The sequence below is a fragment of the Caulobacter sp. BK020 genome, from assembly GCF_004342605.1.
Lineage (GTDB): Bacteria > Pseudomonadota > Alphaproteobacteria > Caulobacterales > Caulobacteraceae > Caulobacter.
In genome coordinates this window covers 282,990-338,532 of sequence record NZ_SLZL01000003.1, presented here as the reverse complement: position 1 = coordinate 338,532, position 55,543 = coordinate 282,990, and the positions used below count along the sequence as shown (strand labels likewise).

Below are 55,543 nucleotides of genomic sequence, written 5' to 3'. Positions count from 1 at the left end.
GTGCTGGGCGGCGGCGTCAGCGACGTCTATCCGCCCGAGCACGCCGACCTGCACGCCCGCATCGCCGGCGACGGCGGCTGCATCGTCAGCGAGAGCGCCCCCGACCGCCGGGCCCAGGCCAAGGACTTCCCTCGCCGCAACCGCATCATCTCGGGCCTGTCGCTGGGCGTGATCGTGGTCGAGGCCGAGCTGAAGTCCGGCTCGCTGATCACCGCCCGCCTGGCCGCCGAGCAGGGCCGCGACGTGTTCGCCGTGCCCGGCTCGCCGCTGGACCCGCGCGCCAAGGGGCCCAACGACCTGATCCGCCAGGGCGCAATCCTGTGCGAGGGCGTCGAGGACGTGCTGCGCGCCCTGTCGGGCCAGGCCCACCTGCGCGAGCGCGAGCGGCCCTATCTGGCCGAGGACGAAGGCCTCGACATCGACCACGACGCCCTGCGCGACGAGATCGCCCGCCTGCTCTCGCCCACGCCCGTCTCCCGCGACGAACTGGTCCGCGCCACCCACGCCCCGACCTCGGCGGTGATGGCGGCCCTGGTCGAGCTGGCCCTGGCCGAACGGGCCGAGCTGCTGCCGGGCGGGATGGTGGCGGGGGTTTGATCGCCTCACCTTGCCCCAGGTACTGGATACCCGTACTATGGACCTCACTGAATTCGAATGGGACATCGAGAAGGCGCGCACCAATCTCGCCAAGCATGGCGTAAGCTTCGAAGAAGCCTGTCTCGCGGTTCTGGATCCTCATCGCGTCGAGATCATCGACGATCGTTTCGACTATGACGAAGAGCGCCTGCGCATTATCGGCTTGAGTTCACAACGCATATTACTCGTGGTGACCGTCTCCCATGCCCAAGACCATCACAGGATCATCTCGGCCCGCCCCGCCAGCCGGCGTGAAGAGAGTTACTATTTCCGCGGCGAATCCTAAATTTCCCGTCTGCGAGACCGACAGGGCGCGCCTGAGGGCGATGACCGAAGAGGAGATTGTGGCTAACGCCCTTTCCGATCCGGACAATCCTCCCCTGACGGCGGAGCAGTTGGCGCGAGCCAAGCACGTGAACGCCGTCAAGGATATCCGGCGTCGGCTCGATATGACCCAAGTGCAGTTCGCCGAGGCCTTCCGCCTGCCGCTGGCCACGGTCCGCGACTGGGAGCAGGAACGCAGCTATCCTGACGCTCCCGCCCGGGCTTTGCTGACCGCCATCGCCCGGGCCCCGGAGACCATGCGCCGGTTGATCGGCGGCCAAGCGGCGTAGGGCCAAAAATCCTCTCTCTATAGAGAGAGCCGCCGGCCAAATGCGCCGTCCGCCACGGCCGCCGTTGACAGACCCCGGGGGACGCCCCCACTTTCCGGCCCTCGCCGCCTTAGCGCTCCCCTTGGGGTTCGCCTGGGGGACGAACCCGATTCCCAGGCATCAAGGTCCTAATGAACGTCGTCGTCGTCGAGAGCCCGGCCAAGGCCAAGACCATCAACAAGTATCTCGGGTCCGACTACAAGGTTCTGGCCTCGTACGGTCACATCCGCGACCTGCCGTCCAAGGATGGGTCGGTCGAGCCGGACAACGACTTCGCCATGAGCTGGGAAGTCGACGGCAAGGCCACCAAGCGGGTGTCCGACATCGTCGACGCCCTGAAGGGCGCCGACCGTCTGATCCTGGCCACCGACCCCGATCGCGAGGGAGAGGCCATCAGCTGGCACGTGCTGGAGGTGCTGCAGAAGAAGAAGGCGATCAAGGACAAGGCCGTCCAGCGCGTCACCTTCAACGCCATCACCAAGTCGAGCGTGCTGGAGGCCATGGCCAATCCGCGCGACATCGACATGGAGCTGGTCGAGGCCTATCTGGCCCGCCGCGCCCTGGACTACCTGGTCGGCTTCACCCTCTCGCCGGTGCTGTGGCGCAAGCTGCCGGGTTCGCGCTCGGCCGGCCGCGTGCAGTCGGTCTGCCTGCGGCTGATCGTCGACCGCGAGCTGGAGATCGAGCGCTTCAAGACCCAGGAATACTGGACCGTCGAGGCCGACGTCACGGCCGGCGCCGAGCCGTTCCTGGCCCGCCTGGTCAAGCACGAGGGCAAGAAGCTCACCAAGTTCGACCTCAACAACGAGACCTCGGCCCTCGCCGCCCGGGCCGCGGTGCAGAAGGCGGTGTTCAAGGTCGCCGCGGTCGAGAAGAAGCCCGGCAAGCGCTCGCCCGCCCCGCCCTTCACCACCTCGACCCTGCAGCAGGAAGCCGCCCGCAAGCTGGGCTTCTCGGCCCAGCGCACCATGCAGGCCGCCCAGAAGCTGTACGAAGGCGTCGACATCGGCGGCGAGACCGTCGGCCTGATCACCTACATGCGAACCGACGGCGTGTCGGTCGAGCCGGAAGGCATCGCCGAGGCGCGCAGCGTGATCGGCAACGTCTATGGCGAGACCTACGTCCCCGAGACGCCGCGCTACTACAAGGCCAAGGCCAAGAACGCCCAGGAGGCCCACGAGGCCATCCGTCCCACCAGCCTGCGCCGCAATCCGGGCTCGCTGCGACTGGAGCCCGACCTGGGCCGCCTGTACGAGCTGATCTGGAAGCGGATGATCGCCTCGCAGATGGAAAGCGCCCGCATCGAGCGCACTACGGTCGACCTGGAGAGCGCCGACGGCCAGACCGGCTTGCGCGCCACGGGTCAGGTCGTGCTGTTCCCCGGCTATCTGGCCGTCTACGAGGAAGGCCGCGACGACGAGGGCGACGAGGACAGCGCCCGCCTGCCGATGATCGAGGAGGGCGCGGCGGCCAAGGTTCTGGACGCCCGCGCCGACCAGCACTTCACCGAGCCGCCCCCGCGCTATTCGGAAGCCAGCCTGGTCAAGAAGATGGAAGAGCTGGGCATCGGCCGCCCCTCGACCTACGCCTCGGTCCTGACCGTGCTGCGCGACCGCGCCTATGTCCGCATGGAGAAGCAGCGCTTCATCCCCGAGGACAAGGGCCGGCTGGTCACCGCCTTCCTGGAGCAGTTCTTCCGCCGCTACGTCGAGTACGACTTCACCGCCGCCCTGGAAGAGCAGCTGGACCTGGTGTCGGACGGCAAGCTGGACTGGAAGCAGTTCCTGCGCGACTTCTGGCGCGACTTCCACGCCGCCGTCGGCGAGATCGCCGAGCTGCGCACCACCAACGTCCTGGACGCCCTGAACGAGGCCCTGGGTCCGCACATCTTCCCGGACAAGGGCGACGGCTCCGATCCGCGCGCCTGCCCGACCTGCGGCACCGGGCGGCTGTCGCTGAAGACCGGCAAGTTCGGGGCCTTCATCGGCTGCAGCAACTATCCCGAATGCCGCTACACCCGCCAGCTGGCCACCAGCGAGGGCGACGGCGAGGCCGAGGCCGCCGACAAGGAGCTGGGGATCAATCCGGCGACCGGCCGCGCGGTGTGGCTGAAGAACGGCCGCTTCGGCCCCTATGTCGAGGAACTGGCGGCGGAGGGCAGCGGCGACAAGCCCAAGCGCTCCAGCCTGCCCAAGGGCTGGACGGCGGCGGCGGTCGACCTGGAAAAGGCCCTGCGCCTGCTGTCCCTGCCCCGCGAGGTCGGCGCCCACCCGGACGACGGCAAGGTCATCACCGCCGGCCTGGGACGTTTCGGGCCGTTCGTGCTGCACGACGGCGCCTACGCCAACCTGGAAAACCCCGAGGACGTCTTCGACATCGGCCTGAACCGCGCGGTGGCCCTGCTGGCCGACAAGCGGGCCGGCGGCGGGCGTCCGCAGCGCGGCCAGGCCGCGGCCCTCGCCGAACTGGGCAACCACCCCGAGGACGGCAAGCCGATCCGCGTGCTGTCGGGCCGCTTTGGCCCCTACATCAAGCACGGCGACACCAACGCCAACGTCCCCAAGGGCGCCGACCCGGCGGCCTTGACCCTGGACGAGGCCGTGGCCCTGATCGCCGAACGGGTCGCCAAGGGCGGCGGCGGCAAGAAACCGGCGAGGAAGGCCCCGGCCAAGAAGGCGCCCGCCAAGGCCAAGGCCGAGACGGCGACGGATGGCGCCGCTCCCGCGAAGAAGGCTCCAGCCAAGAAGGCCGCGGCCAAGAAACCAGCGGCCAAGAAGCCCGCCGCGACAAAGGCCAAAGCCGAGGCGTGACGCGCCTCGGCGGTGGGATTAAGCTGACCGCATGACGTCGCTCGAACGCCCCCTGCCGCTGCCTGTCGTGGTCGTGATCCTGTCGGCCATCAGCGTCGGCGGCTTCGCGTTCGGCCTCAAGAACGCCCTGCTGAAGACCGACCGCGAGGCGGCCTCGACCGCGCCCTTGGCCGAGGTCTCGGGCGTGCCCGTGCGGGAGGCCACGCCGGCGGTCGCCGAGGTCGCCCCGCCGCCGCCCGTCGAGGCGCCCAAGCCCAAGCCCGTCGAGGAGGTCGATGACACGCCGGTGGTCGCCGCCCCGGTGGTCGAGACCCCGCCCGCCGCGCCGCCGCCGGTCGAGAAGAAGCCGGAAGCCCCGCCGCCCGACCAGGCTACGCCGCAGCGGATCGAGGACCTGTATTAGGCCGCAAACCCGTTGAATTTGCGAACGGCCTTATCGAACGCCGAGGACGGGACGACGCGCCGTAGCACGCTCAGCTGATTGGACTGCTTGCCCGCCGGGTATCGCAGCTTCGGCGTCGCGGCGCTGGCCGCCTTCACCACCGCATCCGCAACCACCTGCGGCGGGTCGCCCGCCTCCACCCACTGGCGCATCAGCGTCTCGCTACGGGCGCGCGCGGTGTCGTAGACCGCGATCGGCTGATCGGCCCGGGTCAGGTTTTCCTCGAACGCCGTGCGGGTGACGCCGGGCTGCACCAGCACCACCCGAACGCCGAACTCGCGCACCTCGTGATCCAGGGACTCCGAATAGCCTTCGATCGCATGCTTGGTCGACGCGTAGAAGGCGTTGAAGGGCGACGGGATCATGCCCAGGATCGAACTCATATTGACGATCCGGCCGCTCTTCTGGCGGCGCATGATCGGCAGGACGGCGTTGACGACCCTGGCCACGCCGAACACGTTCACGTCGAACAGGCGCTGAGCCTGGGCGATCGACGACTCTTCGGCCCCGCCCAGCAAACCGACGCCGGCGTTGTTGACCACCAGGTCGATGCGCCCGGCCTGGGCGAGGATCGTCTCGACAGCCTGGTCCACCGAGGCCTGGCTGGTCACGTCGCACACCAGCATCGTCACGTCCGGACCGTCGGGCGCGGGTTTCCGGCTGGTCCCGAACACCCGATATCCGGCCTTGGCCAGCGACAGGGCCACCACCAGGCCGATACCGGAGGACGCGCCCGTGACGAGCGCGACGCTGCTGTCTTTCCTAGTCATGTCTCACCTTCACATCGGACTGGATCGCCGACGGCAAGCGAGATACTATCATTTTAGTAGTTAGTCACTATCGAAATGGTACCATGTCGAAAAATGGAGTTGCGCAGCATTGTCCGATCGTCCGTGGCGTCAGCACCTTGGGCGACACCTGGACCATGCTGATCCTGCGCGAGGCGCATGTGGGGGTCACGCGCTTCGACCAGTTCCGGAAGAATCTCGGCATCGCGCCCACCATGCTGACCAAGCGGCTGGCCGCCTTGACCGACGGCGGCCTGCTGGAAAAACGCCTCTATTCCGAACGCCCGCCGCGGGAAGACTATGTCCTGACGCCGGCCGGCCAGGATTTCCTGCCGGTCCTGCTGTTGTTCGGGGCCTGGGCCCAGCGCAACTGCGACGGCCAGTTCGCGCGATTCATCGACGAGACGACGGGCCAGGAGATCGAGCCCGTCGGCGTCGACGCGGTGTCCGGCGCCAGGCTGGGCAGCCGGCCGATCAAGGTCAGCATGGAGGGCGCGAAGCCGGCGACGGAAGGATCGGAAATCCATCCCTAGAGCGCGTTAGGCGAAAGTGTGAGCGGTTTCGCCGACTAACGCGCTCTAAATGTTTGATTTAGAGCCTTTTTAGACGCCTCAAATGATTCCATGTGAGGCGTCTAAAAAGGCTCTAGGGTCTTCCCTAGCGCGCAGACTCGTCACAGGCGTGTCAAGGAGGACCATCACAACCGTGATGCTCCGATCCTTTCGCTTGAAGGTCCGCATGACGTCCTGGATCCGCCTCGCCCCGTCGCTGCTCGTCGCCTGCGCCCTGGCCGCGCCCGCCCTGGCCCGATCCGAGGACGAACGGCTGGAGGCGGCGGCGTCGGTGATCGGGCTGGACATGTCCGTCGAGGCGATGATCGGCTATTGCGAAGCGGCCGCGCCGAACGCCGCCGCCGGCCTGCGGCCGAAATGGACCGCCTGGCGCCAGGACGCCCTGGTTCCCCAGGTCTCGCAGGCCCTTGGTCCTGAAAAGCTGGCGCGCCTGCGGGACGGCATGGCCCGGGTGGCGACCGCCGCCGTCGGCAAGCTCAAGCAGATGGGGCCGCCCCAGACCACCTGCCCGCAGATCGCCGGCTGGCTGAAGGAGGGCCCCTTCGTCACGCGTACGGCCTATCCCGCGCTTTATGAAGGCCTGCCGGCCGGCGGATCGCCTGCCTTCGCCGCCGCGCCCGCACCCCAGGCCCCGGCGGCCTCGGCGGCCCCGGCGGGCGTCTACTACACGCCGGCCCAGTTGAAGGCCCTGGTCGCTTCCTGGTGGGGACCGACGCGGGACTACGACCGCGCGAACCGGATGCTGGAGCAGGCTGGCCGCCTCTACATCCAGGGCCGGGTGATGGCGCGCGGCGACACCTTTTTCCTGGAGACCAACGACGGGACCTTCCGCTCCAAGCTGCCCGTGGCCGTCGACCTTTCGGACCGGGAACTGACTCCCTTCACGGGACGGACGATCACGGTCGAAGGCCGGATGCAGGAACTTCCCAGCGGCATGGTCTTCCTGAAGGAAACCCGGATCGTCGACGGCGCCGGCTTGAAGCCTTCGCCCTTGCCGTCGGAACCCGGCCTCTACCGGCTGGACGTCAAGCCGTCGCAAATCACCGCTGCTCCGGGCGCGGGCCTGTCTCCCGCCCAGGTCCAGGGCCTGCTGCACAACGGCCATGGCGAGACGGGCGCCAACGGCTACGAGTTCCGCGAGGACGTCTTCCTGCTGCTCAAGGACGGCACGGCCTATCTGGGGCATGCGGTGGCGCCAAGCGACCTCGACATCGCCAAGTCGCGCAAGCTGGAGCCCCAGCTCTGGGCCCGCTGGCGGGCGAAGGGCGCCGGCTTCCAGATCCTTCGCCAGGACGATTTCGGCCGTCCCGAGGGCGACTGGTCCGACCAGCCCGGCCACCTGACCGGGGCCTGGAAGCCCAACCAGCGCCTGAACGCCACCTACAGCGCCCAGGCCTTCCACGGCAGCCTGGCCCTGGGCGGGACCTACAGCTCCACCGCCTACAGGTTCTCCGACGACGGCCGCTTCGAGGTGATCGGCTACAAGCAGTCGGGCTCGGGCTCGATGGCGGCGGCGTCGGGCTTCACGGCCAGCGGCTCGGGCTATTCCGACGGCAAGGGGTCGCGCACCTCGGCCGGCGGCGGAACGGCGGGCGTGTTCGCCGGGTCGCAGTCGCGGTCCGAAGACGGCGCCAGCCAGCGCGGGGTCTATCGGCTGGAGGGGCTGAGCCTGGTGCTCAAGTACGACGACGGCCGCACCGAGTCGGTGCTCTGCGCGCCCTGGGGCGCCGACCTGACGCGAATCTACATGTTCGGACGCACCTTCAGCCGCAGTTAGCGGCGCGCCGGACGCTTTCCCTTGGCCAACCGCCCCCGGACCGCGTTAGACCGGAGACCATGGCCAAACCCCGCTCGCCCAAGTCGTCCAAGTTCCCCGCCGCCTCGCCGAAAGCAAAGGGGGCGGCCAAGCCGCCCGCCGGCCTGCCGGATCGCGAGACCCTGCTGGCCTTCCTGCGCGACGCCGGCGAGAGCGGCAAGGCCGACATCGCCCGCCACTTCGGCCTGAAGGGGGCCGACCGCCGGGCGCTGCGCGAGATGCTGCGGGCCATGGAGGCCGACGGCAGCCTGGGCAAGCGCGGTCGGCGCGGCTTCGCCCAGGCCGGGGCCCTGCCCCCGGTCGGCGTGGTCGACGTGGTGGAGCGCGACGCCGACGGCGACCTCTACGTCCGCCTGACCAAGGATTCCGAGGACACGCCCCAGGTGCGTCTTGCCCCCGGCAAGGGCGAGGCGGCCGGCGGGGCGCCGGGCCTGGGCGACCGCCTGCTGGTGCGGTTCGAACAGCTGGAGAGCGGCGAGACCGAGGCCCGGCTGATCAAGCGCCTGGGCCAGAGCGCCCACAAGCTGCTGGGGGTGATCCGCAAGCACCGGCGCGAGACCCGCGTCGAGCCGGTCGACCGCAAGTCCAAGGAAAGCCTGCTGATCGACAACCAGGCCGCCGAGGGCCTGAAGGAGGGCGACCTGGTCCTGGCCCAGGTCAGCGGGGCCGGCGCCCGCTACGGGCCCAAGTTCGGCAAGATCCTGGAGGTGCTGGGCAGCGAGGACGACCCGCGCGCCGCCTCGCTGATCGCCATCCACAGCCACGGCATCCCCACCGGCTTCTCCGAAGAGGCCGAGGCGGAGGCCGGCGCGGCCCAGCCGCCGACCCTGCAGGGCCGGGACGACCTGCGCGACCTGCCGTTCGTGACCATCGACCCGGTGGACGCGCGAGACCATGACGACGCGGTCTACGCCCATCCCGATCCCGACGCCGGCAACGTGGGCGGCTGGGTGGTCTGGGTGGCCATCGCCGACGTCGCCGCCTATGTGCGCCCCGGCTCAGCCCTGGACCGCGACGCCCGCGAAAAGGGCAACAGCGTCTACTTCCCCGACCGGGTCGAGCCGATGCTGCCCGAGACCCTGTCCAACGGCCTGTGCTCGCTGCGCGAAGGCGAGAACCGCGCGACCCTGGCGGTGCGGATGGTGTTCGACGCCGCCGGCCGCAAGAAGAGCCACAAGTTCGTGCGCGGCCTGATGCGCAGCGCCGCCAAGCTGTCCTACGAGCAGGCCCAGGCCGCCATCGACGGGGTCGCCCCGCCCGACGGCCAGGACGCCGACAAGGCCGGGCCGCTGCTGGACCCGATCCTGAAGCCCCTGTGGGCCGCCTTCCGCCTGATGGGCAAGGGCCGCGAGGCGCGCTCGCCCCTGGCCATCGAAAGCGACGAGCGCCGCATCGTCATCCGCGAGGGCGAGATCCAGTCGATCACCCGCCGCGCCAGCCTTGAGGCCCACAAGCTGATCGAGGAGATGATGATCCAGGCCAACGTCTCGGCGGCCGAGACCCTGGAGGCCAAGCGGCTGCCGCTGATCTACCGGGTGCACGACACGCCCAGCCAGGAAAAGGTCCTGAGCCTGGTCGAGTTCCTGCAGACGCTTGAGGTGAAATGGTCCAAGGGCGAGGCTCCGACCACGGCGCGGTTCAACAAGCTGCTGGACGACACCCGCGAGAGCCCGCACGCGGCGATCATCAACGAGGTGGTCCTGCGCACCCAGATGCAGGCCCACTATTCCAGCGACAACCTGGGCCACTTCGGCCTGAACCTGGCCCGCTACGCCCACTTCACCAGCCCGATCCGCCGCTACGCCGACCTGATCGTGCACCGGGCCCTGATCCGCGCCCTGAACCTGGGGACCGACGGCCTGACCGACCAGGACATCGCCCAGATCAAGGACACCGCCGAGGTCATCACCCACGCCGAGCGCCGGGCCATGGCCGCCGAACGCGACGCCACCGACCGCTACATCGCCGCCTTCCTGGCCGACCGGGTGGGCGCGACGTTCACCGGCCGGATCACGGGGGTGACGCGTTTCGGCCTGTTCGTGAAGCTGGACGAGACCGGGGCCGACGGCCTGGTCCCGGTCTCGACCCTGGGCGAGGAATATTTCGTCCATGACGACCGCATGCACGCCCTGGTCGGCGAACGCACCGGCAAGCGCTTCCCGCTGGGCCTGGCGGTCGAGGTGCGGCTGCGCGAGGCCACGCCGGTGACCGGCGGCCTGCTGTTCGAGATGCTGACCGACGCCCTTCCCGCTGATCCCAAGGCGCCGAGGCCTCGACTGGGCGTGCGGGCCCGGACGCCGGTCAAGCCGCGCGGCGGCCTGCCCAAGGGCGTGCGGCGCGGGAAGCGGCGGTGACGACGGATTGGGGACAGGCGCATGCGCCTGTTCCCAGCCGCGCCCAGGATCTAGGGCAGCACCGTCCTCGCCGCCGCCTCCAGCCGATCCGCCATCATCTTCTGGTCCGCCACAGAGGGGTGCCAGTCGCAGGCGTCCAGCGCCATGCCGGTGATCCGCACCGAGGTCGCCAGGCCGGGGGTTTCGGCGTCGACCGTCCTGGCCACGTCCTCGACATCGGCCGCGAAGCTGTCGCCGGCGATCAGCAGGAACCGCGCCTGGGGCTGGCGCCGGGCCAGGTCGCGGATGAAGCCGGCATAGGTCTTGCGGTAGTCGGCGTGCAGGGCGGCCTCGTCGGCCCAGGCCTCGCCCGAGGCGACGGGGGTGGAGAAGTCGTTGGTGCCCAGGCCGATGACGATCAGCTCGGGGCGCCAGGGATCGGCCGGATCGACGGTGGGCGCGGCCTGGCCGGGGATCAGTCTCGAATAGAGCGCCGGCAGGGGCTGGCCCGGCGAGGAGCCGCCGTAGTTGCGCACCACGCCGCGTCCGGAGAAGGCGACGATCCGATAATCGGCGTCCAGCCGGCGCGACAGGATCGGGCCGAAGGTCTGGCTGGTGTCGGTCAGGTCGTGGATCTCGGCCTGGGTGCAGCTTCGCTTGGCCGAGCGCACGCCGTAGCCGACCGTGTGGGAATCGCCGATGAACTCGATCCGGTGCGGGCGGCGGGGCGGCGGCAGGGCCTGGTCGCCCGCGCCGACGAAGAAGCCCAGGAAGCGGGCCGAACCGCTCTGGCTTTCGGTCAGCTTGTCCACCCGCACCACGTGCTCGCCCGGTCCCAGGTCGTCGAAGGACAGGCGGACGGCGCCCGGCTTGGCCAGCTCGGTGCGGACCTGGCCGTCGATGCTGATCGCCAGGTGCTCGGCCTGCGGATCAACCGCCACCTCGATCGAACGGCCCGTGAAGCGGCCTTCGAAATAGACTCCCGGCCAGCCGAACTCGGCCGCGCCGTCCGGCTGGGCGACGACCCGGCCGCCGATGTTGGGCGTCAGGGCGGTCTGGGCCACGGCCGAGCTCGACAGCGCCAGGGCCGCGACGGCGGCGAGAAACAACGATCGCAAGCGGGTCTCCTTCGACGCGTTCTTCCCCTGGGCCTCCCCGGGGGCGCTACTTCTTGGCCAGATAATCGAGCGCCAGCAAGACCTCGGCCTTCACCCCCGTCTCGAACACCGCCTCGTCGACGTCGAAATAGGGCGAGTGGTTGGCCGGGGCCGTGGCGGCGGGCACGCTGGCCGGACGGCCGCCCAGCTGGATGAACACCGCCGGAACCGTCTCGCCGTAGCGCGAGAAGTCCTCGGCCCCGGTGACCAGGGCCGCCTGGTCGTCGACCTTGCCCGGCGAGGCCTGCTCCAGCACCGGCTTGACCCAGGCCGACAGGGCCGGGTCGTTGCGGGTGACCGGATAGGGCTGGGTGAACACCGCCTGGGCTTTCGCGCCATAGCGGTCGCCGATGGCCGCCACCGTCTTCTGGACCTTGTCGATGACGTCGGCCCGCCGCTCGGCGTTGAAGGTGCGCAGGGTGCCGGTCATGACCAGGTCTTCGGGGATGATGTTGTTGCGCACCCCCATGTTGATGGTCGCCACCGTCAGGACCGTGGGCGAGGCGCCGACATCGACCTGGCGGGCCGACAGCTGGTTGAAGGCCTGGACGACGTCGGCCGCGACGCTGGCCATGTCGACCCCGGCCCAGGGCCGCGCCCCGTGGGTCTGCTTGCCCTTGACGGTGATCGTCAACCGGTCGGAACCCGCGTAGAAGCCGCCGGCCCGGTAGTTCAGGGCGTGGGCGTCGCCGGGACCGATGTGCAGGCCGAAGATGGCGTCGACCTTGGGGTGGTCCAGGACGCCGTCGCGGATCATCAACAGGGCCCCGCCCTCCTCGCCGGCCTGCGAGCCTTCCTCGGCCGGCTGGAAGATCACCACCACCGTGCCGGGGATCTGGGCCTTCAGGCCGGCCAGCACCGTCGCCGCGCCCAGCAGCATGGCCACGTGGGTGTCGTGGCCGCAGGCGTGCATGACCGGCAGGGTCTTGCCCTCCCACTGGGCGGTGACCTTGGAGGCGAACGGCAGGCCGGTCTTCTCCTCCACCGGCAGGGCGTCCATGTCGGCGCGCAGGGCCACCACCTTGCCGGGCTTGCCGCCCTTCAGCACCCCGACCACGCCGGTGCGGCCGACGCCCTCGCGGACCTCGAAGCCCAGGGCGCGCAGTTCCTTGGCCACCAGGGCGGCGGTGCGGACCTCCTGGTTGCCCAGTTCGGGATGCTCGTGGATGTCGCGCCGCCAGGCCACCACCTTGGGCTGGACGGCCTTGGCGGCGGCGGCGACCTGGGCGGTGGTGGGCGCGGCCTGGGCGACAGAACCGACGAGCGCGGCGGCCAGCGCCAGCCCTGAAACCCTTGCGAACATGATCGTCCCCTCTTGAACCCTTGCCGGAGCTTGGGCGGCGGGGGGCTTGGCGGTCAAGCGCCAGGGACGGGTTTGGGGACACGCCGCGAGGGCATGTCCCCGTCCCGGGCCGGCTCGCGCCTGCCCAACGGACGGCTGGCGCCGGCGCGAGTCGGGTCTAAGCTGATCGGATGGACGAGCCGATCGACGCCAAATTCGACACCCGCAACGACGGCGACGTCCGCGATCCGAACGCCGGCGTGCTGAAGCCGCGCCACGCCGCCACCCTGATCGTGGTCCGCGACGACGGCGAGAAGCCGCGTATCCTGATGGGCCGCCGCAACCGCGGCCTGGCCTTCATGGCCGACAAGTGGGTGTTTCCCGGCGGCCGGGTCGACCGCGGCGACTACGCTGCCCCCTCGGCCAGCGAGCTGTCGCCCGACACCGCCGCGCGCCTGGCCCTGGAGCCCCGCCATCCCAGCCCCGCCCGGCTGGCTCGCGCCCTGGCCCTGGCGGCGGTGCGCGAGACCTTTGAGGAGACCGGCCTGCTGCTGGCCAAGGCTGGGCCCGCCCGCCCCGGCGCCGGGGCCTGGCGGCCGTTCCTGGCCCAGGGCGCCCTGCCCGACCTGGCGCCCCTGGCTTTCGTGGCCCGGGCCATCACCCCGCCCTACCGCACCCGCCGCTTCGACGCCCGCTTCTTCATGGCCCCCGCCAGCGCTCTGCTGAGCCTGGAGCGCCAGCCGGACTGCGGCGAACTGGACGAGATCGGCTGGTTCGACTTCGACCAGGCCCGCGACCTGGACCTGCCCAACATCACCCGCTTCGTCGTCCACGAGGTCGCCCGGCGCCTGGCCGACCCTGGACGCCCGGCCCCGTTCATGCGCTTTCTGCACGGGGCGCGGCGGTTGAGCTATCTCTGAAGCTTTCGGGCCCGCCCTCGTCCTTCGACAGGCTCAGGATGAGGGCTATTGTCGCGTCGAGCCAACATTCGAAATCCTCATCCTGAGCGTGTCGAAGGATGAGGATTTCGCCGCACGAGGCCGCCATGCTCGCACTCGCCCTCGCCGCCGCCCTGGCCGGCCCGCCCGCCACGATCGACCAGATGGCCTGGCTGAAGGGCTGCTGGGTCCAGGCCAAGCCCAACGGCGTGGTCGAGGAGCTGTGGATGGCCCCCGGCGGCGGGGTGATGCTGGGCCTGGGCCGAACGGTGCGCGACGGCCAGCTGCGCGAGTACGAGTTCGTCCGCATCGTCGAAGCCGACGGCTCGCTAACCTATGTCGCAGAGCCCTCGGGCCAGGAGAAGGCCGCCTTTCCGCTCAAGAGCCTGACGGCCGACGAGGCGGTGTTCGAGAACCCGGCGCACGACTTTCCCCAGCGGGTGATCTATCGCCGGTTGGGACCCGACGTCGTGACCGGCCGGATCGAGGGCCAGGTCGGCGGCCAGGCCAAGGCCGTCGAATTCCCCTACAGACGATGTCCGACCGGCAATTGACTTTGCCCCGCCGATGAGTATGTTCCGCGCCTCTTATTTCGACCGCGTAGGGACCTGCGCGACCATCGCAGGGATTCGACCATGGCCAAACCGGCTTCCATCAAGATCCGCCTGAACTCGACGGCGGACACCGGCTTCTTCTACGTGACCAAGAAGAACGCCCGCACCAAGACCGAAAAGATGGTGCTGAAGAAGTACGATCCGGTCATCCGCAAGCACGTCGAATTCCGCGAAGGCAAGATCAAGTAGGTCTGCCGACCCTTCGTGATGCGACAAGACGCCCGGCCGCCAAGCCGGGCGTTTTTTCGTTTCGGCCTATCGTTCTTGGCCCGGAAGCGTCTTGTTTTCGCCGCCGAGCGAAGGCCTAGCTGGCCCATGCGCCGAATCCCCCTCGCCTGCCTCTGGCTGACCGTCGCCCTGGCTTTCAGCGCTTGTTCGCCGGGCGTCCACGCCGCCACCCCGGTTTATGGCTACCAGGTGGTCCGCACCTATCCCCACGACCCCAGCGCCTTCACCGAGGGCCTCTTCCTGCGCGACGGCTTCCTGTACGAGAGCACGGGCCTGGAGGGCGCCTCGTCGATCCGCAAGGTCGTGCTGGAGACCGGCGGCGTCGAGAACGAGCGCTCGATCTCCAGCCAGTTCTTCGGCGAGGGGATCATCGACTGGAAGGACCGGCTGATCCAGCTGACCTGGAAGAACCAGCTCGGCTTCGTCTACGGGATCGACGACTTCGAGACCAAGGGCGAGTTCCACTATCCCGGCGAGGGCTGGGCCCTGACCCGCGACGACAGGCGGATCATCATGAGCGACGGCACCTCGCGCCTGCGGTTCCTGGATCCGGAGACGCTGAAGGAGACCGGCGGCGTCACCGTGACCGACGAGGGCCGGCCGGTGGACCAGCTGAACGAGCTGGAATGGGTCAAGGGCGAGATCTACGCCAACATCTGGCAGACCGACCGCATCGCCCGCATCGACCCGGCGACCGGCAAGGTGACCGGCTGGATCGACCTGACGGGCCTGCTGCCGGACGCCGACCGGGCCCGCGCCGACGTGCTGAACGGCATCGCCTATGACGCCAGGACCGACCGCCTGATCGTGACCGGCAAGCTGTGGCCGCGGCTGTACGAGATCAAGGTGGTGGCGAAGCCGTAGGCTTGGCCGGGGAAACGCCGCGCCTGAAAAGCGAGACACGCCGCAAGGGCATGTCCCCGGCCCGATCAGGCCGCCTTGCCGACCACGGCGTTGCGGCCCGACTTCTTGGCCTCGTACACGGCCTCGTCGGCGCGCTTGAGCAGGGCCTCGGGGGTGTCGTTGGGGCCGCTGGTGGCCGAGACGCCGATCGAGATGGTCACGGTCAGCAGCTCGCTGCCGTGGGCCACGCGGAACGGCGAGCCGGAGACGTGCATGCGGATCCGCTCGGCGATGCGCAGGGCGTCGGCCAGCTGGGTGTCGGGCATGATCACCGTGAACTCCTCGCCGCCGTAGCGGCAAGGCAGGTCGATGGCGCGAACGTTGGAGGCCAGGCGCAGGGCGAACTCGCGCAGCACCTCGTCGCCGACGTCGTGGCCGAAGCCGTCGTTGATCTTCTTGAAGTGGTCGATGTCGATCAGCAGCGCTGCGACCGGATCGCCGCCGAGGCCCGCGCGCTTGGCCAGAGAGTCCAGCTGGCCGGTCATGTAGCGGCGGTTGTGCAGGCCCGTGAGCTGGTCGGTGACCGCCAGTTCCAGGCTGTGGTCGAGGTTCTGGCGCAGATAGTCGGTGTAGCGCTTGCGCTGGATCTGGGTCTTGACCCGGGCGGCCAGTTCCTGCGGATCGATCGGCCGGGGCAGGATGTCGTTGATGCCGATCTCCAGCGCCTTGACGATGCGCGGACGCTCGTCCGGATCGACCATGGCCAGGATCGGCAGGTGGCGGGTGCGCTCGTCCGAGCGCAGGCCCGCCGCGAAGCGCAGGCCGTCGAAGCCCTTGGCCGCGGCGTTGATGATCACCAGATCCACCGGCCCGCCGGCGCTGATCTGGGCCTTGGCGGGGTCGGACTCGATGACCGGGCGGTGCTCGACCGCCAGCTCGGCGGCCACGCGCTGGGCCTGGCGCTCGTTGTCGTCGACCACCAGCACCCGGCCGCCCAGGCCGTCCAGCCGCGAGGCGGCGCCGGCGATCACGCCGATGCGCCGGCCCGAAGCCTCGCGCTGGCGCAGCTCGTCGATCACCAGCTTGAAGCGGGTCAGGCTGCGCACCCGAGCGAACAGCATGACGTCGTCGATGGGCTTGGTCAGGAAGTCGGCGGCGCCGGCCTCCAGCCCCTGGATGCGGTCGGCGCGGCCGTCCAGCGCCGTGACCAGCACCACCGGGATGTGGCGGGTGGCCGGGTCTTCCTTGAGCTTGCGACAGACGGTGAAGCCGTCCATGCCGGGCATCATCACGTCCAGCAGGATCACGTCGGGCAGCTCGTCCGCCGCCACGGCAAGCGCCGTGGGGCCGTCATAGGCGACGGACACTTGATAATATTCGGCCGACAGCTTGGCCTCGAGCAGGCGGACATTGGCCTCGATGTCGTCGACGACCAGGATGCGCGCGCTCACGGCCCTTACCTTTCCAGCAACCGGCGGATGGTGTCCAGGAAGTGCGACACCGAGATCGGCTTGGAGATATAGGCCTCGCAGCCGCCTTCGCGAATCCGCTCCTCGTCGCCCTTCATGGCGAACGCGGTCACGGCGACGACGGGAATGTGGGACAGGTCGTCGTCCTCCTTCAGCCACTTGGTGACTTCCAGGCCGGAAATCTCGGGCAGCTGGATGTCCATCAGGATCAGGTCCGGACGGTGCTCCCGGGCGATCGACAGCGCCTGCAGGCCCTCGCGGGTCTGCAGGGTGTCATAGCCCTGGGCTTCGAGCAGGTCATGAAAGAGTTTCATGTTCAGCTCGTTATCCTCGACGATGAGGACCTTCTTCGTCATCCTGACCCCGACCATTCCGGTCCGTGGCGATGCGTGAGGGATTCGCATCGCTTCTGGATTCCAGATCGCACGAATATCCTTAAGCCCGCGCTAATCGCGTTTACCTTGACCAATCGTAGATCATGGAACCCTGTCTTTCCGACCTTCAGGCCTGCACCGTGCGCCCGGACGCGCCACTGGTCATCGTCGATGTCGACGAGGTCCTCGCGCGGTTCATGCATGGCTTCGGAACGTTCATCGGGCGCCATGGATTCGAACTGCGGGTCGACCGCTTCGCCCTGTTCCAGAACATCTACCGCCCGGGCGAGACCCAGCACCTGGACCTGATCGCCGGCCGGGCCCTGTTCGACGACTTCTTCCGCGACGGGGCCGACGACCTGCCGCCCGCCGAGGGCGCGGCGGACGCCCTGGCCGACCTGTCCGCCCGGGCCGACGTCGTGATCCTGACCAACGCCCCCGAGCACGGCCGCCAGTCGCGCATCCGCTGGCTGAAGACCCACGGCTTCGACTATCCGCTGGTGATCAACAGCGGCCCCAAGGGGCCGTCGGCGGCGCATCTGTCCGAGCGCACGGCCTCGCCGTCGGTGTTCGTCGACGACCTGCTGCCGCAGCTGAACTCGGTGGCGGACAGCGCGCCGCGGGTCAGCCGCTTCCAGATGGTGGCCGACGAGCGCCTGCGGCCCCTGGCCCCCTCGGATCCCGATCGGCACGCCCGCATCGACCTGTGGCCGGACCTGAAGGCCGCCATCGAGCGCAAGCTGTTCCCATGAAATCCCTCTGCCGCGACTGCCTGGCGACGGGCGAGGCCAAGGCCTCGCGCTGTCCGGCCTGCGGGTCGCCGCGCGTCGTCTTCCACGAGGAATTGGGCCGGCTGAGCATGGCCCACATGGACTGCGACGCCTTCTACGCCTCGGTCGAGAAGCGCGACGATCCGTCGCTGCGCGACAAGCCGGTGATCGTCGGCGGCGGCAAGCGGGGCGTGGTGACCACGGCCTGCTACATCGCCCGGATGAGCGGTCCGCGCTCGGCCATGCCGATGTACAAGGCGCTGAAGCTGTGCCCCGACGCCGTGGTCATCAAGCCCAACTTCGCCAAGTACCGGCACGAGAGCCGGCGGATCATGGCCAAGCTGGAGGCCCTGACGCCGCTGGTGCAGCCGCTGTCGCTGGACGAGGCCTGGATCGACCTGTCGGGCACCGAACGCCTGCACGGCGCGCCGCCGGCGGTAATGCTGGCGAGGGTCCAGCGCGAGATCGAGGCCGAGGTCGGCATTACCGTCTCGATCGGTCTGGCCCCCAACAAGTTCCTGGCCAAGATCGCCTCGGAACTGGACAAGCCGCGCGGCTTCTCGGTGATCGGGGCGGTCGGGATCGCCGAGTTCCTGGCCCCCCGGCCGGTGTCGATCCTGCCCGGCGTCGGCCCGGCCACGGTGACGGCCCTGGCCTCGGAAGGCCTGCGCACGGTCGGCGACATCGCCCGCGCCGACCTCAAGTGGCTGGTCAAGGTGCTGGGCTCGGGCGGGCTGCGCCTGCACCACCTGGCCCACGGGCGCGACACGCGGATGGTCGATCCCGACCAGGAGCGCAAGACGATCAGCGCCGAGACCACTTTCAACGACGACCTCTACAGGCGCGAGGACCTGGAGGACGAGCTGTGGCCGCTGTGCGAGAAGGTCGCCCGCCAGGCCCGGGCCGGCGGGCTGGCGGGCCGGGTGGCGACGCTGAAGCTGCGCACGCCGGACTTCAAGATCCACACCCGCCGTCGCACGCTGGCCGTCCCGACCCAGACGGCCCGCACCCTGTTCCAGGTGGCCCGCGAGCTGCTGGCGGCCGAGCCGAAGGGCCTGCACTACCGCCTGATCGGCGCCGGCCTGACCGATTTCGTGCCCGCCGAGGGCGCGGCCGACGACTTCTTCGCCAGCGACGAGCGCAAGGCGCTGAAGAGCGAGACGGTGATCGACGGCCTGCGGGGCAAGTTCGGGGCGGGGGCGGTGGTGACCGGGCGGGCGCTGAAGGGGAAGTAGCGGCTGCCACTTGCCCCCTACGGATCGCTTCGCGATCGTCTTCCCCCAGAGGGGGAAAAACCGCGCCATGAAGGCTCCGCCCCCTATGGGGGCGGACATGCGGCGAAGCCGCCAGGTGGGGGCAAGTGCTCCCCCCAACTCACATCAGCGAACCCTTGCCGCTGGTCACCTCGGTATAGCGGTGCACCCGCACGGCCTGGACCAGGCCGAAGCCGATCATCACCGTCAGCATGACGGTGCCGCCATATGACAGCATCGGCATCGGCACGCCCACCACCGGAGCCATGCCCATGACCATGGCGCCGTTGATCAGCACGTAGAGAGCGAAGGTCGCCGTCACCCCGGCGGCCGACAGCCGGCCGAAGTGGCTGTGGCTGATCGAGGCGATGCGCAGGGCCATGAAGATCGCCACGCCGTATAGGAACAGCACGCTGAAGCAGCCGACGAAGCCGAACTCCTCGGCCAGGGTGGCGAAGATGAAGTCGGTCTGTTTCTCGGGCAGGAAGTTCAGCTGGCTCTGCGAGCCCAGGCCGAAGCCCTTGCCCATCAGCCCGCCCGAGCCCAGGGCGATCTTGGATTGCATGATGTGGTAGCCGTTGCCGGACGGATCCTTCTCCGGGTCCATGAAGGTCAGGATCCGGTTGCGCTGGTAGTCGTGCAGCACGAAGAAGATGAACGGTGGCAGGGCCGCCAGGCCGCCGACGATCCCGATGATGATCAGCCGCAGCGACAGGCCGGCCAGCACCATCACCGCCAAGCCCGGCAGGGCGATCAGCACGGCGGTGCCCAGGTCGGGCTGGTGGGCGACCAGCAGGGTCGGGGCGCCGATCAGGGCCAGGGGGATCAGCAGCTTCCAGGACAGCCGGGCGCTGTCGGCCGACAGGCCGTGATAGTAGCGGGCCAGGGCCAGGACGACGCCGATCTTCATGATCTCGGACGGCTGGAACCGCAGCGGCCCGATGGCCAGCCAGCGCTGGGCGCCCAGCGACACGTCGCCGACCGCCTCCACCGCCACCAGCAGCAGCAGGGCTATGCCGTAGATCGGATAGGCCATGGTGAACCAGACCCGCAGGTCCACCATCGCCAGGATGATCATCAGCACGAAATAGATGCCGAAGCGCAGCAGGTGCTTGTCGGCCCACGGCTCCCACGAGGCGCCGGCGATCGAGAACAGCATCAGCGCCCCGGTCCCGGCGATCAGGCACAGGACCAGGCACAGGGTCCAGTCGATCTCCATGAACTTGATGATCGGCCGGTCGCGTTCACCGGGCCGGCTGAGGCCGCCGCTGAGGGTCATCGGGGGGCTCCGGAAGCGGGAGGCGCGGGAACGGTCGGGGCGGCGGCCGGCGACGGCGGCGGGGCGCCGACGGTGGGGTCGTCGGGCGCGGCGCCCTCGACCGAACCGTCGGGGGCGGCCTCGACCGGCTCGGCCGGCAACGGCATGGGCCGCTCGATGCGGGCCCGGATCTCGGGATCCTTCAGCAGGGCCACGCGCATCACCTCGCGGGCCCGCGGGGCCCCGGCGGTGGCGCCGCCCAGGCCGCCGTGCTCGACGATGACGGCCACCGCGTAGCGCGGGTCGTCATAGGGCGCGAAGGCCACAAACAGGTTGTGGTCCTTGAGCTTCCACTGGACGCTGGCGCTGTTGCGGCTCTTGACCTTGTCGTAGCTGCGAACCTGCGCCGTGCCGGTCTTGCCGGCCATCTGCACGTCCCCCAGCCCCAGCTGGCTCTGGCGATAGGCGGTGCCGCGCACGTCGTTGGCCACGGCCGCCATGCCGCCGCGCACATAGGCCAGGTGCTCCATCGAGAACGGCAGGTCGGGCACCGCCGCGCCGCTGGGCTGCTCGACGCCGCCCACCGACTTGATCAGGCGCGGGTTGAGCGCCTTCTTGCCGTTGGCCAGGCGCGAGGTCATCACCGCCAGCTGCAGGGCGTTGACGCTGAGCGCCCCCTGCCCGATGCCGTAGCTGGGGGTCTCACCCGGAAACCAGATCTGGTTGGCCGGATTCTTCTTGAAGGCCCGCTTCTTCCACTCGCGGTCGGGAACCAGGCCCTTCTTCTGGCCCGGAATGCCGATGTCGAACGTGCTGCCGAAGCCCATGGCGCGGGCGGCGCTGGCGATGGCGTCGGGGCCGATCTTCAGCGAGGTCTGGTAGAAGTAGATGTCGCACGAGTTCTTGATCGCCTCGTGCAGGTTCTGCGAGCCGTGGCCGCCCTTCTGCCAGCACCGCCAGGTCCGCCCGCCATAGTACCAGCTGCCGCCGCAGTTGACGCGAACCTCGGGATCGATCCCCGCCGTCAGGGCGGCCAGGCCGACGGTCGGCTTGAAGGTGGAGCCCGGCGGGAAGGTGCCGTTCAGCACCTTGTCCAGCAGCGGCTTGCGCTCGTACTCGGCCAGGGCCTTGTATTCCGGTCCCGACAGGCCCTTGACGAAGCGGTTGGCGTCGAAGCTGGGGGCCGAGACCATGGCCAGCAGGTCGCCGGTGCGGATGTCCATCACCACGATGGCGCCGCTCTCGTCGCCCATCACCTCCAGGGCGCGGTTCTGGATGTCGGCGTCCAGGGTCAGGCGCACTTCCTTGCCGGGCGTGGCCGGGATGTCGCCATCGGGATCCAGGCGCACGACGCGGCCCTGGGCGTCGACCTCGGCCTTGGTGGCGCCGGGGCGGCCGCGCAGGTCGCGGTCGAGGGACTTCTCGATGCCGGCCTTGCCGATCCGGAAGCCCGGATGGTGCAGCAGGTCCTGGTCCTGGGTCGGGTCGTCCTTGGCCTTCTCCAGGTCGCGGTCCGAGACCTTGGCGACGTAGCCGATCACGTGGGCGAAGGCGCCGCCGAACGGATAGACCCGCACCTCGCCCATGTCGGCCGTCACCCCCGGCAGCTCCGGGGCGCGGATATTGACGCGGGAGAACTCCTCCCAGGTCATGTCCTCCATCACCGCCACCGGAGCCTTCTTGGGCGCGCGGGCGATCTCCTTGACCAGGCGGGCGCGACGCGCGGCGTCGATCGGCACCAGCAGGGCCAGGTCGTCGAGCGTGGCCTCGACGTCGAAGTCCTTGGAGTCCTTGCTGACCATCAGCCGGAAGTTCGGCCGGTTGGAGGCCAGGGCCACGCCGTTGCGGTCCAGGATCAGGCCGCGCGGCGGCGGCGTCAGGCGGTAGTTGAACTGGTTGCCGGCCGAAAGCTTCTGGTAGCGCTGGGCCTCGACCAGCTGCAGCTGGGCCAGCCGGCCGCCCAGGGCCAGCAGGCCGCCGCCGGCCAGACCGCCCATCAGGAACGCGCGGCGGTGGAACACCCCCTGCCGCTCGTTCACCTCGAAGAACATGATCGACGGTTCGCTCATGGCGTCACCGGAACCGAACGTCCGCGTCCTCGAACCGGTCGATCAGCCGGTGGGCGAACGGGAACAACAGGGTTGTCACCAGGAACTGCCAGAATACCGCCAGCAGGCTGGGCATGGCCAGGCTGTCGAGCATGCTGAACAGGAAGCCGCCCGCCATGGCGATGGCGGTGACGCCGGCGAACCAGGCCCACATCACCGGCTGGCTCTGGCCGGTCACCATGCTGCGGCCGGCCAGGGCGGTGGCGTAGGCGACCAGCAGCGAAAGACCCCACAGGCCCGTCGGCCCGCCCCAGAACATGTCCAGGAACAAGCCCAGCGCCAGCAGGGCGAACGGCGCCAGAATCGAGGGCCGGATCAGCGCCCAGGCGAAGGCCGGGACCATGGCGAACACCGGCTCGGGCAGCTGCAGGCCCCAGACGCGGATCGGCGCGGCGAAGACCACGGTCGCCAGCACGCACAGCAGGGCGGGCACACCCAGCCACAGGCCGGGGTGCAGGGGCCGCGCGCCGCCCACGCTAGATCTCCCCGCCGGCCGGCTGGCCGTTTGGCGCGGCTGTCGCCGGCCTGGCCGCGGCGGGCCGGGTCGTCGCGGGCTTCGAACCCGCCGGCTTCGGCGCCGCGGACGGCGAGGTGGCCGCGGCCGGCGGCTTGGCCGCTGGCGGGGTCGTAGCGGGGGGCTTGGCCGTCGTCTGCGCCGTCGCCGGGGTCGTTGTCGCCTGGGCCGCCGGCGTCGCGCCGGCCGCCGTCGGCGCCGCGCCGGCCTGGGCGGGGGGCTTGGGCGTCGTGGCGACCGGGCCCAGGATCGAGACGTCCGGATCCTCGGTGGTGACCGGCGGCAGGCTGCGGGTCAGCAGGGCCTTCTGGTCGGCCAGCTGGGCGAAGTCCTTGAACAGCAGGATGCGGACATAGTCGATGGCCGCGTCGTCGGCGAACAGCACCACCCGCCAGCGCCCGTCCAGACCCTTGACCGCCGCGCCGACCGGCAGGCCGCGCGGCACCACGCCGCCGTCGCCCGAGGTGACGACCCGGTCGCCTTCCTTGATCGGATCGACGCCGCGCAGATATTCCAGCTTCGGATTGGGGCCGCCGTCGCCGGTCAGGATGGCGCGGGCGTTGGTGCGGTCGACCATCACCGGCGTGCGCGAGGCGATGTCGGTCAGCAGCAGCACCCGGCTGGCGCCACGGGCGACGCCGACCACGCGGCCGACCAGGCCGCGCTCGTTCATCACCGGATTGCCGATCATCACCCCCTTCTCCGAGCCGGAGTCCGCCAGGCGAGTGTTGGCGAACGGGCCGCGGGTGTCGGCGACCACGCGGGCGGCGACCATCGGGATCGGCGGATCGGTGCGCAGGCCCAGCAGCGACCGGTAGCTCTGGTTCTTGTCGACCTCGGCCAGGTACATGTCGCGATAGCCGCGCATCTCCCTCAGCTCGGCCTTCAGCTTGCGGTTCTCCGACGCGGTGAAGAAGTAGCTGCTGACGAAGTCGACGCCCAGGCCGGTCCAGCGTCCGGGCGCGGCGATCACGCCGCTGACCGGCTTGGAGACCGTGTCGACCGTCTGGCGGGTGACGCCGTAGGCCTGTTGCTGCAGGGTCTCGCGCCGGTCGGCCAGCAGGAAGGCCACGGCAATCACGACCGCGACGATCAACGCCACGGCCGCGGTCCAGGTCAGCGGCACTTTCAGGTCACCGAGCGGACCTTCGCGAAAGGGCACGTACGCGTTCTCCCGACGCCCCCCGCGGCGTCAAAGCGGATTTGATGCCTAGGCGAGAGTCGATTCAAGAACGCCCTTCATCCACTTGGGATGCTCGAGCACCTTGCCGCAGCCCAGGGCCACGCACGACAGCGGATCGTCGGCCACGGTGACCGGCAGGCCGGTGTGGTCGCGGATCTCGGCGTCCAGGCCGCGCAGCAGGGCGCCGCCGCCGGTCAGCATGATGCCCTTGTCGGCGATGTCGCTGGCCAGTTCCGGCGGGGTGGCTTCCAGGGCCACCTTCACCGCCTCGACGATCTGCCCGACCGGCTCGGCCAGGGCGTCGGCGGCCTGCTTTTCGCTGATGCGGACTTCGCGCGGCACGCCTTGCATCAGGTCGCGGCCCTTGACGTCGATCGACAGGCCTTCGCCGTCGGCCGGGGCGCGGGCGGTGCCGATTTCCTTCTTGATGCGCTCGGCGGTGGTCTCGCCGATCAGCAGGTTATGGTGGCGGCGCATATAGCTGATGATCGCCTCGTCCATCTTGTCGCCGCCGACCCGGACGCTGCGCGAATAGACGATGCCCGACAGCGACAGCACGGCCACCTCGGTGGTGCCGCCGCCGATGTCGACGACCATCGAACCGGTCGGCTCGTGGATCGGCAGGCCGGCGCCGATCGCGGCGGCCATCGGCTCGTCGATCAGGCCGACGCGGCGGGCGCCGGCGTTCAGGCAGCTGTCGTTGATGGCGCGGCGTTCCACGGCGGTTGCGCCCGACGGCACGCAGACGATCACCTTCGGATTCACGAAGCCCTTGCGGTTGTGAACCTTGCGGATGAAGTACTTGATCATCTCCTCGGCGACTTCGAAGTCGGCGATGACCCCGTCGCGCATCGGGCGGATGGCTTCCATGTGGCCCGGCGTGCGGCCCAGCATCTGCTTGGCCTCGATCCCCACCGCATGGACGATCTTGCGACCGCCCACATTGCGCAGCGCGACCACCGACGGCTCGTTCAGCACGATGCCCTTGCCCTTCTGGTAGATCAGGGTGTTGGCGGTGCCCAGGTCGATGGCGATGTCGTTGGAGATGACGCCGAAGAGGGAAGAAAACATTGAAAGCCCTGACTGAGGGATAGGGGGGCGAAGCGGCTGGGGGTCGTTCGAAACGGAAGGCGGCGGATAGGCGAAACGGAGCCGTTTGTGTCGGCGAACCGACGAAGGCGAAGGGGAAAGATGGCTCCTACTTCAATTCCAAACGAGGACAACATGATTCCCGCAAATTGCGGGTTTTGTCCCATTGACCAGCACTTGCCGCACGACGGGAGCGCTGGCTCCCGCCGCGCCGTCGCCTGACTGCCACAAAGCTGCCGACGAAGCCCGTTTGCCCTGCGAAAGCGTTGATTTCAAGGTCTATTGCAGACCCTGTCCCACCTGTTTTCACAGAACGGCGGCGCCGGGGGTTTCATCGCAGAAACATGGCCTTTTCTAGCCGAGCGCGGCCATGGCCACGCCGGCCGCCGCGAGCAGGCCGAAGATCATCTGGACCGCGGTCAGCCTTTCGGCGAACAGGCGGCGGCCGGCGAGCGCGGCGATCGGCGCCTCGATCACCCCGACCGCCCTCACCTGCCCGGCCGGCGCCAGGGCCAGGGCGATGAACCAGCCGGCCGAAGCGGCCGCGCCCCAGAACCCCGCGCCCAGCGACGGCCGCCAGGCCTTGGCCACCGCGACCAGGGCGGCGCGATCGCTCACCGCCAGGAACAGGGTCAGGGCCAGGGTCTGGACGATCTGCACGGTCATCAGGGTGACCACCGCCGCGAAGATCGGATGGCCCGGCTCCAGCGCGTGGCCGGCCTGGCGGAAAGCGTTCAGGCAGAAGCCGAACGCCAGGCCCGACAGCAGGGCGAAGAGGGCGCCGCTGACCGGCTTCTCCCCCGAGGCCCCGGCGCGCGGCCAGGTGACGACCAGCAGGGCGGCGCTGGCCACGGCCACGCCGGTCCAGCCCACGGCGCTCAGTTGCTCGCCATAGACCACCAGGCCCAGCAGGGCGGCCAGCGGGATCGAGCTCTGCTGCACGGCGGTCGCCACGGCGAACCCGGCCCGGCGCATGGCGACCAGCAGGGCGGCGGTGGCGGCGATCTGGCTGGCCCCGCCCAGCAGGGCCGCCGCCCAGAAGGCCGGGGTGGCGTGCGGATGCTCGCCCCGGGTCAGGGCGAAGGCGACGCCGACGAACACCGCCGTGAACGGCAGGCCAAACAGGAACCGCACCAGGGTCGCGCCCCACGGGCCGGTATCGCCCATCACCGAGCGCTGGGCGGCGTTGCGGGCCACCTGCGCGAACGAGGCGGCGATGGTGATCGGGATCCAGATCATCACGATCCTTTGGGGTCCTTATGCCGCCCTTATGGGGGCGGCCTGTTTGCGAATGGAGGCCTTAGGCCTCCTGGGCGCACACCCTGACCGTCGGCCCGTCCGGTGACGGGCGCGACCAGCACGAGGTTTCGAGCATGTCGTCCCATCCGCTCCGTCAGGCCGCGCGGTTCCTGCTCGGCGTTCCGACCGACGGGATCAATCACACCCTCGGGCGCATGCTCGCCCTGGCCCAGGCCACGCCGCTGTGCTTCGTGGCGGTGACCGGGCCGGACGCCGGCGAGGCGATGAGCGTGCTGTGGCGACGGGGTTACGACCGGGTGGAGGCCGCCCGCCGGGCCACCTGCCGCGCCGCCGACGAGCAGAGCGACGTGCTGCTGATCGTCGGCTGCTCGACGGTCCCCGATGCACGCGCCGCCGCGGCCTCGACCATGGCGATGCTGCGACCGGGCGGCGCGCTGGTGATCGACGCCGGGGCCATCATCGACCAGGAGCTGCGCAAGACGCTGTGCGACGACCTGCGTACGCTGGGACTGGACGTCGAGCCGCAGGCCCACCTGTCGGCGGAGCTGCTGGCGACGCGGCCGTCCGCCAAGCGGGCGGCCGCCTAGCGGCTAGAACCCGCTGGCGATCGCCGCTTCGGGCCGGCCCTTTTCCTTGCGCGCCATGAGGTTGTTCAGGGCGTTGACATAGGCCTTGGCCGAGGCGGTCAGGGTGTCGGTGTCGGCGGCCTGGCCGGTGGCGATGCGGCCGTCCTCCTCAAGACGGACCGAGACCTGGGCCTGGGCGTCGGTGCCCTCGGTCACCGCGTGCACCTGGAACAGGCGCAGGGCCGCCTGGTGCGGCACGATCTGCTGGATGGCGTTGAAGACGGCGTCCACCGGACCGTCGCCCGAGGCCTCCGAGGTCTTGATCTCGCCGTCGACTTCCAGGGTCAGCTCGGCCGACTGGCCGTCGGTGCCGGCCACGACGCGCAGGCGCTGGACGCGGATGCGCTCCGAGCCGCGCGCCAGGGCGTCGTCGACCAGGGCGATGATGTCGTCGTCGTAGACGTGCTTCTTGCGGTCGGCCAGGTCCTTGAAGCGGCCGAAGGCCTCCTTCAGGGCGTTCTGGCCCAGCTCGTAGCCCAGGTCCTTCAGCTTGGCGCGGAAGGCGTGGCTGCCCGAGTGCTTGCCCATGACCAGGCTGGACGGCGCCTGGCCGACCGATTCCGGGGTCATGATCTCGTAGGTCTCGCGGTTCTTCAGCATCCCGTCCTGGTGGATGCCGCTTTCGTGCGCGAAGGCGTTCTTGCCGACGATGGCCTTGTTATACTGCACCGGGAAGCCGGTGATGGCCGAGACGTAGCGGCTGGCGCGGGTGATGTGGGTGGTGTCGATGCCGGTCTGGAAGGGCAGCTTGTCGCCGCGCACCTTCAGGGCCATCACGATCTCTTCCAGCGCCGCGTTGCCGGCCCGCTCGCCCAGGCCGTTGATCGCGCACTCGATCTGGCGCGCCCCGCCCTGCACGCCGGCCAGGCTGTTGGCCACGGCCAGGCCCAGGTCGTTGTGGCAGTGGGTCGAGAAGATCACCTTGTCGGCGCCTTCGACGTTGTTGACCATCCAGCTGAACAGGTCGGCGTATTCGGACGGATAGGTGTAGCCTACCGTGTCGGGCAGGTTGATCGTCGTGGCCCCGGCCTTGATGGCGGTCTCGATCGCGCGGCGCAGGAACTGGCGGTCGCTGCGGGTGGCGTCCTCGGCCGACCACTCCACGTCGTCGCGCAGGTTGCGGGCGTGGCCGACCGAGCGGGCGATGACGTCGATGACGGCGTCCGGCTCCATCTGCAGCTTGTGCTTCATGTGCAGGTCGCTGGTGGCGATGACCACGTGGATGCGGCCGCGCTGCGTGCCCTTCAGGGCCTCGGCGCAACGGTCGATGTCGACCTGGTGAGCGCGGCACAGGCCGGCGATGGTCGAGTTCTTGACGATCTTGGCGATCTCGCGGACCGCCTCGAAGTCGCCGTTCGAGGCGATCGGGAAGCCGGCCTCGATGACGTCGACCCCCATCTCCTCGAGGATCTTGGCCAGTTCCAGCTTTTCGTCATGCGACATCGAGGCGCCGGGCGACTGCTCGCCGTCGCGCATGGTGGTGTCGAAAATGACGACGTTGTCGCGCTTGTCGAAAGCGGCGGGCGATACGGAGCTCATGGATCTACTCGTCGGAAGGTGTCTGCGTGGGGCCAGGTCTGACCTTTGGGGCGGCGGGTTCAGTCATCCCCTGCGCGCCCGGCCACGACGAAGCGCGGCCCCTAGAGCGCCCAGGGGTTGGTAAGCCGAAGCGAAAGCAGTTGGCGCGCGACGTTCATGAGTTGCTTTCTACACAGCAGGCCCAAAGCCAGCAAGCATTTTGCGTTAATCGCGCGATTGGCCGCACGCTACGCAACTTTCGACCAGAGACACCCGCCGGTTGAGGGAGGCCGTGCGGGGGAGGCGGAATCGGCGCGTCAAACGACCCCGCCAGACGGCCTCGAACGGCGCGAACCGCCCTCGCCTACTCCGTCGCCTCGCGCTTCTTGAGCCAGGCGCGGGCGACCAGACCGGCGGCGATCCACACCGCCACGGCCAGCACCAGCATGACGATGTGCCGCTGGCCGCCGCCCTTCAGCGCCTGGACGATGGAATTGCCGGCGAAGGCGGTCAGGGCGATCTTCGGGACGATGCCGACAGCGGTGCCGGCCGCGAAGTCGAACAGCTTCATCGGCGTGACGCCGGCCGCCATGTTGACCACGATGAACGGCGCCGAGGGCACCAGCCGGACGATCAGGCTGGCCAGGAAGCCGTTCTTGCCGATCAGCCTCATGAACTTGGCCACGCCGTCGCCGGCCAGATCCTGCAGCAGCCGGCCGCCGAACGTGCGCCCCAGCCAGAAGCCGACCAGAGACGAGACCAGGGTGCCGATCCAGCTGTAGGCGAAGCCGGTCCAGGGCCCGAAGGCGACCACCGCCGCGGCGATCAGCACGAACTGCGGCACGCCGATGAAGGCCAGCACCGCGAAGGCGCCGACCGCGACCGGCAGGGCCCAGGGCCCGTGGGCGGCGCTCAGCCACTGCTCGACCGTGACCTCGCCGTTCAGGCCCAGGAGCTGAGCCCCGAACAGGAAGATCACCCCCACCCCGCCGAACAGCACGAACGACACCGCGACCGTTCGCCAGGCGCGGGCGTCCATGTTGGTGAAGAAGTCGATCAGGCGACGAAGCATCCGCCTGCCTCGCCCATGCCCCAGCCGCGGTCAAGAGGGGGCGGTCGAACGGGCCGGCCACGGTCGCTACCTCCGATCGCGCACGGTTGCACATTTTACAGTCAAGCTTTCCTTCGGCCGCGAGGGTCCATGGTTAAGATTCCCCAAACGCGACATTTCAGTTGCGAACCTGTCGTAACGGGCGGCTAAGTTATCCACAGGCTTTTCCGGTTGCGGACCGGGCGTTTTGGGGAGAGCGTCGGCGTGAAGACCTTGGCTGTGATTTCCCGCAAGGGCGGGGCCGGCAAGACGACTCTGGCGATCAACCTGAGCCTCACCGCCCATCTGGCGGGCTGGAAGGTGCTGCTGGCCGACATCGACCCGCAGCGCTCGGCCTCCGACGCCCTGCGGGCCCGCGCCGCGCCCGGCCCCGCCCTGGCCGAGATCAGCGCCGGCAAGCTGTTCCAGGCCCGCTCCCAGGCCATGCACGACGCCCATGACGTCATGCTGATCGACACGCCGGCCGCGCCGGACGCCGACGTGGCTATCGCGGTCAATTCCGCCGACCTGTGCCTCCTGGTCTGCCGCCCCACCTTCCTGGACATCGCCTCGGTGGCGCGCTCTGCCGAGATGGTCCGGCGACTGGGCAAGGCGGGGCTGATCGTGCTGAACCAGGCGCCGTCCAAACGCGGCGGGTTCGAGCCCGCCAGCGTGCAGCAGGCGGTCGAGGCGCTACGCTTCTGCGGCCTGCCGGTCGCGCCGGTCGGCCTGCGCTCGCGGACCCTTTACCAGCAGGCGATCGCGCGCGGCCTGTCGGTCGGGGAATGGGACGCCCAGGCCCCGGCCGCCCGCGAGGTCGACCGCCTATGGAGCCACGTCGCCGGCCTGCTGGCCCTGGACGGCCACGGGCGCGACGCCCGCGCCGGCTGATCCGGAATTTTTCAAGTCGCGCAACGGCTTCCGCGAATTTGGCCTTCGCGTCAAAATATTCGGCGAGTTGAAGTTCTGTTCATACCTTGACCATAACCATCATCCACCTTGGGGAACCTTGCGGCTGCGGGAACCGGCCGTTGGGTCTGGGCGAAGAGTGCAAGTCGTGAAGACAATTACTGTGCTTTCCCGGAAGGGCGGGTCGGGCAAGACGACCCTGGCCGTGAACCTGACGCTGACGGCCTTCCTGCGGGGCCGCAAGGTGGTGCTGGCCGACATCGACCCGCAGCGGTCGGCGTCGGACGCCTTGAGGGCTCGCCGCGAGCCCGGCCCCGTCCTGGCCGAGGTCACCGCCGGCAAGCTGTTCATGACCAAGTCCAACGCCATGCGGGACGGCGTCGACTATCTGGTCATCGACACCCCGGCCATGCCCGAGGCCGACGTCGCCCAGGCGGTCAACATCGCCGACCTCTGCCTGGTGGCCGGCCGACCCTCGTTCCTGGACCTGGCCCCGATCGTTCGCTCGGCGGAGGCCGTCCGCCGCCTGGGCAAGGATGGCATGGTGGTGCTGAACCAGGCCCACACCAGCCGGTCGGACGTCGCACCGGCGGCCTTCCCCGAGATCCTGGAAGCCCTGCGGTTCTGCGGCCTGCCGCTGGCCCCGCACGGCCTGCGGGCGCGCGAGGCGTTCCAGACGGCCATGGCCCATGGGCTCTGCGTGGCCGAGCTCGAGCCGGGCGGCCCGGCCGCCCGCGATCTGCAGCGCCTCTGGGCCCATGTCGAGGCCAGGCTGGACGGTTTGGACGAAAAGCCGATGCGGACCGCCCTCACCGCCTGATCCGGCTTTCCCCCGGCGACGACGCCGACTAGAGCAAATCGCGCGATATAGGAATCGCACGACTTGCTCTAGATTTTCGTTTTCGCATCGCTTTGCGGAAAACCGGCGTCCACTTTTCCGCGCGATGCTCTAGGTTCCCCCGCTCCAGCGGCGGAGCCTTTCATGAAACTTCTCGGCGTTTCCGGCAGCCTGCGGGCCGCCTCGTTCAACACCGCCCTGCTGCGCGCCGCCCAGGAGTGTTCGCCGCAGGGCGTGGCCATCGAGATCTTCGGCCTGCACGACCTGCCGCTGTTCAACCAGGACGTCGAGGACCAGGGCGATCCCGCGCCGGTGACGGCCTGGAAGGACGCCATCCGCGGCGCCGACGCCCTGCTGCTGGCCTGCCCCGAATATAACGACGGGGTGACCGGCGTGCTGAAGAACGCCATCGACTGGGCCTCGCGCGGCAGCCCCTCGGCCTTGCACGGCAAGACCGCCTGCATCCTCGGCGCCTCGCCGGGCGTCACCGGCACGGTCCGCGCCCAGGACGCCCTGCGCCAGTCGCTGCGCAAGGTCTCGGCCGAGTACTGGCCGCTCAGCGAGATGCTGGTCGGCCAGGCCCACACCAAGATCGAGAACGGCCAGGTGATCGACGACACGACCCTGGCCTATCTGGGCAAGCACCTGGAGGCGTTCATCCAGCACATGCGCGAGAAGGGCCGCGAGAGGGGTTGAGCCGCTCTACTTGGCCATCGACGGGTCGTAGTTGGGACCGAAATCCAGCACGAACAGCGGCCCCAGCACCACGGTCTGCTTGGCGCTGCCCAGGTGCACGCCGACGCCCGCCGCGCCCTTCTCGGCGTCCATGCTGGCCCGCCCGCTGACAGTGTAGAGCTTCCACTCGCCGCTCGTCACCGCGACGCTGCCCCCGACGATGCCGCCCCACGGCGCGGCCGTCTGCTGGACGCCCACCGAGCTGAGGTTCGCCGTGGCCGGCCCGCCGTCGACCGGCTCGGCCTTGGCCCAGAAGGCGATGGTGATGACGTCGCCCTTGGTGATCTTGCCGTCCACGCCCTGGCCGGCGCTGTTTTCCCACGGCCTGTCGGGCGATGGCGCGGTGACCTGGATGCGGACGCCCGCCCCGCCCATCACCGCCTTGTCCTTGACCGGCGCATTGGTCTGGCCCGGTCCGTAGACGTTCCAGGCCGTGGACGGCTTGTTGATCGCATACTTCATGATGCCCTGGGCGGCCGGCTCGGCGGCCCTGGCCGTTACCGGCACGGTAGCGGACAGGCTCAGCGCGGCCACGGCGGCCAGGATGGCGATCTTGGTCATGGTTCCCCCCTTCGTTTCAGAGACGTCGTTGCGTCGATCGCCCGCCGTCGGCGGACGATGTGGTCGTTCCTCCCCGGGACCGCCCCTCGCGTGGGCGCTCCTCGTCTTGATGGTGATAGCGGTACCGTGCGCGCCGCATCGGCGCAAGAACCCCGCGCGCCGCGGCCTTTGTTGCGTTGCGCCCCGGCAAGCACGGGCGTAAACACCGCCGCAATCCTGAAACCGGTCTTTCGAGTCCACGTCCTCCCAGGGGAGTCCTGAACCATGTCGCTCGAGTCCGCCGCCCTGCGGCGCATCGCCCCCTCCGCCACCATCGCGATCAGCGCCAAGGCGCGCGCCCTGAAAGCGGCCGGCCGGGACGTGATCGCCCTCTCCGCCGGCGAACCGGACTTCGACACCCCCGACAACATCAAGGACGCCGCCATCGCCGCCATCAAGGCCGGCAAGACCAAGTACACCGACCCCGACGGCATGCCCGAGCTGAAGGCCGCCATCTGCGCCAAGTTCAAGCGCGAGAACGGCCTGGACTACAAGCCGAGCCAGGTCCACGTCGCCCCGGGCGGCAAGCCGGTGATCTACAACGCCCTGGTCGCCACCCTGAATCCAGGCGACGAGGTGATCATTCCCGCGCCGTACTGGGTGTCGTACCCCGACATGACGCTGCTGGCCGGCGGCACGCCCGTCTCGGTCGAGACCACCGCCGAAAGCGGCTTCAAGATCACGCCGCAGGCCCTGGAAGCGGCGATCACGCCCAAGTCCAAGTGGCTGATCATCAACAGCCCGTCCAACCCCTCGGGCGGCGCCTACACCCGCGCCGAGCTGGCGGCCCTGGCCGAGGTGCTGCTGCGTCACCCGCAGGTGTGGGTGCTGACCGACGACATGTACGAGCACCTGGTGTTCGACGACTTCGAGTTCACCACCATCGCCCAGGTCGAGCCCAGGCTCTATGACCGCACTCTGACGATGAACGGCGTGTCCAAGGGCTATTCGATGACCGGCTGGCGGATCGGCTACGCGGCCGGCCCCGAGGCGCTGATCAAGGCCATGGGCAAGATGATCAGCCAGACCACGTCTAACCCCTGCTCGATCTCGCAATGGGCGGCGCTGGAGGCCCTGAACGGCCCGCAGGACTTCATCAAGCCCAACGCCAAGCTGTTCCAGGAGCGCCGCGACCTGGTCGTGTCGATGCTGAACCAGGCGACCGGCCTGCACTGCCCGACCCCGGAAGGCGCCTTCTACGTCTATCCGTCCTGCGCCGGCCTGATCGGCAAGACCGCGCCGTCGGGCAAGGTCATCGCGACCGACGAGGACTTCGCCGGCGAACTGCTGGAGGCCGAAGGCGTCGCCGTCGTCCATGGCGCGGCCTTCGGCCTGTCGCCGTTCTTCCGCATCAGCTACGCCACCAGCAACGACGTGCTGGAGGACGCCTGCGCGCGCATCCAGCGCTTCTGCGCCAGCGTGAAATAGCCTTTCCGCCCGGCTGCGGCCGTCATTCTGGCCCTTCGGCGAGGATGACGGCTGTAAGTCGGCCGCGAACCGCGCTACGGCTCCTTGTCGCCGCCTCCCGCGGCCAGGAGATCGTCATGGCGCGCACCCCGAACTACAGCTTCGAACGCCAGGAACGCGAGCGCCTGAAAGCCCAGAAGGCCGCGCAGAAAGCCGCCGACAAGGCCGCGGCCAAGGCCGCCGGCGCCCCCGCCAAGCCTCCGGCCGACGATCCGCAGGGCTGATGGCGGCCGCGACATTCCGCGCGACTGCACGCTTCTCCGGAGCGTGGTAGGTCAGGCCTGGGGCGTCTGATTCTCGGGAGCGCGCATGCGCATTTCCGGCCGCATGGCCTTGGCTCCGGCGTTCGCCGGCCTGATGTTCCTCGCCCTGGCGCCCGCCGCCCAGTCTGCGTCCTTGAACCCTCGCCTCGACACCGCCGTCCTGGACGAGCTCAACTTCGCCCGCGCCCGCCCGGCCGAATATGCCGACGAACTGCGCCGCGAGCTGAACCGGAGCGACGATCCCGCCGCCGTCGAGGAGGCGATCGATTTCCTGGAGCGCCAGGCCTCGCTGCCGCCCCTCGAGCCGGATCGACGCATCGCCGCCGCGGCCCGCCAGCACGCCCAGGTCCAAGGCCCGCGCGGCGACGTCGGCCATGGTCCGGCCGGCTCCCTGGGCCAGAGGCTGCGTGGCCAGGGCGTCTGGGCCGGCCTTTCGGCCGAGAACATCTCCTACGGGTTCGAAGACCCGCGCGATGTCGTCCGCCAGCTGATCATCGATAGCGGCGTGCCCAATCGCGGCCATCGCCGCAACATCTTCGCCGCCAGCTACCAGCTGGCCGGCGTGGCCTGCGGCCCGCACCGCGCCTACGGCTACATGTGCGTGATCGACTTCGCCGGCGCCCTGCCGCGCTGAGGCCTAGAGCATCGCGCGGAAAAGTGGATGCCGGTTTTCCGCAAAAGCGATGCGAAAACAAAAACCTAGAGCAAATCGTGCGATTCCTATATCGCGCGATTTGCTCTAGCCGTCGATCCAGTCGGTCAGCCCCTCGCGGGCGTGGACTTCGCGCAGGGACGGCATGGCCCGCATCCGCGCCAGGTAGCGGGCGATGTTGGGCCAGGCCGTGGCTTGCCGGGGCAGGTTGCGCGACCAGCGCATCAGCATGGTGGCCAGGAAGTCCACCGCCGACAGCCGCTCGCCCAGCATGTAGGGACCCTTGGCCGCCAGCTGGGCGTCGACGCGGTCCCAGGCCGCCTCGATCCGCGCCCGCGCCGCCGCCTGGGCCGCCTCGGCGTTGGCTTCGCCCGCCGGCTCCTGCGGATAGTACCAGGCGCGGAAGCTGGGCATCAGGGCGTTGGCCAGATAGACCATCCACTGCAGATAAGCCGCCCGTTCCGGCGCGCCCGGCGCCGGGGCCAGGCCCTTGTCGGGGTGGCGCTCGGCCAGCAGCATCAGGATCGCCGTGCTCTCCAGCACCGGCGCGCCGTCGACGATCAGGGTGGGCACGACGCCGCCCGGATTGAGCTTCAGATAGTCGGGAGCCTTCTGCGCGCCGGCGGCGATGTCGGTCAGGATCAGCTCGAACGGCGCGCCGATCTCGATCAGCATCCAGTGCACCGCAAGGCTGGCCGTGCTGGGGCTGTAATAGAGCTGGTACATGCGCGCGATCCCTCACCCTTTTGGCGGGCGAGGGATCGGTCGGCGGGACGAGACTGTCAATCGCCGCGAAGCGGCGTCGCGAGGCGCGTCAGTGCTTTTCGCGCCAGCGCGCCTTGGCGTCGTCCTGGGTCAGGTTCAGGTGCACGCCGTCGTCGTCGACATGGTCGACCCAGGTGATCGGGATCAGGTGGTGCTTGAGGGCGCCGCCCAGGTCCAGCTTGGCCAGCTCGATCTCGCCGCCGACCACATGATCCACCCGGCCGACATGACCGCCGTCCGAGCCGACCACTTCCAGGTGTTCGCGGATTTGCGAGGCGTCGATCATCACGTTCCTCCTGTTGATGGACGTCTTGGCAGGGTAAACGGGTCAGGGCTCGGCGCAGTTTCCGGAAGGCTTGCGGACTGAAGATGTTCACTTTACGTTCTAGCCAAGGTTGCGACTTTGCGGATGTCGCGTTCCTGGCTATCACTCGGCGAACGCCGCGGGGGAAACACCGATGATCCGATCGCTCGTCGCCCTGATCGTGCTGGCCGGCGCCCTCGCCTCGGCGGGGATGGCCGGGGCGCAGACGGCGACCCAGCCGCCGACGGTGGCCCAGCCGGCCGCCGCGACGCCCGCGCCTTCGGAGCCCGCGCCCGCCTCCCCCCTGCCCCGGGTCGATGCGGTGTTCGCCGCCGACGGCGTCACCATCATCGACGGCGGCAAGAGCGTGCTGTTCTACCGCACCGCCCCGGCTGATCCGCACGAGGCCGGCCGCCTGAACTATGTCCACCCGATCTGGGCGCCCGACGGAACGGTGCTGACCGAGGACCGTCCCGCCGACCACCTGCACCAGCGCGGGGCGTTCTGGAGCTGGCATCAGGTGCTGGTCGACGGCAAGCCGGTCGCCGACGGCTGGTTCATGAAAGGCCTGACCTTCCATGTCCGCGAGAAGCGCTTCAAGGGCGACAGCGCCGGCGGCGGGACCCTGGTGGTCAACGCCGACTGGATCGTCAATTCCGCGCCCGAGGTGAACTATGTGGCGCGCGAGACCACCAAGGTCCGCGTCTATCCGCTGAAGGCGGGCGCGCGGCGCATCGATTTCGACACGGTGATCACCGCGCGGTCCGACACCCTGGCCCTGGGCGGCAGCGACGACGAGAAGGGCTATGGCGGCTTTTCGGTGCGGCTGATCAAGCCCGATCGGCTGAATTTCGGCTCCGGCGGCAAGAGCGTGACCCCGGCCGTGGGGCCGGTCGAGGCCGGCAAGGCCATGGGGTTCGCCTGGACGCCGGGCGGCGGCGCGCCGGCCTGGACCGTGGGCCTGGCCTGCAAGGCCAACGGCGCGCCGATCACCCGCTGGATCCTGCGCCGGGAACTGTCGATGCAGAACTGCGTCTTTCCCGGACGGGCGCCGTTCGTGCTGAAGAAGGGCCAGACCCTGCGCCTGCAATCGACGCTGATCCTGCGGCCGGCGACCCCCGCCCCCGCCGGGCCGAAGAAGAAGGGCTAGGCCATGGCCGAGATCCTCAACCTGAACCAGGCCCGCAAGGCCAAGGCCAAGACCGACGCCAAGACCAGGGCCGCCGAGAACCGCGCCCGGTTCGGCCGGACCAAGGCCGACAAGGCCCTGGAGGCCGCGCGGGCCGACCGTTTGCAACGCGACTTGGACGGCGCCAAGCGCGAGGACTGAAACGCTCCGCGAGGGCGAATTTCAAGGTCCTCTCAACCTGCGCCAATCCGCCACACACCGCGTTAGCCTTTCCGCGGCGTCTCCCCTGTAGTGTCGAGTAAACGACGGACGGGGAGAGACATGGGCGATCGCGAGACGCTCAGGCTGGACGCCTTGCGGTCCTTCGGCGTGCTGGACACCCAGGCGGACCCGGCGATCGACCGATTGGCCGGCCTGGCCGCGAACCTGTTCGACACCCCGATCGCCGTGGTCTCCCTCGTCGATGAGCAACGCCTGTGGTTCAAGGCCAGGGTGGGCGTCGAAGAGACCGAAACGCCGCGCGACAAGGCGTTTTGCGGCTACGCCATCGATCTGGGCCCCGAGTCCGTCATGGTGGTCGAGGACGCCTCGACCGACCCGCGCTTCGTCGATAATCCCCTGGTCACCGGCCCGCCCGACCTGCGCTTCTACGCCGGCGCCACCCTGACCACCAAGGACGGCCATAACCTGGGAACGCTGTGCGTCCTCGATCACAAGCCGCGCCCTCGGCCCGACGATGCGGCGCTGGAGCGGCTGAGGCTGCTGGCGCGGATCGTGGTCGATGAATTCGAGCTGGCCAAGGCCCACCGGGAGACCCGGGAAAAGCAGCGCCTGCTCGAAATCGCCGAGACCATGGCCGGTGTCGGCCACTGGCGCCTGGACCTGTCCACCGACGCCATCACCTGGTCGGACGCGGTGTACGCGATCTATGGGGTCGATCGGGAGACCTTCGATCCCAACATCGACGACGCGGTCGCCTTCTATCACCCCGATGATCGCGAACGGGTCCGACGCCATGTGATCTCGACGATCGAGACGGGGACTGGCTTCGACTTCCAGCTCCGCCTCATTCGCGCGGACGGCGCCTTGCGGCACGTGGCCAGCCGCGGCGTCTGCGAACAGGACGATCAGGGGCGACCAACGGCCGTTTTCGGGCTCTTCCAGGACGTCACCGACACGGTCGCGACGATCGAAACCCTCCGGCGCCGCGAGATGCACTACCGCCTGGTCACCGAACACGCCGGCGACGTCATCACCCGCTACGACTTCTCGGGCGGCGGCTCGTTCATCTCCCCGGCCGTCGAGCGATTGCTGGGCTACACCGTGGCCGAGACCGTCGGCCTGACCGTCCCGAGCGTCCTGCATCCGCAGGATCGTGACGCGGTCATGACCGTCTTCGACCAGATGTCCCGCGGCCTGGACCACAAGACGATCCAGCACCGGTCGCGCCACAGGCGGGGCCATTACGTCTGGGTGGAATCCAACCTCCAGCTGGTGCGGGACGGGGATGGCGCGCCCCAGGAGATCGTCAGCGTCTCCCGCGACATCTCCGACCGCAAGGCCCTGGAGCTGGAGCTGATCACGGCGCGCGACCACGCCCGCGAACAGGCCCAGCGCGCGCTGCTGGCCGAAGACATCGGCGGTCTTGGCTATTGGCGGTACGACCTGCGCACGCGCCATCTCGACGTCTCGCGCAAGATGTTCGAGATCTATGGCCTGGACTATGTCGAGCAGCCGGAGATCGACCTCTTCAACGACTGCCTCCACCCCGGCGATCGGGCCTGGACGCTGGCGCGGATCGCCGAGCGCCTGCGCACCGGCGAGGACGATCACAACGTGCCCACCCGCATCGTCCGCCCCGACGGCGAGGAGCGTTGCGTCTCGGGCAGTTCGATCACCGTCAGGGGCGCCGACGGCCTTCCCGCGTTCATGATGGGCACGGTTTGCGACATCACCGAAGACCGCAGGGCCCAGGCCGCGCTCGCCGAGAACGAGGCGCGCTATCGCCTGCTGGCCGACAACGCCAGCGACATGATCGCCACCTTCAATCCCGCTGGCCAGATCTGCTTCATCTCACCGGCCTGCCGCACCGTGCTGGGCCGCGAGCCGGAAGAGCTGGTCGGCCGGCGTGTCGTCGATCTGACCCATCCCGACGACCGGGAGCACATGATCAACTACTACATGGCCCTGATCCGCCGCGGCCCTTCCGCGATCTCGGAGCCCTACGAGTTCAGGGCGCAGCACAAGGACGGCCGGTGGATCTGGCTGGAAGGCCAGCCGAAGCTGTCCTTCGACGAGGCGGGCGCGCTGGTCTCCATCCAGGACGTCGCCCGCGAGATCACCGCGCGCAAGGCGATGGAAGCGGCGCTGATGGAGGCTCGCGCGGAGGCCGAGGCCGCCGCCGCGGTCAAGTCCGAGTTCCTGTCGAACATGAGCCACGAGCTGCGCACGCCGCTGACGGCTGTGCTCGGCTTCTCGCGCCTGATCGCGGACCAGCCGGAGCTGTCGCCCGCCACCCGGCGGTTCGTCGACCGGGTCGCCAACGCCGGCCAGGCCCTGATGTCGACCATCAACGACATTCTCGACTTCTCCAAGCTGGAGGCCGGCCAGGTCGAGATCCGCAGCGCCGTCTGCGACCCGCGCCGCGTGATCGAGGACGCGCTGGATCTCTTCGCCTGTCAGGCCCATGAAAAGGGGATCACGCTGGACATCGCCGGCGCCGACACCCTGCCTCCGGCCCTGTTCATCGCGCCCGACCGGGTGCGCCAGGTGCTGCTCAACCTGATCGGCAACGCCGTCAAGTTCACCGACCACGGCGGAGTCATGGTCGAGGTCGCATGGCGCCAGGGGCCGAAAACGCTTCTGATCTCCGTCCACGACACCGGCGGCGGCGTTCCGGCCGACCGGCTGGACCAGCTGTTCAAGCGCTTCTCGCAGATCGACGGCTCCTCGACGCGGCGACATGGCGGCACAGGCCTGGGCCTGGCCATCTGCAAGGGTCTGGTCGAGGCCATGGGCGGCCAGATCGGCGTCGAGAGCGCCCTTGGCCGAGGCAGCCGTTTCTGGTTCGAGCTGCCCGCCGGCGAGGTCGAGTCCGCGGCCCTGGCCAGCGCCACGAACCAAGCGGCCGACCTTCCCGTCGCCTGCCGCGTGCTGGTGGTCGACGACAACCCCGTCAACCGCGACCTGGTGCGCACCGTGCTGGACGCTTTCGGCGCGGAAACCAGCGAAGCCGTCGACGGCGAAGCGGCGGTGGCCCGGGCGGGGGCCGAGCCGTTCGACATTATCCTGATGGACCTGCGGATGCCGGGCATGGGCGGGGTGGCCGCGGCGCGGGCCATTCGCCAAAGCCGCCTCAACGACAATGTTCCGATCATCGCCTTCTCCGCCGACGCGACGGAGGCGCCCGCCGGCGTGTTCGACGGCGTCGTCGCCAAGCCGCTTGAGACGCGCGTCCTGATCCACGAGATCAATCGCGCGCTCCAGTTCGAAACGGTCGACCATGCCGCCTGAAGCCAGAGCCAGACGAATCTTCATCGCCGAGGACGACCGCAGCGTCCTGGAACTGCTGACCACCCGGCTGGGTCTGGCCGGCTACGACACCGTCTATGGCCGCGACGGCTGGGAGGCGCTCGACGGCATCCACAGCGCCCAACCCGCGGCCGTCATTCTGGACGTCAACATGCCGCGCCTCGACGGCTTCGGCGTCCTTCGCCACCTGAGGAAGAGCCCGCGGGTGGCGCATATCCCGGTCATGATGCTGACGGCCCGCAACGCGCCGGGCGACATCAAGGAGGCGCTGGCCCTGGGGGCCCGCGACTATCTGGCCAAGCCCTTCACCGACGCCCAGCTTCTGGCCCGCGTGGCGCGACTGCTGAGGCCAAGACCTGTTTCAGCGCCGGCGAACGAGAGCATCCTGCTCTGAAGCAGGGGATGGGGCGGGCCGCCGCCCGCCTAGCGAGGCGCGAGATGACGCCTGGGCTTGGCCTGAGCCTCCCGCATTGCCGCAACCGCCTGCTCATGGGCCAAGCGGGCCAGCCGGGCCCGGCGTGCGATGATCCATTCCTGGACCAGCAGCACCCATCCGAACGTGGTTTCCTTATGGGTCTTGAACGCTTGGTCCATCATGATCACCCTTCCTGGCTTTCCATGATTGGAAAATCGACCCTTACGTCCGGGATGACAAACGCGGCTTCCTTGCGTAAGCATAAGGCCTGCTTATGCGTGACATCCTCGCCAGCCTGCCGCTCAGCGCCATCCGCATCTTCGAGGCGGCCGCGCGCCTGAAGAGCTTCACCCGCGCCGCCGACGAACTGGGCGTCAGCCAGGCCGCGGTCAGCTGGCAGGTGAAGGCCCTGGAGCAGCGCCTGGACCAGCCGCTGTTCACCCGCCTGCCCCGCGAGGTGACTTTGACCCCGGCCGGCGAGCGCCTGTCGCGGGCGGCGACCGAGGCGATGAGCGTCCTGCGCACGGCGGTGTCCGACCTGGTCGACACCGAGGAGGGCGTGCTGTCGATCACCACGGTGCAGAGCATCGGCGGCCACTGGCTGGCCCCGCGCCTGGGCGGCTTCCAGATCGCCCATCCCCGCATCGCCGTGCGGCTGGACGCCTCCAGCCGGGTGGTCGACCTGCAGCGCGAGCCGTTCGACCTGGCCCTGCGCGCCGGCGGCGGCGACTGGCCGGGCATGGAGGCGCATCTGCTGATCCCCTCCGTCCAGACCGTGCTGTGCACGCCGACGGTGCTGGCGCGGTCGGGCGGTCTGACCCGTCCGGCCGACCTGCTGCGGGCCCCGCGGATCGGCTCTCCGGACTTCTGGGTGCGCTGGTTCGAGGCGGCCGGCGTCGACGCCAGCGACGATCGCGCCCCGCCCCGCCTGTCGGCCGACGCCCAGGCGCTGGAGGTGGCCACCGCCCTGGCCGACCAGGGCTTCGCCTTGGGCTCGCCGATCTTCTTCGCCCAGGAGATCGCCCAGGGCCGGCTGGTCGCCCCGTTCGACATCACCGTCCACTACGGCGGCGGCTATTGGCTGGTCTATCCGGCCGAACGCCGCCGCGTGCGCAAGATCACCGTCTTTCGCGACTGGATCCTGGACCAGGCCGCCGCCGACCCGCTGATCGCGCGCTACAGTAGATCCTAGCGCATTGCGCGGAAAAGTGGATGCCGGTTTTCCGCAAAAGCGATGCGAAAACAAAGAGCTAGAGCAAGTCGTGCGATTCCTATATCGCGCGATTTGCTCTAGCGCACCTCGTAGCCGTAGCGCTTGATGATGGCGATCGCGGCCGGGGACTTCAGGAAGGTCAGGAACGCCCGGGCGGCGGGGTTCTCCTCGCCTGTTCGCAGCAGCACGGCCTGCTGCTGGATCGGCGCGTGGTCGGCGGCGGGGACCAGCCAGCGCGACCCGCCGGGCTCGTCGATCACCTGCGACAGGGCGACGAACCCCAGCTCGGCGTTGCCGGTGGCCACGTACTGGTAGGCCTGGGTGATCGACGCGCCCCGGACGATCTTCGGCGCCAGGGCGTCGTAGACCTTCAGCTTGCGCATCGTCTCGACCGCGGCCTCGCCATAGGGCGCGGCGGCCGGGTCGGCGATGGCCAGCTTGGCGAACCGGTCCGAGGCTAGCACCGCCCCCTTGCCGTCGACCAGGCCCGGTGTCCGGGAATAGAGCACCAGGCGGCCGACGGCGTAGGTGAACCGCGTGCGGGGAACGGCCAGCCCCTCCTGCTCGGCCTTCAGCGGCCGTTCCGCGTCGGCCGACAGGAACACCTCGTACGGCGCCCCGTGGGCCATCTGGGTGTAGAACTGGCCCGAGGAGCCGAAGCTCAGCGTCGCGGTATGGCCGGTCTTGGCCTTGAAGGCGGCGGCGATCGCCTTGGCCGGCTCGGTGAAGTTGGCGGCGACCGCCACCTGGGCGTCGGCGGCCAGGACAGGCGTCGCGGTCAGGGCGAAGGCGACCCCGAACAGGGCCAGGCCGACCAGCTTCAAGCGGTGGGTGATCATGCGGACTCTCAAAAAGCGGACTCTCAGCGCGTTATGTAGTTCAACTACCGAACGCTGAAGAGGGTCAAGCCCCGGCGGCCTTTCAAGTGCGGCTAGGCCCGGTCGCGACGCCGCGGCGGGATGGCCTGATAGGCGGTGTTGGGCGCGATCCTCAAGGTCCGGCGCGCCTCATCCAGCGGCAGGGCGAACAGGGCCGGATAGTCGACCGCCGGCAGCCAGACCGCCGCCCGGCCGTTGCGCCAGGCCTCGCGCACCGCCTTGCCATAGGGCAGGTCCGGCGCGCCCTTCTGCAGATGCCGCGCCCCGGCCAAGGCGATGACCGCGAAGCCCAGGCTGCGGGTCTGGGCGTGGGAGAAGGCCACCACGCAGACCTCGCCCAGGGCGTCCGTGCCGTAGCCGGTCAGCACGTGCCAGACGTCGTGCACGTCGCGCATGCGCCGCGCGTACCAGGCCAGGGGATGGGCGGCGTCGACATCGGCTTCGCGGACCTTGCGGCTTTCCTCGGCCAGGCCTTCGGCGGACAGGCCGCGCGGGGCGATGAAATCGCGATAGGCGGCGCCGACCGTGCCGGGGCCGAACTGCTCCAGCCAGGCCGCATCCGACAGCCGTTCGGCCAACTCGTCGCGCTCGTAGGCGATGCGGCCGCCTTCCGGGGTGCTCAGCAGCCGGCGGTAGCCGTTCGGGATCGCCTTGCCCGACAAGGCCCGCATGATCTCGAACACCTGGGCGGTGTCTTCCTTGTCGGCGAGCAGGCGCCGGACGGCCCGGAACGCCCGCAAAGGCTGCAGGGTGAAGGTGTCGCGCGTCCGCCTCATCGGTTCGCGAGGCTTTGGCCCACCGAGCACTTGCGTGGCTGCGATCATGGGGCATGCTCCTGCTGGACCCAATAAAGATGACATGGCGTCATTTTTATTCAAGAGGGTTCGGCGACCCCGATCGGGAACCTTGGCGCAGCGCCAGACGGCATATGGGGACAGGCGAGATGGGTAGTCTGAAGAAGCGTTCGATCAACCTGGCCGGCCACGCGACCTCCCTGGCCCTGGAACCCGAGTTCTGGGCCGTGCTGCAGGCGGCCGCCGGGGCCGACAAGATCAGCATCGCCGGACTGATCCAGCGGATCGACGCCGGACGCGGCGAGCGCCCCCTGGCCTCGGCCTGCCGGGTGTTCGCCCTGCAATACGCCCAGGGGGACGAGGCCGGCGCGGTCTAGCCCTGCTCGACGCCCGGCCCCGGCCTGGGCAGCGGCAGGGGCGCGGGATCGGGCGCCCGATGCGGCAGCGCCGGCCTTTCCGGCAGCCGCATCGACAGGTCGGCCGACCGCACGGTCAGCAGGCCGGAGCGCCAGCTGGCGACCATCAGGGCGGCGATCAGCAACAGCACGCCCAGCAGGGTCAGACCTGCCACGCCCAGGTGTTGCGGCCGAAGATCGTGGTGACGCGCCATGGCGTCTCCTCCTAGTTGGCCGGCTTCGGCGCTTCAGGAACCTTGGGCGCCTCGACCTGCGGGGCGGAGACGTTGATGTCGACCCGCTTCTTCTGCGTCACGCCGCCCGCGAAGACGAAGTAGGCGATCACCGCCACCACGACCACCAGGGCGCCGATGATGAACGCCATGCCGGTCCCGCCGCCACCGCCGCTCGTATTGGTTTCTTCAGCCACGTTGGTCTCCCGTGTTGTCGTCCCCGTTCGAACAAACGACAGGTGACGGTCGAAGTTCCTGGCCGTGAGGGCGGCGGATCGGCGCAAGGGCTTAAGCCGGACGATCTTTGTGCTACATATGTTCCATGTCCCAAGGCTTCGACTCGCGCCCGTCTTCCGGCGCTTTCCCCGGCGATCTTCCCGCCCCCCGCATCTCCGACCTGGCCCGCCCCCGCGGGCCGGACGGTGCGCGCGAGGCGCCGAGCTATCTGGAGGGGCTGAACCCCGAACAGCGGGCCGCCGTCGAGGCCACCGAAGGCCCGGTGCTGGTGCTGGCCGGCGCCGGCACCGGCAAGACCCGCGTGCTGACCACTCGCCTGGCCCATATCCTGGCGACGGGCCGCGCCCGGCCGTGGGAACTGCTGGTGGTCACCTTCACCAACAAGGCCGCGCGCGAGATGCGCGAGCGGATCACCCACATCATCGGCGACCAGGCCGAGGGCCTGCGCTGGCTGGGCACCTTCCACTCGGTGGCCGCCCAGATCCTGCGCCGCCACGCCGAACTGGTCGGACTGAAGTCCAGCTACACGATCATCGACACCGACGACCAGGAACGGCTGCTCAAGCAGCTGATCGAGGCCGCGAACATCGACGCCAAGCGCTGGACGCCAAGGACTCTCGCCGGTCTGATTGATGCCTGGAAGAACCGCGGCTGGACACCGGACCGCGTGCCGCAGAGCGAAGCCGGCGAGTTCGCCAACGGCCGGGGCGTCACCCTTTACCGCCAGTACCAGGAGCGCCTGCGCATCCTGAACGCCTGCGACTTCGGCGACCTGCTGCTGCACAACATCACCATCTTCACGGCCAATCCGGACGTGCTGGCCGACTTCCAGCGGCGCTTCCAGTACGTGATGGTCGACGAGTACCAGGACACCAACGTCGCCCAGTACCTGTGGCTGCGGCTGCTGGCCCAGGGCCGCCAGAACGTCTGCTGCGTGGGCGACGACGACCAGTCGATCTATGGCTGGCGCGGGGCCGAGGTCGACAACATCCTGCGTTTCGAGCGCGACTTCCCGGGCGCCAAGGTCATCAAGCTGGAGCGCAACTACCGCTCCACCGAGCACATCCTGGCCGCCGCTTCGGGCCTGATCGACGCCAATAAGAGCCGACTGGGCAAGACCCTGTGGACCGAGGCCTCGGGCGGCGAGAAGGTCAAGGTCAGCGGCGTCTGGGACGGCGAGGCCGAGAGCCGAATGGTCGCCGACGAGATCGAGAAGGCCAGGCGGGCCGGCCGCAAATACAGCCAGATGGCCATCCTCGTGCGCGCCTCGTTCCAGATGCGGGCCTTCGAAGAGCGGTTCGTGATGCTGCAGATCCCCTACAAGGTGGTCGGCGGCCCGCGGTTCTTCGAGCGCGCCGAGATCCGCGACGCCCACGCCTATCTGCGGCTGATCCAGTCGCCCGACGACGACCTGGCCTTCGAGCGCATCGTCAACGTCCCCAAGCGCGGCATCGGCGACACCTCGGTGCAGAAGCTGCTGCAGATCGCGCGGCTGGAAGGGATCTCCACGGTCGACGCGGCGCGGGTGATCATCGGCGGCGACGACCTGCCGGCCCGCACCCGCACGGCGCTGAGCAACTTCCTGCGCGACCTGGACCGGTGGCGAGCCCTGGCCGCCAACACCCCGCACCAGCGGGTGATGGAGGCGGTGCTGGAGGAGAGCGGCTATACCGACGCCCTGCGGCTCGACAAGGGTCCCACCAGCCAGACGCGACTGGAGAACCTGAAGGAACTGGTCCAGTCGATGGGCGCTTTCGACACGCTGGAAGGCTATCTGGAGCACGTGTCGCTGGTCATGGACCTGGACAAGGGCGCCGGCGACGACGCGGTCTGGATCATGACCCTGCACTCGGCCAAGGGGCTGGAGTTCCCGCTGGTCTTCCTGCCCGGCTGGGAGGAAGGGGTGTTCCCCAGCCAGCGCAGCATGGACGACAAGGGCGAGAAGGGCCTCGAGGAAGAGCGCCGCCTGGCCTATGTCGGCATCACCCGGGCCCGCGAGGAGGCCCGGATCAGCTTCGTGGCCAACCGCCAGGTCTATGGCCGCTGGACGTCGCAGCTGCCCTCGCGGTTCGTCGACGAACTGCCCCTGGCCCACGTCGATGCGGCGTCCGAGACCGGCTATTACGGCGGCGGTCCGGGCATGCAGCAGACGGTGTCGTCGCGCTGGGACGATCCGGGGACCAGCACGTTCACCGCCGGCAGCTATGACAGCCCCGGCTGGAAGCGGGCCCAGGAACGCACCGCCGGCTTCAGCGAGCGCGGCGCGACCTGGCGCAGCGGCGGCTCGGCCGCCCGCTCGGCCCCGATCGAGGGCGAGGGCCGGCTGGTGGCGGTCTCGGCCAGCTCGGCGGCCAGCGCCTACACGCGCGGCGACCGGGTGTTCCACGTCAAGTTCGGCTACGGCAAGGTCACCGGCGTGGAGGGCAACAAGCTTTCGGTGGCGTTCGACAAGGCCGGCGACAAGAAGGTGATCGACAGCTTCGTGGAGAAGGCCTGAGGCGGGAGCGGACCCCGCCCCTCCCCTAACCGTGCGACCGGGCCCATATTCCTGTCCATGGCTGTTCCCCGCGTCCGCGTGATCGATCTGGAGACCGCCGGAAACGGTCCGCATGACGTCTGCGAGATCGGCTGGCAGGACGTCACGCAGGGCCTCGACGGCCGCTGGCGCATCGACGAGGGCCGAGGATCGCGACTGGTCAATCCCGGCCGCCCGATCACGCCCGAGACCATGGCGGTTCACCACATCATCGACGAGGACGTCGCCGACGCGCCGTTCTGGAAGGCGGTGGCGGGCGAGGTGCTGAAGCCCGAAGGCGGCGTCCAGGCCCTGGCCGCCCACCGCGCCGCCTTCGAACAGCGCTACTGCACGCCCAGGTTCGCCGGCGGCGCGCCCTGGATCTGCACCTGGAAGTGCGCCCTGCGGCTATGGCCGCACCTGACCAGCTTCTCTAACCAGATGCTGCGCTACCAGCGCATGCCCGAGGGCCTGGTCCGCCAGCTGGGCCTGCCCGCCCATCGGGCGCTGCCGGACGCCTATGTCACCGCCCACCACCTGCGCGACATGCTGGGTGAAGCTTCGCTGGAACAGCTTCTGGCCTGGAGCCGCGAGCCGGGCCTGCTGCCGCGCGTGCCGGCCGGCCCCGAACGCGGCAAGCCCTGGGACCGCCTGAGCGTCGAAACGCTGCGAGCGTTCGCCCAGGACCGCGACCCGAACCTCCGCTTCAGCGCCGAGACCGAACTGCGCCGTCGGGGCGAGTCTGCGGAACCGGCGGCCGTCGAACCAGCACAGCGGACTTTGCTCTGAGGGCAATCGCGATCAAATGACCGCTCGAGGCTCCCGCGATCCCTGCCGCATGCTTCGTTACGAGTCCCTGCCATGAACCCCGTCGAGAAGGCCGTCTGGTTCATCGAAAGCCATTTCGCTCAGCCCCTGGACCTGGACGAGATCGCCGAGGCCGGCGGGGTTTCGCGTTTCCACATGTCCCGCGCCTTCGTGGTGGCCACCAATCGTCCGGTAATCAGCTACCTGCGCGCGCGGCGACTGACGGAGGCGGCGCGCGCGCTTGCGCAAGGAGCTCCCGACATCCTGTCGGTGGCTCTGGAGGCCGGTTACGGCTCGCACGAAGCGTTCACCCGCGCGTTCCGTGACCAGTTCGGGATCACACCCGAGCAGGTGCGGGCGGCGCGCGACCTGGAACCCCTGAACCTCGTGGAGCCTATCGTGATGGACAGCAGCCTTCGAACCGACCTTCCCCCGCCGCGCATCGAGCAGGGCCGCGCCCTGCTGATCGCCGGCCTGACCGGCCGCTACGGCTGCGAGGGCGCCGGCGGCATTCCCGCCCAGTGGCAGCGCTTCGGCGAGCATATCGGCCACATCCCGGGCCAGCGCGGAGACGTCGCCTACGGCGTCGTGCTGAACGGCGACGACCTGGGCAATTTCGACTATGTCACCGGCGTCGAGGTGGCCGACGTCTCAGACCTGCCGAAGGACTTCGCCTCGGTACGGATCGCGCCCCACCTCTACGCGGTGTTCCACCACGCCGAGCACGTCTCGATGATCCGCCGGACCATGCACACCATCTACAGCCAGTGGCTGCCGGAGTCGGCCTACGAGCCGGCCGACGCCCCGTTCTTCGAGCGCTACGGCCCCGAGTTCGATCCTCGGACCGGCGAAGGCGGGCTGGAGGCGTGGATCCCGATCAAGCCGAAGAGCTGACTTGGTGGGCAGCGCCTAACCCCGAACCCGGGCTGGGTTGCCGACCACCGTCGCGCCCCGGGGCACGTCGCGGGTGACCACGCTGCCGGCTCCGATGATGGCGTCGTCGCCGATGGTCACGCCGGGCAGGATGATCGATCCGCCGCCGATCCAGACGTTTTCGCCGATGCTGACCGGGCGGGCGTATTCGATGCCCGTCCGGCGTTCGACCGGGTCGCGCGGATGCTCGGCGGTGTAGATCTGGACGTGCGGCCCGATCGTCGTGGCCGCGCCGATGGTCACCCGCGTGACGTCCAGGATCACGCAGTTGAAGTTGAGAAACGCGCCCTCGCCGATGGCGATGTTGTAGCCGTAGTCGCAGTGGAAGGGCGGCCGGATGCCGACGCGGTCGCCGACCTCCGCCAACAGCTCGCGCAGCAGGGCGTGACGCGCCGACGGCGGCAGGTCCAGGGCGTTGTAGCGCCCCATCCAGGCGACCGCCGCCTCGTGGTCGGCCATGATCTCGGGATCGACGGGACTATAGAGATCGCCGGCCAGCATGCGCTGCTTGTGGGTGCGGGCGTCGGTCACGAGGCGAGGACTCCTTGCTCGCCTTCTCCATGCCAGACGCAGGCCCCCGGGACAAATTGGGGGGCGTCCGACCGCTTCAAAACCGCTCCAGCGCCTCGCGCACCATGTCCGGCGCGTGGTCGATCACCCGCAGATAGGCCGTCAGGGCCGCGTCCGGCCGGGCCTGGCCCAGTTCCAACGCGGCCAGCTGGGCCAGCGGAATGCCAAAGGCCCGCGCGAACTCGCCCTGCGACAGACCGCTGCGCCAGCGCACGCCCTGCACCAGGGCCCGGGCCGAACGGACGTGGCCGGGGTCGGCCTGATCATCGACGGCCATGTCGGCGGTGATCTGGGATCTGGTCATGCAACGCTCCTCGCACTTCCCCCTCGGATGCGAGGGATGTAGCCGCTTTCCGTTGCAGGAATTCGACCCCTTTGCGTCGGCGGGGCGACTCTATCAGGGCTTTTTGGGCGTGATCACCCGGGGCTGGGCGGCCATGGCCCGGGCCTTGGCGTCGACGGCCTCCACGCCCCGCAGCGGGTCGCCGGCCGCTTCCAGCATGCTGTTGAAAACCTTCAGGTCCTTGGTGCTGATCTTCTGGACGTCCTTGTCCTTGGCCCATTCCAGGCCGATCAGCTGGCCCAGCCGGCAGGCCTTGGGCAGCAGGGCCGGCTGCTCGCCGGGACCGCCCTTGGCCAGCAGCTTGCCGACGATGTCGTTCCAGTTGGGCGAACCGGGAAAGCAGAACGACAGGTGGTCGCAGGTCCCGGTCCAAAATCGCTTGTACCAGCGCTGGTGCTCGTCGGTGTCGAAGCGGATGGCGTCTGTCGGCTTGACCACCGACCGGCAATCGGCGCGCACGAACTCACCGGCCCGAGCGGCCGGCGCGATCCCCAACAACGCCACGGCCGCCAGGACCGTCCAACCTCTACGCAACACCAACAGCAACTTCCCCGAAACGCGACCGAACACGTCCTTTTCGGACGCTCTATCCAAACTTGGTATCGCGCTGATTAAGAACGATCTTCCGACAAAAATGCGGCGGTCGCCTCGATCGCTTCCACCAGGCTCACCCGCTCGATCGTCACGCCCTCCGGCAGGCTGGAGAACAGCCGGGTCGGCGCGGCGGCGTCCAGCATCACGAACACCCCCCGGTCGTCGGCCCGCCGGATCAGGCGGCCGAACGCCTGGCTGATGCGGGCGCGGGCGGTCGAGTCGTCATAGCCCTTGCCGCCAAAGCGCGCGCGGCGGGCCTTGTGCAGCACGTCGGGACGCGGCCAGGGCACGCGGTCGAAGACCAGCAGGCGCAGGGACCGGCCCGGCACGTCGATGCCGTCGCGGATGGCGTCGGTGCCCAGCAGGCAGGCGTCCTCCTCGGCCCGGAAGATGTCGACCAGGGCGCCGGCCTCCAGCGGATCGACGTGCTGGGCGTAGAGGGCCAGGCCCTCGTCGGCCAAGGGCGCGGCGATCCGCTCATGGACGGCCTTCAACCGGCGGATGGCGGTGAACAGGCCAAGCCCGCCGCCGCCGGCCGCCAGGAACAGCTCGCGCATCGCCGCCGACACCTGCCGCGGATCGTCCTTGCCGACGTCGGTGACCACGAAGGCTCGGGCGTTCTTCTCGTAGTCGAACGGCGAAACCAGGCGCAGCACCTTGGGGCTTTGCGGCAGGCGCGCGGCGCCGGTGCGCATCTCGGCCAGGGCGAAAGGGTCCTCCAGGGCTGGGTCGGTCAGGGTGGCGCTGGTCACCAGCACGCCGTGGGCGGGCGAGAGGACGGCGGCGCGCAGCGGTTCGGTCGGGTCCACCCAGTGGCGGCGGCAGGCGGCGTCGACGACGCGGCCGTACAGGAACGTGGCCTCGAACCAGTCGACGAACTCCGGGTCGTCTTCCGCGTCCTCGTCGATGGCCTTCAGGATCGAGCGCCAAGCCGGCAGGGTCATGCGGGCCCGACGGTCCAGGCCGCGCAGCGCGCCCTCGATCCGCGCCCGCTCCGAGGTCGGCAGGGTGTCGGCCTCCTCGTCCAGCACGTCCTCCAGATGGCGCGCCAGGGCCAGCAATGGCGCCTCGATGGCGGCCAGGGCCTTGGCCGCCTCGCCGGCCCGCTCGCGCACCAGCTCGATGGCCGGACGGGCGGCGCATTGCAGCCCCTGCTCGGCCGCGCCGGGCCGGTCGGTGACTCGAGCCCGCAGCTGTTCAATTACCGAGACCAAGTATGTTTCAATAGGCCCGATCGGATTGACCTGGCCGTCCGGCGGGGCGATCCGGCCCGACCAGCCTTCGCCGGGCAGGGCCGCGGCGGCCTGCAGGGCGGCGTTCAGCGCACCGCGGGCCCCTTCGCGCTCGCCGATGATGTCCAGGAGCCGAGCCTCCAGCCCCCTGCCCCGCCGGCCGCGTCCCTCAGGACCCCGCAGCCAGCGGCGCAGCTCGGCCGCCTCGGCCCCGGACAGGGCGGCCGAGAAGGCGCTGTCGGCGGCGTCGAACAGGTGGTGGCCTTCGTCGAAGACGATGCGCTTGAGCGAGGTGGTCTCGTTGTCGCCCTTCAGCCCCCGCGCCGCCCGGGCCCCGTCGAAGGCCGCCTGGCTCAGCACCAGGGCGTGATTGGCGATGACGATATCGGCCCGCTTGGACGCCCGCACGGCCTTCTCGATGAAGCAGACGCGGTAGTGCTGGCAGCCGGCGTGGATGCATTCGCCCCGCCGGTCGACCAGGTTGGCCGGGCCGGCCTGGACCGAGGGCGGGATGGCGAACAGGGTCGGCAGCCAGGCCGGAAAGTCGCCGCCGGTCATGTCGCCGTCGCGGCTGGCGCGCGCCCAGCGGGCCGCCAGTCCCAGGCCGATCAGGTCGCCATTGCCCAACTGGGCGGCGTTGACCTGCTCCTGGAAGTTCAGCAGGCACAGATAGTTCTCGCGCCCCTTGCGGACCACGGCCTTGCGGGCCCGCACCAGCGGGTCGGGATAGATCGAATGGCTCTCGCGCTCGATCTGCCGCTGCAGGGCGCGGGTATAGGTGCTGATCCACACCGACGGCCCGTTCATCTCGGACCACACCGAGGCCGGCGCCAGATAGCCCAAGGTCTTGCCAACCCCGGTGCCGGCCTCGGCCAGCATCATCTGCGGCTCGCCCTCGCGGTCACGCGGGGCGAAGGCGAAGGCGGCCTCGCGGGCGAAGGTGTCCTGGGCCTCGCGCGCCTCGTCCAGGCCCGAGCGCTGCAGCAACTCGCGAAGGCGTTCACTGGCGCGTTCGGGATCGACCGGGCGCGAACCGGGCTCGCCGGGCGGGGCCTGGTCTTCCCACTCCACCGCGCGGGCCCAGACGTCGAGGCCGGAGCTGCGGAACTGATTGCCGACCGGGGCCGAGCGCAGGGCGCCGACCACCGCCGGTCCCCAGGCCCAGCCGGCCCGGGCCAGGGTCTCGGCGACCGCCAGGGCCTCTTCGCGCGAAGGCCGCGGCGTCAGCGCCAGCTCGTGCAGCAGGGCGGTGGCCGCGTCGCGCAGGGTCTGGGCCTGGGCGGGGGCGCCCTTGGGCTCGGGCAGCCCCAGGGCCGTGGCCAGCCCCACGGCCGACGGCGCGCAGAAGGTGGCCGGGCGGGTGAAGGCGTACAGCTCCAGCACGTCGAACACGCCGCGCCCGCGCGCCGGGGCCTGCAGGTTCAGCCGCTTGGCGGTCATCGACGCATGGGCGACCAGGACAGGGCCGTATTCGAACAGGTCCCGGGCGTCGGGCGTGCGCAGCGGCCGCCCACCGCCCTCGTCGCCCGGCCGCCCCGCGCTTCCATCGGCATAGCCGGCCCTCGGCCCGGGCAGAACCACCAGGGCCGGGGCAAGATCAAGAGTGGGAATCTGGGCGCTCACGGCCCCTTGTTAGCAGTTCGGAGCCCGAAACAGAATGCGAACAGAAACGTCAGGCGATCGGGGTTTCCGAAGAGCCGCCTTCCAGGCGCTCGGCGGCGTCCGACGCGGCTTGCGCCACCTCTTCGTCGTCGCTCTCGGCCGCCATCCGATAGAGTTGAACCGCCTTGGCGCGGCTGGCCTTCACGCCTTCGCCGTCCTCGTACATCTGGCCCAGCTGGTAACAGGCCGTAAGGTTGCCGGCCCTGGCGGACAGGGCATAGAGGCGCAGGGCCTTTTCAAGGTCGACCGCAACGCCCTCGCCGTTCTGGTAGGCGGCGGCGACATTGGCCAGGGCCACCGCCGAACCGTGCTGGGCCGCGGCCACATAGAGCCTCAGCGCCTGCCCTTCGTCGACGGGCATGCCGTAGCCCTGCAGGGCGTAGGTCCCCAGGTCGTTGATCGCGTCGACCGAGCCGGCGGCGGCGGCCTTGCGCATCCAGGCCACGGCCTGGGTCTCGTCGGCGGCCACGCCGCGTCCCAGCTGATAGGCCAGGGCCAGCTTGTACATCCCGCCCTCGTCGCCGCCCGCCGCGGCGCGCCAGTACCAACCCAGGGCCTGGGTCAGGTCCTCGGAACTGGTCTCATAGACCAGGCCGGCGTTGTAGGCCCCCAGGGCGTCGCCCTTGGCGGCGGCGGCCTTGTACAGCGACAGCGCCTTGGCCTCGTCCTGGTCCAGGTCCTCGCCGGCGAAATAGAGATTGCCCAGGGCGATCATGCAGCCGGTGTCGCCAGCCCTGACCCCGGCGTTCAGCCAGCGGACCGCGGCCTCGACGTCCCGTTGGTCGCCCTTGGCGTTCAGGTAGCTGTCGGCCAGCAGGTCGTAGGCGGCGACGTCGCCGGCCTGGGCGCGGCGCAGCAGCTCGGCTCGCGCCGGCTCCTTCGGCGCGGCGGACGCGGCCAGGGACGGCGCGCCGACCGCCAGCATCGCCGCCAAGGCCAAGCCTGCAAGGCCGTTCCGAGCCATCCGTCCCATGCGCGTCACGCCCTCGCGATCCTGTCCTTCGGGTAGCCCCGCCTACCATCCTTGTCAAAAGGCCGGACTTAGGCAGGTTGACGCATGGAAACGGAACGGGAACATGCTATAGGCCGGTCAATGGCCGAGGCGACCGCACTTCCTCCCCGCTTTCAGCAGTGGTTCGCCTCGCGCGGCTGGGCGCCCCGGTCACACCAGCTGGCCATGCTCGAAAAGGGCCGGCAGGGCCGCGACGCCCTGCTGATCGCCCCGACCGGCGGCGGCAAGACCCTGGCCGGCTTCCTGCCCAGCCTGCTCGAGCTGGCCGAACGCCCGCCGCGCAACACGCCGGCCGGGGTCCACACCCTCTACATCTCGCCGCTGAAGGCCCTGGCGGTCGACATCGAGCGCAACCTGGCCACGCCGATCCGCGAGATGGGGCTGAGCATCGTGGCCGAGAGCCGCACCGGCGACACCGGCGAGGCCCGCAAGCAGCGCCAGCGCCTGCGGCCGCCCGACATCCTGCTGACCACGCCCGAACAGCTGGCCCTGTTCTGCGCCTGGGAGGGGGCCCGGACCTACTTCGCCGACCTGTCCTGCGTGATCATCGACGAGGCCCACGCCCTCTGGCCCTCCAAGCGCGGCGACCTTCTGTCGCTGGGCCTGGCCCGGCTGCAGCTGTTTGCACCGAGGATGCGGCGGGTGGGCTTGTCGGCGACCGTGGACGATCCGGACCTGGTGCGGCGGTGGCTGGGGCGGAACCTTCTAGATCCTCCCCCTTCGGCGGAGGTGTCGCGAAGCGACGGAGGGGGTAGCGGCGCCCTCGTCGAGCCGTCCCCCTCCGGCCCTTCGGGCCACCTCCCCCAAAGGGGGAGGATCCATGACCACACGGTCGACCTCGTCCTCGGCTCCGGCGGCGCCCAGCCGATCGTGGAGGTGCTGGTCTCGGACGG

57 protein-coding genes (2 of these 57 only partly in view) are annotated in these 55,543 nt (G+C 69.6%); 31 read left to right on the top strand and 26 right to left on the bottom strand.

The genetic code is table 11. The features are described from left to right. The 5 genes from dprA to EV278_RS05565 all read left to right on the top strand — a co-directional run. Positions 1-597, top strand: partial view of a DNA-processing protein DprA gene (gene dprA, locus EV278_RS05585; protein WP_132087742.1) — the 3' portion only. The gene continues 507 nt to the left of window position 1, outside the view; the window shows 597 of its 1,104 coding nt (coding positions 508-1,104); the start codon falls outside the window, past its left edge; it ends in the stop codon at positions 595-597. A 37-nt stretch (positions 598-634) separates the two neighbouring features. After that, positions 635-922 carry a BrnT family toxin gene (locus tag EV278_RS05580; RefSeq protein ID WP_132087739.1) on the top strand — a complete coding sequence of 96 codons (288 nt, stop codon included), beginning with the start codon at positions 635-637 and terminating at the stop codon, positions 920-922. 58 nt (positions 923-980) lie between these two features. Then, positions 981-1,250, top strand: a complete 270-nt coding sequence (locus tag EV278_RS05575; RefSeq protein WP_243692089.1) for an XRE family transcriptional regulator — start codon at positions 981-983, stop codon at positions 1,248-1,250. Positions 1,251-1,420: 170 nt separating this feature from the next. Continuing rightward, a complete protein-coding gene (gene topA / locus EV278_RS05570) occupies positions 1,421-4,099 on the top strand; it encodes a type I DNA topoisomerase (protein WP_132087733.1) in 2,679 nt (892 codons plus the stop codon). Positions 4,100-4,130: 31 nt separating this feature from the next. Further along, on the top strand, positions 4,131-4,502 hold the full coding sequence (locus EV278_RS05565; RefSeq protein ID WP_132087730.1) for a hypothetical protein: 372 nt from the start codon (positions 4,131-4,133) through the stop codon (positions 4,500-4,502). Here EV278_RS05565 and EV278_RS05560 read toward each other — a convergent pair. Next, the gene (locus EV278_RS05560) at positions 4,499-5,311 is read right to left on the bottom strand and encodes an oxidoreductase (RefSeq protein ID WP_132087727.1); all 813 of its coding nucleotides are present in this window, start codon (positions 5,309-5,311) and stop codon (positions 4,499-4,501) included. The genes EV278_RS05565 and EV278_RS05560 overlap by 4 nt on opposite strands. 83 nt (positions 5,312-5,394) lie before the next feature. On the opposite strand from EV278_RS05560, the gene EV278_RS05555 reads away from it, so the two are divergent. The 3 genes from EV278_RS05555 to rnr all read left to right on the top strand — a co-directional run bounded on the left by EV278_RS05555 (position 5,395) and on the right by rnr (position 10,071). Continuing rightward, positions 5,395-5,862: a helix-turn-helix domain-containing protein gene (locus EV278_RS05555; protein ID WP_132087724.1), complete on the top strand. Its 468-nt coding sequence runs from the start codon at positions 5,395-5,397 to the stop codon at positions 5,860-5,862. Positions 5,863-6,067: 205 nt separating this feature from the next. Beyond that, the gene (locus EV278_RS05550) at positions 6,068-7,678 is read left to right on the top strand and encodes a hypothetical protein (RefSeq protein ID WP_132087721.1); all 1,611 of its coding nucleotides are present in this window, start codon (positions 6,068-6,070) and stop codon (positions 7,676-7,678) included. Between the two features lie 59 nt (positions 7,679-7,737). Next, a complete protein-coding gene (rnr, locus tag EV278_RS05545; protein ID WP_132087716.1) occupies positions 7,738-10,071 on the top strand; it encodes a ribonuclease R in 2,334 nt (777 codons plus the stop codon). A gap of 50 nt (positions 10,072-10,121) precedes the next feature. On the opposite strand, the gene EV278_RS05540 is transcribed toward rnr, so the two are convergent. Both EV278_RS05540 and EV278_RS05535 read right to left on the bottom strand, forming a co-directional pair. Beyond that, the gene (locus EV278_RS05540) at positions 10,122-11,168 is read right to left on the bottom strand and encodes an SGNH/GDSL hydrolase family protein (protein ID WP_132087713.1); all 1,047 of its coding nucleotides are present in this window, start codon (positions 11,166-11,168) and stop codon (positions 10,122-10,124) included. A 46-nt stretch (positions 11,169-11,214) separates the two neighbouring features. Continuing rightward, on the bottom strand, positions 11,215-12,510 hold the full coding sequence (locus EV278_RS05535; RefSeq protein WP_132087710.1) for an amidohydrolase: 1,296 nt from the start codon (positions 12,508-12,510) through the stop codon (positions 11,215-11,217). A 170-nt stretch (positions 12,511-12,680) separates the two neighbouring features. On the opposite strand from EV278_RS05535, the gene EV278_RS05530 reads away from it, so the two are divergent. The 4 genes from EV278_RS05530 (at position 12,681) to EV278_RS05515 (ending at position 15,133) form a co-directional block, all read left to right on the top strand. After that, entirely contained in the window at positions 12,681-13,409 is a 729-nt protein-coding gene (locus tag EV278_RS05530; RefSeq protein WP_132087707.1) for an NUDIX hydrolase, read from the top strand. Positions 13,410-13,534: 125 nt separating this feature from the next. Then, positions 13,535-13,981, top strand: a complete 447-nt coding sequence (locus EV278_RS05525) for a DUF6265 family protein (protein ID WP_132087704.1) — start codon at positions 13,535-13,537, stop codon at positions 13,979-13,981. 81 nt (positions 13,982-14,062) lie between these two features. After that, positions 14,063-14,230, top strand: coding sequence for a 50S ribosomal protein L33 (gene rpmG, locus EV278_RS05520; protein ID WP_010920317.1), 168 nt, complete (start codon positions 14,063-14,065; stop codon positions 14,228-14,230). A gap of 126 nt (positions 14,231-14,356) precedes the next feature. Beyond that, positions 14,357-15,133 carry a glutaminyl-peptide cyclotransferase gene (locus tag EV278_RS05515; RefSeq protein WP_132087701.1) on the top strand — a complete coding sequence of 259 codons (777 nt, stop codon included), beginning with the start codon at positions 14,357-14,359 and terminating at the stop codon, positions 15,131-15,133. A 65-nt stretch (positions 15,134-15,198) separates the two neighbouring features. Here the strand turns inward: EV278_RS05515 and EV278_RS05510 are convergent, their stop codons facing one another. Further along, a complete protein-coding gene (locus EV278_RS05510) occupies positions 15,199-16,563 on the bottom strand; it encodes a PleD family two-component system response regulator (RefSeq protein WP_132087698.1) in 1,365 nt (454 codons plus the stop codon). 5 nt (positions 16,564-16,568) lie between these two features. Continuing rightward, entirely contained in the window at positions 16,569-16,937 is a 369-nt protein-coding gene (locus tag EV278_RS05505) for a response regulator (protein ID WP_132087695.1), read from the bottom strand. Between the two features lie 122 nt (positions 16,938-17,059). On the opposite strand from EV278_RS05505, the gene EV278_RS05500 reads away from it, so the two are divergent. Next, positions 17,060-17,707 carry a hypothetical protein gene (locus EV278_RS05500; protein WP_132087692.1) on the top strand — a complete coding sequence of 216 codons (648 nt, stop codon included), beginning with the start codon at positions 17,060-17,062 and terminating at the stop codon, positions 17,705-17,707. Further along, positions 17,704-18,960 carry a DNA polymerase IV gene (locus tag EV278_RS05495; RefSeq protein WP_132087689.1) on the top strand — a complete coding sequence of 419 codons (1,257 nt, stop codon included), beginning with the start codon at positions 17,704-17,706 and terminating at the stop codon, positions 18,958-18,960. Before EV278_RS05500 ends, EV278_RS05495 begins: the two co-directional genes overlap by 4 nt. Before the next feature lie 139 nt (positions 18,961-19,099). Here the strand turns inward: EV278_RS05495 and rodA are convergent, their stop codons facing one another. The 6 genes from rodA to EV278_RS05465 form a co-directional block, all read right to left on the bottom strand. Beyond that, entirely contained in the window at positions 19,100-20,257 is a 1,158-nt protein-coding gene (rodA, locus tag EV278_RS05490) for a rod shape-determining protein RodA (protein WP_132087686.1), read from the bottom strand. Then, on the bottom strand, positions 20,254-22,305 hold the full coding sequence (gene mrdA, locus EV278_RS05485) for a penicillin-binding protein 2 (protein WP_132087683.1): 2,052 nt from the start codon (positions 22,303-22,305) through the stop codon (positions 20,254-20,256). Before mrdA ends, rodA begins: the two co-directional genes overlap by 4 nt. A 4-nt stretch (positions 22,306-22,309) precedes the next feature. Next, positions 22,310-22,819, bottom strand: a complete 510-nt coding sequence (locus EV278_RS05480; protein ID WP_132087680.1) for a hypothetical protein — start codon at positions 22,817-22,819, stop codon at positions 22,310-22,312. A gap of 1 nt (position 22,820) precedes the next feature. Beyond that, positions 22,821-24,020, bottom strand: coding sequence for a rod shape-determining protein MreC (gene mreC, locus EV278_RS05475; protein WP_132087677.1), 1,200 nt, complete (start codon positions 24,018-24,020; stop codon positions 22,821-22,823). A gap of 48 nt (positions 24,021-24,068) precedes the next feature. Then, a complete protein-coding gene (locus EV278_RS05470) occupies positions 24,069-25,112 on the bottom strand; it encodes a rod shape-determining protein (protein WP_056761599.1) in 1,044 nt (347 codons plus the stop codon). Between the two features lie 372 nt (positions 25,113-25,484). Then, positions 25,485-26,369, bottom strand: a complete 885-nt coding sequence (locus EV278_RS05465; protein WP_132087893.1) for a DMT family transporter — start codon at positions 26,367-26,369, stop codon at positions 25,485-25,487. A 134-nt stretch (positions 26,370-26,503) separates the two neighbouring features. Between EV278_RS05465 and EV278_RS05460 the strand changes: the two genes are divergently transcribed. Next, positions 26,504-26,977: a hypothetical protein gene (locus EV278_RS05460; protein ID WP_132087674.1), complete on the top strand. Its 474-nt coding sequence runs from the start codon at positions 26,504-26,506 to the stop codon at positions 26,975-26,977. A 3-nt stretch (positions 26,978-26,980) separates the two neighbouring features. On the opposite strand, the gene EV278_RS05455 is transcribed toward EV278_RS05460, so the two are convergent. Both EV278_RS05455 and EV278_RS05450 read right to left on the bottom strand, forming a co-directional pair. After that, positions 26,981-28,555 (bottom strand): 2-isopropylmalate synthase, encoded by a 1,575-nt coding sequence (locus EV278_RS05455; RefSeq protein WP_132087671.1) that lies wholly within the window; start codon positions 28,553-28,555, stop codon positions 26,981-26,983. A 343-nt stretch (positions 28,556-28,898) separates the two neighbouring features. Beyond that, complete coding sequence (locus EV278_RS05450) at positions 28,899-29,606, bottom strand: TVP38/TMEM64 family protein (protein ID WP_132087669.1); 708 nt, start codon at positions 29,604-29,606, stop codon at positions 28,899-28,901. A 243-nt stretch (positions 29,607-29,849) separates the two neighbouring features. Here EV278_RS05450 and EV278_RS05445 point away from each other — a divergent pair, with 243 nt between their 5' ends. The 3 genes from EV278_RS05445 (at position 29,850) to EV278_RS05435 (ending at position 32,067) form a co-directional block, all read left to right on the top strand. Continuing rightward, positions 29,850-30,515, top strand: a complete 666-nt coding sequence (locus tag EV278_RS05445) for a ParA family protein (RefSeq protein ID WP_132087667.1) — start codon at positions 29,850-29,852, stop codon at positions 30,513-30,515. A gap of 166 nt (positions 30,516-30,681) precedes the next feature. Continuing rightward, positions 30,682-31,353 carry an AAA family ATPase gene (locus EV278_RS05440; RefSeq protein WP_132087664.1) on the top strand — a complete coding sequence of 224 codons (672 nt, stop codon included), beginning with the start codon at positions 30,682-30,684 and terminating at the stop codon, positions 31,351-31,353. 162 nt (positions 31,354-31,515) lie between these two features. Continuing rightward, positions 31,516-32,067 carry an NADPH-dependent FMN reductase gene (locus EV278_RS05435; RefSeq protein ID WP_132087661.1) on the top strand — a complete coding sequence of 184 codons (552 nt, stop codon included), beginning with the start codon at positions 31,516-31,518 and terminating at the stop codon, positions 32,065-32,067. Between the two features lie 6 nt (positions 32,068-32,073). Here the strand turns inward: EV278_RS05435 and EV278_RS05430 are convergent, their stop codons facing one another. Next, complete coding sequence (locus EV278_RS05430; RefSeq protein WP_132087658.1) at positions 32,074-32,667, bottom strand: hypothetical protein; 594 nt, start codon at positions 32,665-32,667, stop codon at positions 32,074-32,076. A gap of 264 nt (positions 32,668-32,931) precedes the next feature. Here EV278_RS05430 and EV278_RS05425 point away from each other — a divergent pair, with 264 nt between their 5' ends. From EV278_RS05425 to EV278_RS05420, 3 genes are all read left to right on the top strand, one after another. Next, on the top strand, positions 32,932-34,134 hold the full coding sequence (locus EV278_RS05425; protein WP_132087655.1) for a pyridoxal phosphate-dependent aminotransferase: 1,203 nt from the start codon (positions 32,932-32,934) through the stop codon (positions 34,132-34,134). Between the two features lie 116 nt (positions 34,135-34,250). Then, positions 34,251-34,397 carry a hypothetical protein gene (locus EV278_RS23915; RefSeq protein WP_165916530.1) on the top strand — a complete coding sequence of 49 codons (147 nt, stop codon included), beginning with the start codon at positions 34,251-34,253 and terminating at the stop codon, positions 34,395-34,397. 85 nt (positions 34,398-34,482) lie between these two features. Continuing rightward, on the top strand, positions 34,483-35,070 hold the full coding sequence (locus EV278_RS05420; RefSeq protein WP_132087652.1) for a CAP domain-containing protein: 588 nt from the start codon (positions 34,483-34,485) through the stop codon (positions 35,068-35,070). Between the two features lie 105 nt (positions 35,071-35,175). Here EV278_RS05420 and EV278_RS05415 read toward each other — a convergent pair whose 3' ends face one another. After that, entirely contained in the window at positions 35,176-35,814 is a 639-nt protein-coding gene (locus EV278_RS05415; RefSeq protein WP_132087650.1) for a glutathione S-transferase family protein, read from the bottom strand. A gap of 88 nt (positions 35,815-35,902) precedes the next feature. Next, a complete protein-coding gene (locus tag EV278_RS05410; protein ID WP_132087647.1) occupies positions 35,903-36,139 on the bottom strand; it encodes a DUF2171 domain-containing protein in 237 nt (78 codons plus the stop codon). 172 nt (positions 36,140-36,311) lie between these two features. Between EV278_RS05410 and EV278_RS05405 the strand changes: the two genes are divergently transcribed. The 4 genes from EV278_RS05405 (at position 36,312) to EV278_RS05390 (ending at position 41,211) form a co-directional block, all read left to right on the top strand. Then, entirely contained in the window at positions 36,312-37,307 is a 996-nt protein-coding gene (locus tag EV278_RS05405) for a DUF6807 family protein (protein ID WP_132087644.1), read from the top strand. A gap of 3 nt (positions 37,308-37,310) precedes the next feature. Continuing rightward, positions 37,311-37,487, top strand: coding sequence for a DUF4169 family protein (locus tag EV278_RS05400; protein ID WP_132087641.1), 177 nt, complete (start codon positions 37,311-37,313; stop codon positions 37,485-37,487). Positions 37,488-37,607: 120 nt separating this feature from the next. After that, on the top strand, positions 37,608-40,799 hold the full coding sequence (locus EV278_RS05395) for a PAS domain S-box protein (RefSeq protein ID WP_132087638.1): 3,192 nt from the start codon (positions 37,608-37,610) through the stop codon (positions 40,797-40,799). Continuing rightward, on the top strand, positions 40,789-41,211 hold the full coding sequence (locus EV278_RS05390) for a response regulator (protein ID WP_132087635.1): 423 nt from the start codon (positions 40,789-40,791) through the stop codon (positions 41,209-41,211). Before EV278_RS05395 ends, EV278_RS05390 begins: the two co-directional genes overlap by 11 nt. A 29-nt stretch (positions 41,212-41,240) precedes the next feature. Here the strand turns inward: EV278_RS05390 and EV278_RS23910 are convergent, their stop codons facing one another. Further along, a complete protein-coding gene (locus EV278_RS23910; RefSeq protein WP_165916529.1) occupies positions 41,241-41,414 on the bottom strand; it encodes a hypothetical protein in 174 nt (57 codons plus the stop codon). 92 nt (positions 41,415-41,506) lie between these two features. On the opposite strand from EV278_RS23910, the gene EV278_RS05385 reads away from it, so the two are divergent. Then, positions 41,507-42,424, top strand: coding sequence for a LysR substrate-binding domain-containing protein (locus tag EV278_RS05385; protein WP_132087632.1), 918 nt, complete (start codon positions 41,507-41,509; stop codon positions 42,422-42,424). A 98-nt stretch (positions 42,425-42,522) separates the two neighbouring features. Here the strand turns inward: EV278_RS05385 and modA are convergent, their stop codons facing one another. Together modA and EV278_RS05375 are read right to left on the bottom strand one after the other, a co-directional pair. Continuing rightward, positions 42,523-43,284, bottom strand: a complete 762-nt coding sequence (gene modA / locus EV278_RS05380; RefSeq protein ID WP_132087629.1) for a molybdate ABC transporter substrate-binding protein — start codon at positions 43,282-43,284, stop codon at positions 42,523-42,525. Positions 43,285-43,376: 92 nt separating this feature from the next. Further along, the gene (locus EV278_RS05375) at positions 43,377-44,147 is read right to left on the bottom strand and encodes a Coq4 family protein (RefSeq protein WP_132087626.1); all 771 of its coding nucleotides are present in this window, start codon (positions 44,145-44,147) and stop codon (positions 43,377-43,379) included. Between the two features lie 119 nt (positions 44,148-44,266). Between EV278_RS05375 and EV278_RS05370 the strand changes: the two genes are divergently transcribed. Further along, entirely contained in the window at positions 44,267-44,494 is a 228-nt protein-coding gene (locus EV278_RS05370; RefSeq protein WP_132087623.1) for a ribbon-helix-helix domain-containing protein, read from the top strand. Here EV278_RS05370 and EV278_RS05365 read toward each other — a convergent pair. Continuing rightward, entirely contained in the window at positions 44,491-44,727 is a 237-nt protein-coding gene (locus tag EV278_RS05365) for a hypothetical protein (protein ID WP_132087620.1), read from the bottom strand. The two genes, EV278_RS05370 and EV278_RS05365, sit on opposite strands and share 4 nt — an antisense overlap. Before the next feature lie 11 nt (positions 44,728-44,738). Continuing rightward, positions 44,739-44,942, bottom strand: a complete 204-nt coding sequence (locus tag EV278_RS05360; RefSeq protein ID WP_132087617.1) for a hypothetical protein — start codon at positions 44,940-44,942, stop codon at positions 44,739-44,741. 125 nt (positions 44,943-45,067) lie between these two features. On the opposite strand from EV278_RS05360, the gene EV278_RS05355 reads away from it, so the two are divergent. From EV278_RS05355 to EV278_RS05345, 3 genes are all read left to right on the top strand, one after another. Then, a complete protein-coding gene (locus tag EV278_RS05355) occupies positions 45,068-47,479 on the top strand; it encodes a UvrD-helicase domain-containing protein (RefSeq protein ID WP_132087614.1) in 2,412 nt (803 codons plus the stop codon). A 57-nt stretch (positions 47,480-47,536) separates the two neighbouring features. Beyond that, positions 47,537-48,286 (top strand): exonuclease domain-containing protein, encoded by a 750-nt coding sequence (locus tag EV278_RS05350; RefSeq protein WP_132087611.1) that lies wholly within the window; start codon positions 47,537-47,539, stop codon positions 48,284-48,286. Positions 48,287-48,358: 72 nt separating this feature from the next. After that, positions 48,359-49,198, top strand: a complete 840-nt coding sequence (locus tag EV278_RS05345) for an AraC family transcriptional regulator (RefSeq protein ID WP_132087608.1) — start codon at positions 48,359-48,361, stop codon at positions 49,196-49,198. 15 nt (positions 49,199-49,213) lie between these two features. Here the strand turns inward: EV278_RS05345 and EV278_RS05340 are convergent, their stop codons facing one another. The 5 genes from EV278_RS05340 to EV278_RS05320 all read right to left on the bottom strand — a co-directional run bounded on the left by EV278_RS05340 (position 49,214) and on the right by EV278_RS05320 (position 54,611). Further along, positions 49,214-49,768 carry a sugar O-acetyltransferase gene (locus tag EV278_RS05340; RefSeq protein ID WP_279389368.1) on the bottom strand — a complete coding sequence of 185 codons (555 nt, stop codon included), beginning with the start codon at positions 49,766-49,768 and terminating at the stop codon, positions 49,214-49,216. Positions 49,769-49,844: 76 nt separating this feature from the next. Further along, entirely contained in the window at positions 49,845-50,111 is a 267-nt protein-coding gene (locus tag EV278_RS05335; protein WP_132087605.1) for a hypothetical protein, read from the bottom strand. 93 nt (positions 50,112-50,204) lie between these two features. After that, positions 50,205-50,687 (bottom strand): hypothetical protein, encoded by a 483-nt coding sequence (locus tag EV278_RS05330; protein WP_243692088.1) that lies wholly within the window; start codon positions 50,685-50,687, stop codon positions 50,205-50,207. Positions 50,688-50,761: 74 nt separating this feature from the next. Next, positions 50,762-53,599: an ATP-dependent DNA helicase gene (locus tag EV278_RS05325; RefSeq protein ID WP_132087599.1), complete on the bottom strand. Its 2,838-nt coding sequence runs from the start codon at positions 53,597-53,599 to the stop codon at positions 50,762-50,764. Between the two features lie 49 nt (positions 53,600-53,648). Then, positions 53,649-54,611: a tetratricopeptide repeat protein gene (locus EV278_RS05320; protein WP_243692098.1), complete on the bottom strand. Its 963-nt coding sequence runs from the start codon at positions 54,609-54,611 to the stop codon at positions 53,649-53,651. 120 nt (positions 54,612-54,731) lie between these two features. Here EV278_RS05320 and EV278_RS05315 point away from each other — a divergent pair, with 120 nt between their 5' ends. Then, positions 54,732-55,543, top strand: the start of a protein-coding gene (locus tag EV278_RS05315; protein WP_132087593.1) for a ligase-associated DNA damage response DEXH box helicase. 1,756 nt of this gene lie beyond the right edge of the window; 812 of the gene's 2,568 nt are visible here — the first part of the coding sequence; it begins with the start codon at positions 54,732-54,734; the stop codon falls past the right edge of the window.

Excerpts from the sequence above, each read along its gene's own strand:
- EV278_RS23910 (WP_165916529.1), bottom strand. The coding sequence starts at position 41,414 with ATGATGGACCAAGCGTTCAAGACCCATAAGGAAACCACGTTCGGATGG.
- rodA (WP_132087686.1), bottom strand. The coding sequence starts at position 20,257 with ATGACCCTCAGCGGCGGCCTCAGCCGGCCCGGTGAACGCGACCGGCCG.
- EV278_RS05345 (WP_132087608.1), top strand. The coding sequence starts at position 48,359 with ATGAACCCCGTCGAGAAGGCCGTCTGGTTCATCGAAAGCCATTTCGCT.
- mrdA (WP_132087683.1), bottom strand. The coding sequence starts at position 22,305 with ATGAGCGAACCGTCGATCATGTTCTTCGAGGTGAACGAGCGGCAGGGG.
- EV278_RS05455 (WP_132087671.1), bottom strand. The coding sequence starts at position 28,555 with ATGAGCTCCGTATCGCCCGCCGCTTTCGACAAGCGCGACAACGTCGTC.
- EV278_RS05385 (WP_132087632.1), top strand. The coding sequence starts at position 41,507 with ATGCGTGACATCCTCGCCAGCCTGCCGCTCAGCGCCATCCGCATCTTC.
- EV278_RS05420 (WP_132087652.1), top strand. The coding sequence starts at position 34,483 with ATGCGCATTTCCGGCCGCATGGCCTTGGCTCCGGCGTTCGCCGGCCTG.
- EV278_RS05350 (WP_132087611.1), top strand. The coding sequence starts at position 47,537 with ATGGCTGTTCCCCGCGTCCGCGTGATCGATCTGGAGACCGCCGGAAAC.
- EV278_RS05435 (WP_132087661.1), top strand. The coding sequence starts at position 31,516 with ATGAAACTTCTCGGCGTTTCCGGCAGCCTGCGGGCCGCCTCGTTCAAC.
- EV278_RS05425 (WP_132087655.1), top strand. The coding sequence starts at position 32,932 with ATGTCGCTCGAGTCCGCCGCCCTGCGGCGCATCGCCCCCTCCGCCACC.
- EV278_RS05410 (WP_132087647.1), bottom strand. The coding sequence starts at position 36,139 with ATGATCGACGCCTCGCAAATCCGCGAACACCTGGAAGTGGTCGGCTCG.
- EV278_RS05370 (WP_132087623.1), top strand. The coding sequence starts at position 44,267 with ATGGGTAGTCTGAAGAAGCGTTCGATCAACCTGGCCGGCCACGCGACC.
- EV278_RS05555 (WP_132087724.1), top strand. The coding sequence starts at position 5,395 with ATGTCGAAAAATGGAGTTGCGCAGCATTGTCCGATCGTCCGTGGCGTC.
- EV278_RS05365 (WP_132087620.1), bottom strand. The coding sequence starts at position 44,727 with ATGGCGCGTCACCACGATCTTCGGCCGCAACACCTGGGCGTGGCAGGT.
- EV278_RS05450 (WP_132087669.1), bottom strand. The coding sequence starts at position 29,606 with ATGCTTCGTCGCCTGATCGACTTCTTCACCAACATGGACGCCCGCGCC.
- EV278_RS05375 (WP_132087626.1), bottom strand. The coding sequence starts at position 44,147 with ATGATCGCAGCCACGCAAGTGCTCGGTGGGCCAAAGCCTCGCGAACCG.
- EV278_RS05405 (WP_132087644.1), top strand. The coding sequence starts at position 36,312 with ATGATCCGATCGCTCGTCGCCCTGATCGTGCTGGCCGGCGCCCTCGCC.
- EV278_RS05320 (WP_243692098.1), bottom strand. The coding sequence starts at position 54,611 with ATGGGACGGATGGCTCGGAACGGCCTTGCAGGCTTGGCCTTGGCGGCG.
- EV278_RS05500 (WP_132087692.1), top strand. The coding sequence starts at position 17,060 with ATGGAACCCTGTCTTTCCGACCTTCAGGCCTGCACCGTGCGCCCGGAC.
- EV278_RS05415 (WP_132087650.1), bottom strand. The coding sequence starts at position 35,814 with ATGTACCAGCTCTATTACAGCCCCAGCACGGCCAGCCTTGCGGTGCAC.
- EV278_RS05390 (WP_132087635.1), top strand. The coding sequence starts at position 40,789 with ATGCCGCCTGAAGCCAGAGCCAGACGAATCTTCATCGCCGAGGACGAC.
- EV278_RS05400 (WP_132087641.1), top strand. The coding sequence starts at position 37,311 with ATGGCCGAGATCCTCAACCTGAACCAGGCCCGCAAGGCCAAGGCCAAG.
- EV278_RS05535 (WP_132087710.1), bottom strand. The coding sequence starts at position 12,510 with ATGTTCGCAAGGGTTTCAGGGCTGGCGCTGGCCGCCGCGCTCGTCGGT.
- EV278_RS05430 (WP_132087658.1), bottom strand. The coding sequence starts at position 32,667 with ATGACCAAGATCGCCATCCTGGCCGCCGTGGCCGCGCTGAGCCTGTCC.
- topA (WP_132087733.1), top strand. The coding sequence starts at position 1,421 with ATGAACGTCGTCGTCGTCGAGAGCCCGGCCAAGGCCAAGACCATCAAC.
- EV278_RS05580 (WP_132087739.1), top strand. The coding sequence starts at position 635 with ATGGACCTCACTGAATTCGAATGGGACATCGAGAAGGCGCGCACCAAT.
- EV278_RS05565 (WP_132087730.1), top strand. The coding sequence starts at position 4,131 with ATGACGTCGCTCGAACGCCCCCTGCCGCTGCCTGTCGTGGTCGTGATC.
- rpmG (WP_010920317.1), top strand. The coding sequence starts at position 14,063 with ATGGCCAAACCGGCTTCCATCAAGATCCGCCTGAACTCGACGGCGGAC.
- EV278_RS23915 (WP_165916530.1), top strand. The coding sequence starts at position 34,251 with ATGGCGCGCACCCCGAACTACAGCTTCGAACGCCAGGAACGCGAGCGC.
- EV278_RS05460 (WP_132087674.1), top strand. The coding sequence starts at position 26,504 with ATGTCGTCCCATCCGCTCCGTCAGGCCGCGCGGTTCCTGCTCGGCGTT.
- EV278_RS05525 (WP_132087704.1), top strand. The coding sequence starts at position 13,535 with ATGCTCGCACTCGCCCTCGCCGCCGCCCTGGCCGGCCCGCCCGCCACG.
- EV278_RS05530 (WP_132087707.1), top strand. The coding sequence starts at position 12,681 with ATGGACGAGCCGATCGACGCCAAATTCGACACCCGCAACGACGGCGAC.
- EV278_RS05470 (WP_056761599.1), bottom strand. The coding sequence starts at position 25,112 with ATGTTTTCTTCCCTCTTCGGCGTCATCTCCAACGACATCGCCATCGAC.
- EV278_RS05495 (WP_132087689.1), top strand. The coding sequence starts at position 17,704 with ATGAAATCCCTCTGCCGCGACTGCCTGGCGACGGGCGAGGCCAAGGCC.
- EV278_RS05465 (WP_132087893.1), bottom strand. The coding sequence starts at position 26,369 with ATGATCTGGATCCCGATCACCATCGCCGCCTCGTTCGCGCAGGTGGCC.
- EV278_RS05505 (WP_132087695.1), bottom strand. The coding sequence starts at position 16,937 with ATGACGAAGAAGGTCCTCATCGTCGAGGATAACGAGCTGAACATGAAA.
- EV278_RS05335 (WP_132087605.1), bottom strand. The coding sequence starts at position 50,111 with ATGACCAGATCCCAGATCACCGCCGACATGGCCGTCGATGATCAGGCC.
- EV278_RS05550 (WP_132087721.1), top strand. The coding sequence starts at position 6,068 with ATGACGTCCTGGATCCGCCTCGCCCCGTCGCTGCTCGTCGCCTGCGCC.
- EV278_RS05395 (WP_132087638.1), top strand. The coding sequence starts at position 37,608 with ATGGGCGATCGCGAGACGCTCAGGCTGGACGCCTTGCGGTCCTTCGGC.
- EV278_RS05355 (WP_132087614.1), top strand. The coding sequence starts at position 45,068 with ATGTCCCAAGGCTTCGACTCGCGCCCGTCTTCCGGCGCTTTCCCCGGC.
- rnr (WP_132087716.1), top strand. The coding sequence starts at position 7,738 with ATGGCCAAACCCCGCTCGCCCAAGTCGTCCAAGTTCCCCGCCGCCTCG.
- EV278_RS05560 (WP_132087727.1), bottom strand. The coding sequence starts at position 5,311 with ATGACTAGGAAAGACAGCAGCGTCGCGCTCGTCACGGGCGCGTCCTCC.
- modA (WP_132087629.1), bottom strand. The coding sequence starts at position 43,284 with ATGATCACCCACCGCTTGAAGCTGGTCGGCCTGGCCCTGTTCGGGGTC.
- EV278_RS05515 (WP_132087701.1), top strand. The coding sequence starts at position 14,357 with ATGCGCCGAATCCCCCTCGCCTGCCTCTGGCTGACCGTCGCCCTGGCT.